Genomic DNA, 57,671 nt, shown 5'->3' on the forward strand with positions numbered 1-57,671 from the left:
GCCAGAATAGCCGGCCGGGGCCCGATGCCGAGCAGCGGAATCAGGAAGCCGAGCAGGGCAATGCTGGGCACCGTTTGCAGGATACCGGCTAGCCCCAGCACCGCCGGGGCCCAGCGCGGCCGGCGCGTGAGGCCAATACCCACCGGCACGCCCACTAGCACTGCCAGCAGGAGCGCCGCCGCCGTGAGGCCAATGTGTTGCAGGGTTTGCTCGCCCAGCTTGCCTGCCTGCAATTGCCAGAAAGTCAGCAGCTCGGTTAGCGTTTTCATGCCTGCTGCGTTTGGATGGTTTGTTCGAAGGCCTGCATGAGGGCACCGATGCCGAGGCCGGCCTTGCTTGGCTGGTGATTGGCGTTTGCGGTCAGCTGCTCCAGGGCAGCCTGCAGCGTGGTGTGCGGGGTAAATGGGTTTGGTACCGAACTGGGCAGAAAAGGCTGCACATCGGCCAGTGTGAGGGTACGCAGCTGCAGCTGCAGCCGCTCGGCCGCAAAAAACCGGCGCACGAACTCATTCGCTGGTCGGAAAAGCAGTTCCCCGGGCGAACCCAGCTGCTGCACCCGCCCGGCATCGAGCAGCAGAATCCGGTCGGCCAGTTCGAAGGCTTCTACCACGTCGTGGGTCACCAGCACCACTGTGGTCCGGCGCAACTCCTCCAGCTCCCGGAAGTCGCGGCGGATCTGCACGCGGGTGACGGGGTCGAGGGCGCCGAAGGGTTCATCAAGCAGCACAATGGGCGGCTGGGCGGCCAAGGCCCGGGCCAAGCCCACCCGTTGCTGCTGCCCCCCCGACAGCTCGTGCGGCAGGCGGGCCGCAAATCGTTCGGGCGGTAAATGCAGGCGGTGGAGCAGTTCGTTGGTGCGCGCCGCTATGGCCGCCGGAGCGTGGCCGAGCAGGCGCGGCACTGTGGCTACGTTGTCGGCCACGGAGTAGTGCGGGAGCAAACCCACCTGCTGAATAACGTAGCCCATGCCACGGCGCAGCACTTCCGGTTGCTGCCCGCGCACTTCCTGCCCGTTTATTTCTACGGTGCCGGCATCGGGCTCCACCAGCCGGTTGAGCATTTTGAGCAGGGTGGTTTTGCCGCAGCCGCTTGGCCCCAGCAGCACCAGCGTTTCGCCGGCAGATACAGCAAAGGAAACATCCTGGACTACGGTGTGGGAACCGTAGCGTTTGGTAAGGCCCGCCGCGCGGATAACGGGAGCAGCATCAGATTCAGCCATAGCAGGGCAGCAAGATACACCGGGGTGTCTGTTCACATCCTTATGTGATGGCAGGGCGAAGTGATTTTTCGCAACTTGCCGCTCTGTTCTTCTTCTACTTTGCTATGAAACAACCGGTTGTGCTGCTTTTAGCAGCCCTGTGGCCCGCTACGGCGGCGCTGGCCCAAATCACCACGCCGCAGCCCTGCGACCAGCAGCTGCGGAGCTACGCCACTCCCCTGCCGGCCAAACCCGCCTGGACGTACACGCGGGCTCTGCCAGCGGGCGGCAGCGTGTATTACTTCGGGGCGGAGCACTCCCAGGATGCCGCGCACGCCCAGTTTGCGCGCATTAAGGAAGCCTTTGCACAGGCCAAGCCCACCGTTGTGCTATTCGAAGGACCCAACCGCGGGGCCGATTCTACCGAAACGGCTACCATTGCCCGGCTCGGGGAATCGGGGTACGTGCGCTTTCTGGCCAAGCAGCAAAACCTTCCGGTGGAGTCGCTCGAAAACCCCGTGGCTGAGTATCAGTACCTGAAAAGCAAGTTTGACTTGGAGCAGCTGAAGCTGTTCTACCTGTTGCGCGAAGCTCAGCGGCTGCGCACCCGCACCAAGGCCTCGCCCGAGCAAATTACCAAGGCCATGGAAACCCTGCTGGCCAAAAGTGCCCAGATGCTGCCCGGCTCCGACCAGGTAATCCGGACCGTACCGGAGCTGGCAGCGGCTTACCAAAAGTACTGGCCCGCTGGCGGCAACTGGTGGGAGGCCCCCGCGGCCTGGTTTGACCCCATGGCCTCATCGGCCAGCACCGGGGGCAAGTTCACCAACGACATCAACCGGGCCTCCAGCGAGTTTCGCAACCTGTACATGTACCGCCTTATTGCCGATAAGGCCCGGGCCGGGCAGCGGGTGTTTGCCGTGGTAGGCCGCAACCATGTGCCGGCTCAGGCCCCCGCCCTCGATTGCGCACTTTCCGTGAAATAAGGAATGGCCCCGCCGGCTTGGTGCTAGCGGAGCCAGGACGGGCGCAGGGAACAGAGGCCCCGGTTCACTAAAAGATGATTTCAAGCCATAGGAAAGACATTTTTTGGCCGACATCATGATTTTTTTATTGGCTTAGCAGCTAGGATTTTACCTTCCTAACTCCCGCCAACATCTAATTTCATCTATTCTTAACCCAAATAATACGCGTATCAGGAACTATCCACCTGACCTTTGGCTTTTGCAGCCAAACATTTACCCACCTCTATATGCTTGACATGCAGCTAGCTAATGCGGGATTTTACCGAATAGCCTGGCCTGAAACAACCGAAAAACCCGGTACTACCTACGTACGGACCGGTTCCCGCGAAGTGGTGCGGGTATTTGTAACCCAGTGTGCCTCGGAAGTGGAGGTATACGCCGGCGGCCTGCGAAACGGGCAACTGGTTTTTCGCGGCTCCCCGGAGTCGGCCGCAAGCCTGCGCTACTTGGTCCATCAGCAGAACTAACCTTCTTGTATGTAGCTACCCCTACTTTTCTGCCGGAGTCGCCGGTGTCACCCTATCACCCCCACCTACCTAAAACGCCCGACAGCCTGCGCTGCCGGGCGTTTTTGCGTTTTCGGCTACCACCACATCTATGAATAAGCCCGCTGCTGGAGCAGGCGCACAATCAGGCCGGTCCAGCCGGTTTGATGGTTGGCGCCCAGGCCGTGCCCGTCGTCGCCGTGGAAGTACTCGTGGAAGAGCAGGTAGTCCTTGAAATTGGGGTCGGTTTGCAGTAGCTCGTCTTGGCCGAAGGCGGGGCGGCGGCCTTTCTCGTCCTTGAGCAGAATTTTAGTTAGCCGACTGGCCAGCTCCATGGCTACTTCCTGGAGGTTCAGGTAGTTGCCCGAGCCCGTGGGGCACTCTACTTTGAACTTGTTGTCGTAGTAGAAGAAGTAGCGCTGCAACGACTCCACGATGAGGTAGTTGATAGGAAACCAGATAGGGCCACGCCAGTTGCTGTTGCCCCCAAACATGCTGCTTTCGGCCTCGCCGGGCACGTACTGCACGGTAAAGTCGGCCTCGGCGGTGCTGAAGATGTAGGGGTGCTCCTGGTGGTAGCGGGAAAGCGCCCGGATGCCATAATCGGCCAGAAACTCGGTTTCGTCGAGCATGCGGGCCAGTAGGCGCTTGAGACGGGAGCGGCGCAGCAGCCCCAGCAGGTGGCGGGCCCCCTTGCCGGGCTCCTGCCAGCGGCTGACCAGCTGCGCCAGATGGGGCCGGTTGTCGATCAGCCAGCGGGCCCGCTCCGTAAATTCGGGCATGGAATTCAGCAGCTCTTCGTCGATGACTTCCACCGCAAACAGCGGAATCAGCCCCACGATGGAGCGCACTTTCAGGCGGGTGCGGGCCCCGTCGGGGGTGTGCAGCACGTCGTAGTAAAAGCCGTCTTCCTCGTCCCAGAGGTTGAAGCGCCCGTCGCCGCCGCGCGTCATGGCATCGGCAATGTAGAGGAAGTGCTCGAAGAACTTGCCGGCCATTTCCTGGTACACGGGGTTGGTTTTGGCTAGCTCTAGGGCCATGCGCATCATGTTCAGGGCAAACATGGCCATCCAGCTGGTGCCGTCGCTCTGCTCAATCTTGCCGCCGGTGGGCAGCGGGGCCGAGCGGTCGAACACGCCAATGTTATCCAAGCCCAGAAAGCCGCCCTCAAAGATGTTGCGCTCGTCGCGGTCTTTGCGGTTTACCCACCACGTGAAGTTGAGGGCCAGCTTATGGAAGACTGACTCCAGAAAGGCCCGGTCGCCGCGGCCTTCGTTGAGCTTGCAGTCCATCTTGTACACCCGCCAGGTAGCCCAGGCATGTACCGGCGGGTTCACGTCGTTCAGGTTCCACTCGTAGGCCGGGAGCTGCCCGCTGGGGTGCATGTAACGGTCCTGAACGAGCAGGCGCAGCTGGGTTTTGGCAAACTCGGCGTCAACCATGGCCAGCGGTACGCAGTGGAAGGCCAGGTCCCAGGCCGCGTACCAGGGGTACTCCCACTTGTCGGGCATGGAGATAATGTCGGCGTTGTAGAGGTGGCGCCAGTTGCTGTTGCGCCCCCGCCGCCGGTAGTCCCCCGACACATTCTCCCCGGCCTGGTCCCCGTCGAGCCACTTACTCACATCGTAGTAGTAGTACTGCTTGCTCCAGAGCATGCCCGCAAAGGCCTGCCGCTGCACGTTGCGGGCATCGGCGCCAGCCTCGGCCGGTAGGCCTTCCTGCAGGCAGTCGTAAAACTCGTTGGCTTCCTGCTGGCGCGTCCAGAACAGGTGGTCGAAGTCGGCAAAGGGTGCGTCCTGCCAGGGCTGGCTGAGGCGCAAGCGCACGGTGCGGGCCTCGCCGGCGCCCACGCTCAGCACGTATTGAGCCGCGGCTTTGGTACCGGTTTGCGCAGGGTTGATGGCTTCCTCGTCGCCCTCCACCACAAAGTCATTGATGCCGTCCTTAAAGTAGTGGCCCTCGGCCTCAGCGGGCTGCCCATACAGGCGGGCTCCGTTGGTGTCGTTGTCGCAGAAGAGTAGCCGGGGCGCGTCGTCGCAATAGAGGTGGTAGTGGCCCAGCAAGGGGTGCTCGGCGTGCACGGCACCCGGCTGCGACTGGTGCATGTGGGGGCGCTTAGCGCCATATTCCCAGCTCCAGGTGTTGCGGAACCAGAGCTGGGGCAACACCTGCACGGTGGCGCGCTTGGGCCCGCGGTTGTGCACCGTCACCTTTATCAGGATGTCCTCAGGTCCGGCTTTGGCATACTCCACAAACACGTCGAAGTAGCGGCTCTTGTCGAACACGCCGGTGTCGAGCAGCTCAAACTCCGGCTCCTGGCGGCTGCGGCGGGCATTGGTTTCTACCAGCTTCCGGTACGGAAATTTCCGCTGCGGATACTTGTAGAGCATTTTCATGTACGAGTGCGTGGGCGTGCTGTCGAGGTAGTAGTACAGCTCTTTCACGTCTTCGCCGTGGTTGCCCTGCCCGTTGGTGAGGCCAAACAGGCGCTCCTTCAGCTGCTTATCTACCCCATTCCAGAGGGCCACCGAGAAGCAAAGCAGCTGCTGGTCGTCGCTGATGCCCCCCAGGCCTTCTTCGCCCCAGCGGTAGGCCTTGCTGCGGGCCATATCGTGGGACACGTAGTCCCAGGCGTTGCCATCGGCACTATAGTCTTCGCGCACCGTGCCCCACTGCCGCTCGGTGAGGTAGGGTCCGAATTTCTTCCAGGGAATAAGGTGTGTGGTTGTATCCTGTAGGCGTTGTTGTTCCTGCGTCATAAGCGTAGCACTGGCTCCAAGCGCCAAGGTACGCGGGATGCGCTCAGGGGTTGAAGTGGTGCTTTATTGACATATAAGATTTTGCTATTATTTACTAGTCTTTAGACTAGAATCTATTCGACAGCAAACTGGCAAGTAAGCTAATCCGAGTAGATATAGCTTTCATCTTCCATATCTGGCGTGTTCATGGCTTACGCACGAGCTTTACATAAATATGATAACACAGCACCAATAACACTTTGCTTGAAACCGGTTTTAGTCTCTCAATCCCAGTCCCGTAAAAAGTTAGAGCGTAGGATTTCGTGCCTTAGCCAGCTGCTCCATTCTCTCCTCTAACAGTTCTAGCATCCGGTCATCTTCCAGATAAAAGAGCTTTGGGTTGTGCTCACCAGTCATGGCTATCACCATGAGAAGTTGCCCCAGCCGAAAATCAGGATGGTCTAGCCAGAGTTGCTCCAGCTTCTCGATCATAGGTTTTATCTCGCTTTATCTCTCATATCAGTCAGTGCTTATTTCTACCCCACCACAAAGGTGCGCATGCTCATGCCGCCGTAGCTTACTTCCTCGTAGGCGTGGCGGATGTCGTCTTCGGGCTCGGCCAGGGCCAGGCTGTAGAGCATGGGAATGTAGTGGTCGGGGGTAGGTACGGCGAGGGGGCCGCTGGCGCCGGCCTGCTGGTAGTGGGCCAGGGCCAGCAGGTCGCGCTGGTCGATGCGGGCTTTGGCCCAGGCATCAAACTCCGAGGCCCAGGCGTAGGGCGTGGCATCGTCCTGCATGAACTTGGGCATGCTCTGGCGCAGGTTGTGCACGATGTTGCCGCTGCCCAAGATGAGCACTCCGCGCCGCCGCAGAAACTGCAACTGCCGGGCCAACTCGGCGTGGTAGGTAATGGGCTTGTAGTAATCGATGCTGAGCTGGAACACCGGAATATCCGCTTCCGGGAAAAGGTGGTGCAGCACCGTCCAGGAGCCGTGGTCGAGGCCCCACTCGTCGGTAGGATGTGCATCGGGCAGGGCCTGGAGCACTTCCTGAGCTACGTCGGGGGCGCCGGGCGCGGGGTACTGCATGTCGAAGAGCTCCTGCGGAAAGCCCCCGAAGTCGTGGATGGTTTCGGGCCGCTCGTTCACGGCCACGAAGGTGCCCCGCGTAAGCCAGTGCGCCGACACCACCAGGATGGCCCGGGGCGGCTGGCGGTTGCGGATATCGAGGCCCAGCTGGCGCAGAGTTTGGGTGAACGGGTTATCGGCCAGGGCATTCATCGGCGAGCCGTGCCCCACGAACAGTACGGGCATCTTGGCGGTTTTCTGGAAGCTGCTGGCGGTAGTATGGAGGTCTTGCAGTGAGTTCATGGCACAAACAACGGGCAGCAAACCAAGAAGTTGAAGAAAGTGGCGCCGCTGCATGAGGTTATCGGTTTCAACGAACCCAAAAGTACCCAGCGTCGTGCGGTGTCGCCTTGATGTAGGATAAGAAATGTGGAATAATGCCGTAACCCACCCTGCCGAATTACGCGGCCCTGCCTATTGAAAGCGGGCTGCGCGCCGACTGGCGGCGGGCTTACTGGTCTGGTCGTAAATGTGAGGCCGAGCCTGTGGGCGCGGTGGCGAGGCGGCGGGGATAGCAGGCCGGGTAGGCAGAGTACGGCAAACTTCGTTAATATTGCTCACGGCAGTAAGTCTTCCAACACTCCGTTTCCATAACAGGAGACTGACTTGCGGGCGAAGTGCTGCTACCGCACCTTACTGGTAATAGCGTTGCCGCAAGTGCTGATTTCAAGCTGCCGCACTTAAGGCGTCTGCCGCTCGTTGGCAAGCGTTTTCGTTGCATCGAGCCGGGGTCCGTCCCGGCGCAGCATTCCGGACAGCTGCCTGGCACTATCACCGATAGCGCAGCGCCTCCTCAACTGCCTTTCTCCCCCTTAAGCATTACGTACTACGCATGAAACCCCTCACGTTATATTTGCTAATAGGTTTTAGCTGCGTCTCCGCCTGCTTCTCCCTGCCTCGCACCGCCCCCAAAGCACCGGTTACGCTGCCGGCCACGGCCTTGAAGCCTTACGGCCGGTTTTGGATAAACAAGGAAATGCAGCTGGAGCTGATCAGCTCAGCAGCGCATTTTGGCTTTCGCTTCGAAGGCAGAGAATGTAAAGTCTTTGCCTCCTTGCCGGGCGGCCAGGACCATAATTACCTGCAGTACGCGCTGGATGGGGTATACCAGAAGCGCCTTAAGGTTGGAAAAACGACTACTCCGCTTGTAATCACGGCCGCCAACGCGGGCAAGCACACAGTCTGGATTTACAAGGCTACTGAGGCACACACAGGTCCTATTGCCATCGAAAAAATTCTGGGCGAAAACCTGCATACGCTCCCTAATCCAACCGCTCCCCTGCTTGAGTTTATCGGCAATAGCATCACCTGCGGCGCGGCGTCCGACGCGTCAGAAGTACCCTGCGGCACCGGTCAATACCATGATCAGCACAATGCCTACCAGGCCTACGGCCCCCGGGTGGCGCGGGCGCTGAACGCCAACTTTCTGCTGAGCAGCGTCAGCGGTATTGGCATCTATCGCAACTGGAATAGCGATGCGCCCACTATGCCTCAAGTATACGAAAACATTGATTTTCAGCCGAATACCCCCTATCACTGGAATTTTGCAACCTACTCGCCTGCGGTAGTTAGCCTTGCGCTTGGCACCAACGACCTAAGCAACGGCGACGGCAAAACGCCTCGCCTCCCATTCGACAGCGCCCGGTACGTGAGCACCTACGTGCAGTTTATCAAGTTGGTAAAAACCAAGTACCCCAGGGCCCGCATTGCGCTGCTAAGTAGTCCCATGATAACTGGGAGAAACCGTACGCTCCTGCAGAACTGCCTCACCGTTGTCAAGCAGAAAACAGATGCCAACTATCCCGCTGATCAACCTGTAGCTACCTATTTCTTTCAGCCAATGCAGCCCAGGGGCTGCACCAACCACCCCAGCGTGGAAGACCATGCGCTGCTTGCGAAGGAGCTGGTGCCCTTCTTTAAAAAACTCCTATAACGGCAACCGGTAGTTGAGTTTCCGCTGATCAGTCAGCTACTACGCTCTATAGTAACGCCGCACTTAACCAAAGTCCATCATGCAACTGGCTACCCGAATGCAAGGCAGTCTAGGACTGCTAGGATTATTGCTTTTAATCAGCCTTTCTTCCCTTAAGGCGCAGCAACACACCGATAGTATTCGGCTTAACCAAGTTGGCTTTTACCCACATGGCCCAAAGCGGGCAGTAGTGCTCGGGGCGAAGCCGGGCAAGTTCTTTATTGTTACCGCTGATCTTCACCACACGGTTTACACCGGGTACCTGCGCACCACGCCAGGGAAAAAAGCGTTTGTCGCGGACTTTTCGGCTTTCCAAGCGGCTGGCACCTATTCAGTGCAGGTGCCAGGCATTGGCTTGTCTCATCCTTTCCAGGTTCGCGGGCAGGTACACGCGGAGGTGGCCCGCGCCGCCCTGAAAAGCTACTATTTTCAGCGGGCTTCTACGGCCTTGCCCCCGCGCTACGCGGGCCAGTGGAGCCGCTCGGCAGGGCACCCCGATACGGCGGTCCTGGTGCACCCGTCGGCGGCTTCGGTAGCGCGGCCCAGTGGCACGGTTCTGCACTCCCCCCGTGGCTGGTACGATGCTGGCGACTACAATAAGTATGTTGTCAACTCGGGCATCACGCTCGGTACGCTGCTTGCTCTCTACGAAGACTTTCCGGCATACTGTGAAAGGCTGCGCACGAATATTCCGGAAAGCACCAACCAGTTACCCGATGTACTGGACGAAAGCCTCTGGAACCTCAGGTGGTTGCTCTCGATGCAGGACCCGCACGATGGGGGTGTCTACCACAAACTCACGAATGCCTCCTTCGACGCCATGGTGATGCCGGCCGCCGCCCGCAGTCCCCGCTACCTGGTGCAGAAAAGCACCGCCGCCACCCTCGACTTTGCCGCCGTAATGGCCCAGGCCAGCCGCATTACCCGCCGCTTTGCCGCCCAGGTACCCGGCTTGGCGGACTCTTGCCTCCGGGCTGCTACTTCTGCCTGGCAATGGGCTGAAGCGCACCCGCAGCTGCACTACCGGCAAGCCGAAATCAACCGGAAAGCGGCGCCGGTCATCAGTACCGGCGAGTACGGGGACGAAGACCTGAGCGACGAGGCCCTGTGGGCGGCTACTGAGCTGTACATTACTACCGGCCAGGCAGCCTACTTCGAAGCTATGCAACCAGCGCTTCGGCAAGCCCCCGCAGTGCCCAGCTGGGGGCAGGTGCAGGCACTGGCCTTTTACACGTTGGCCCGGTTCCGCCCCCAACTGCCGACCCACACGCAGCAGGAGCTTAAATTCGTCGACCAACAATTGCTGGCCCTGGCTGATACCCTGGTCGCCGGTGGTGCTCAGCGCCCCTACCAAACGCCGATGGGCCATCGATTAAGTGACTTTAACTGGGGCAGCAACGCCAACGCGGCCAACCAGGGCGTTGTGCTGATACAAGCGTTCCGCCTCAGTGGAAACCGGCAGTATCTGCGGGCTGCTTTAGACAATCTGGATTACCTATTAGGGCGCAATGCCACGGGTTACTCCTTTGTCACGGGCTTCGGCTCGAAACCACCCCAGTTTCCCCATCACCGTCCCTCCGCAGCCGATAACGTCGTGGCACCAGTCCCGGGCTTGTTGGTTGGAGGGCCCAATCCTGGGCGCCAGGATGGCTGCCAGTACCCCTCCCAGCAGCCGGACCAGGCCTACGTAGATCAATTGTGCTCCTATGCCTCCAATGAGGTAGCCATTAACTGGAATGCCCCCCTCGTGTACCTGTCGTCTGCTTTGGAGGCCCTGGCAGACAACCTGGACGCGGCGACCCGCCGGTCCGGCAAAAGTCAGCACAAGCCTGGCGGGCAGGTCACCCGAAAACCGTAAGCCCGCCTCTCCCCCGTCTGGCGGGCACCTGAAAGCCCTGCGCTAGCCCGCCCAGCTAAAGGCGGCTGGTTAGGGCAGCGCCGTTCACTGCCCCTTCCCTACTGGCTAATTAAAGCACTATGGGGATAAAAAGCATTTAAAATTAACTTGCTAAATCGATTTAGCCTACGTAGATTTCCCGACTAGTATTCACCGGTCTCTGTCCTTGCTCACTTTCTCCCGCCAGCTAACTGATGAAAAGAATAGACTCCCGTCAACTTCCCCACCTATTCCTTTTCGCCCTGCTTACCGGGTTCCTGACCATTCACCCCCTGGTGCTGCGAGCTGCCCCTCCCATTCGGCTGGAAGCCGAGCAGGTAGCCCGGCCCGGACAACTCCTGCAAGCCATTCCTGGCTACTCCGGTACCGGGTACGCCGGCAACTTCACTTCCCCTACAGACTCGCTCACCTTTCATTTTAAAGCCGTAGCGGGCACCTACGACCTCACGGTTCACTACTCTTCCCCGTTTGGGACGAAAGAGTATTTTCTCGCCGTGAACAAAGCCAGAAGCGGCTACTTTCTTTCCGGCCCCACGGTGGCTTTTACCGACAGCAAAGTAGGCCGCTTTGCATTGCAGGCAGGAGAAAACACCATCACCGTAGCTTCTGGCTGGGGGTATTTCAATATCGATTATATTGAACTGACGCCGTCGGCCATGGCCCGCGCGGGTGCGGTTCCGCTTCTTAATGGGCGCGCGGAGGCGGAGCTTGGCGGGCTGAACGGTGTGCAGACGGCCGTGTCGCCCACGGGTTTCTCCGGCACGGGCTTCGTAACGGGCTTTGATGCGGCTGCCGACAACGTGAGCATCACCTTCGACAACCCCGTGGCTGGCTTATATAAGCTGCAGTTGGGCTACACCTCCCCGTTCGGCGACAAAGGCTATGATCTGCAGGTCAACGGTGAGAAAAGCACCGGAATGTTCACCCAGACGGGAGATAATTTCAAATCGGCTGAAGCCGGGACGTATCTGCTGCCCAAAGGCCTGAACACCGTTACCATTGGTCGGGGCTGGGGCTATTTCGGAATTGACTATCTGCAGCTTTCTGCCACCACAGTGGCCTTACCGGCGGCGGTGCCCAATAGCCTAGTGGATGAGCAGGCCACTCCGGCCACGAAAGCCTTGCTGGGGTATCTGCGCAGCCAGTACGGCTCGAAAGTACTGGCCGGTCAGCACGCCGGTCCCGAAGATAACCTGGCTGATCTGCAATACATCGTCAACAAAACCGGCAAAGAGCCGGCATTGGCCAGCTTCGATTTCATAGAGTATTCACCTTCCCGACGTGCGAACGGCAGCAACCCAACCGGCTACACCGAGCAGTTTATCCGTTGGTCGGAGAAAAGCCAGGGGCGGGGTATTGTGAGCATGATGTGGCACTGGAATGCGCCGACCGATCTACTCAACACCCCGGATAAGCCGTGGTGGATGGGCTTCTACACAGATGGCACCACTTTCGACATTGCCGCTGTGCTGGCCGATAGAACGGGAACCCGCTACCAACTCCTGCTGCAGGATATGGATGCCATTGCCGAGGAACTCAAGAAGTTTCAGGCGGCCAATATCCCAGTGCTATGGCGCCCCCTGCACGAAGCCGAGGGCAAGTGGTTTTGGTGGGGAGCCAAAGGCGCGGGGCCCTATAAAGAGCTCTGGCGCGTGCTCTACGACCGGCTCACCAATCATCATCAGCTCCACAACTTGATTTGGGTGTACGGCGCCACCCAAAGCCCCGGAAACGACTGGTATCCCGGCGACGCTTACGTGGATATTGCCGGAGTGGATCTGTACGTCGACGTATCGGCCAACATGAGCAGCGACTGGAACGGCCTGCAGCAGCAGTTTGGCGGCCGCAAGCTGGTGGCCCTCACGGAAAGTGGTAACCTGCCCGACCCCGACAAAATCCGGGGCTATGGCACTTGGTGGTCGTGGTTTACCGTTTGGCAGGGCAAAGACTGGATTCAGAAACAGCCCCTGGACCTGCTCAAGCGGGTGTACGCGGACGCCGACGTCATCACGCTGGATGAACTGCCGGACTGGAAAGGCGCCGTTACCAGCACCCGCCCAGGCCAGCCGGCAAGGGCTGCGCTATCGGTGTATCCTAACCCTGCCTCCGGCTACAGCCTGAATGCCAATATCAGCTTGCCCGCCAGTCAGCCCGTGACCATCCGGCTAACCAATAGTGTGGGCCAGCAGCTTTGGCAGCAGCAGGTAGTAATGCAGGCTGGTAGCAATACCTTTCAGGTTCCTATACACGGCTTGCGGATGGGCCTTTATCAGCTCACCGTGCTATCTGCAGACTGGCCGCCCACAACCCAGCGCGTGCTGATCCGTTAGTATCGAATGGTCTTTGTCTGGCCAGAAAATGGAGGGTAGGTGCCCCCTGCCACCCACATCTTTCTGACTTCAACCAGTGTACAACAGCGCACGTCTACCTGCTTTAGCCGGCAAGAACTAGTTATTCCCAGTGGCCGTTTAGGAGTGCAGTGTCTTTTTTCGGACTACTGTTGTCTTGGCCTTTTTCCGGATAGACGACTGCCGAACAACCAGTTCCGTTTGCAGCAGTATTTGCTGAGGCAGGCTAGTGTCTTTTGCGTGTGGATGTTTGAGTTCGTCCAGCAGGATGTCAATTACATTCCTGGCAATGCTCTCAATAGGCTGCGCAATAACCGTAATGGCCGGGGTATACAGCCGAAACAAGTCGTGGTCGTCGTAAGAAATGACTGCCACATCGTCCGGAATCCGCATTTTTAAGCGGGCAATTGCCTCCAGCCCGTAGATGCTCAGGTAGTTGGTAGAGAAGATCAGCGCATCGATTTCAGGGTTGGCCTGAAGAAACTCCTGGATATCGGCAATCACCTTTTCGGTGTCTTTCGTTACGGCTAGGCGCCGTACTTTGGGCGCCATTGCCTGTTCGGCCAAGGCCTTCGTGTAGCCATCCAGACGCGCTTCCATCTGCGTTTGCACCGAGTCGGTAGTCACGAAGGCTACCCGGCTGAAGCCCTGCGCCAGCAGATGAAGCGTGGCCTGGTACGTGCCCTGGGCACCATCCACAATAACGTAGTTGGTGGGCAGATTGGGCAGAAAACGGTCAAATAAGACGGTGGGGGTATGCTCCCGCAGAATATTGGTGACTTCTTCCTCAATGCCCTCCGATGGCACAATGATGTAGCCATCCACATGCCGCTCGTGGAACATGGTGAGCAGTTCCCGGGCTTTTTCCGGGTTGTTATCCGTGCTACAGTAAATGATGCGGTAGCCACGCTCAAAGGCCTGCCGTTCGATCATCCAGGCGACCGTTGCGAAGAAAGGGTTCGATATATCCTCCACTACCAGCCCAATCACGTGCGTTTTGCCGGTGCGCAAGCTTTTGGCAATATGATTGGGTTTATATCCCACTTCATTCACGTAGGCCAGCACACGCTGCGCCACCGCATCACTGATCCGGCTTTGTTTGGCTTTGCCGTTCAACACTAACGATACCGTGGCAATGGATACCTCCAGATGATTGGCAATGTCAAGGATCAAGGTCCGCTTCTTCACTTTTTCACTCATAGCAGGATTCTCCAGGCAGGTATTCTTCAAAGGTAAAACAATCCACTAAAACCATTTAGGAAGCCTGTGAAGCAAAAAGCCAGGGACGGGCCACCCAGTGCCGGTCCCTGGCTTCCCTGGGCGGAGCCTATCTTCAGGAGACGAGGTACGCAGCCCCATAAACCCCGGCGCTGTCGCCCAGCAACGGCTTAACTACGGGGGCAGCAAACTGGTGGTCGAAGATGTGCTGCTTTATCTGCGCTACTCCCAGGGTGTAAATCTCATCGATGTTGCCGACGCCCCCACCGATGACAATAACTTCTGGATCGAGCACATTGATGACTGCGCCCAAGGCTTTTCCGAAGTAGTGCATGAGCCGGTCGCGGGTTTTGAGCGCGGCGTCGTCTAGCCCCGTAGCGGCCCGCTGTATGATGTCCTTGAGTTCTCGCTCCTGCCCGGACAGGCTGGCATAGAACTGCTCCAGTGCTGGCCCCGACAGGATACTTTCTATGCAGCCGCTTTTCCCGCAAAAGCATGGTTTGCCGTCCGTTTCGCTGAGGTAGTTGTGCCCCCATTCGCCGGCAATGCCGTGGAAGCCTTCCAGGGCTTGGCCATTGATAACAATTCCGCCCCCAACGCCCGTCCCCATAATCAGGCCCAGCACGACGCGCGCCTCAGGAAATTGCTGCCGGACAATGCCAAGGCGGGCTTCCGACAGGGCAAAGCAATTGGCATCGTTGGCCAGGACAACCTGCCGCCCGAGAAGCTGCTCTAGGTCAGCTTGCAGAGCACGGCCATTCAGGGCGGTAGTATTGCAGTTTTTCATCAGCCCCGACTGCGGAATCATGGTACCAGGGGTGCCGATGCCAATTTTTTCGGCTCGGTAGCCGGCCGCCTGCTCCATGGCTTCCACCAATTGCTGAATCTGCCCCAGGATGTGGTCGTAGCCCCGGCTGGCCCCGGTAGGCACCCGGGTACGGAATAGCACCGTGGGCTCCTGCGCAGACTGTAGGATGACGCCTTCAATCTTGGTCCCACCCAGGTCTATACCCCAAAGGTTCTGCGTAGCCTGGAAGCGCGTGTCGGGCAGGGTGGCGGGAACCGGGAGCACCGTGTTCGGCCAGTTTGACAGGGCGGAAGAAATTGTTAAATCACTCATGTTGATGAATTAGATGGCGCCATGAAACGTGTGGCTGCGCCGGCGCAAGAAGCTGATGCTCGGGTAGGCTGGTGGGGCGGGGCCGGAATTTGAGCCGGTACGCTTCCATATTTCCCCGCTCAGTAGCTTTTAATGGCCTATGCGGCGGGTGTCACTTATGAAAAGTGGCGCATGAAAAGTGGCGCATGAAAAGTGGCGCATGAAAATGTCTTTTACTTTGTAAGCCAGTTGATTATGCTTTATCTACCCATGTTCAATCCCAGGCATCGGTGCGGAACGGGAGAGCCGGCAGCCCCTCGCGGTTGTAGAGGTTGCCGCTGGGATTGTTCGCCCAGTTGTAGCGCACAGCTACCGGCTTGGGGACGGCTGGGCTCGTCAGCACTACCTTATGGCCATGCAGCGTGGCCGTAGCCCAGTGAAACTGCTTATCGGCCCCGGCCACGGCAAAACCGCGTAAAGTGTCCCCCTTTGCCTGCAGCCCGGAGCCAGCCTGGGTGAACGTTAACTGCACCGCGTGCCGCTTGCAAAGCACCTTTTCCAGCGTCGGTCCGGCGGCTACCACTGCCTGCTCCCCATATACCTTGTTGCTGGCCAGCAGCACCAGGCGCTGCCCAACAGCCTGTTTGTTGGCGGGGTGAATATCATGGGCGTCACCCACATCAATGGCCACGGCCATCCCGGTTTTTGGTAAAGCCAACGCTGTGGCCTGCGCCTCCCGCAGGCGCGCCCAGTCGGAGTCGCTGGGTTGCAACTCCCGGGGCTGCCAATTGGCCAGCTGCACAAACAGAAAGGGTAACTCCTGCCCCCAACGCCGGCGCCAGTCCTGAATTAAGGCCGGAAAGAGCGTGCGGTATTGTTTGGCCCGCCCCACATTGGATTCACCCTGATACCAGATAATGCCCTTCAGGGCGTATGGGATGAGGGGGGCAATCATGCCATTGAATAACGCTGTCGGCGTGTTCTGCGGGTCCTTTACAGCTAGTACGGTGCGGGCGTCCCCCGTCAGGCTCCTGGTTTTTTCCTGGTAATCCGGCAGGGTCTGCAGAGCCTCCTGGCTTATCCAGGCTTCGGCCGGCGTACCACCCCACGGGCTGCTGATGATGCCAATGGGAATGTGGTAGCGCAGGTGCAGGCCGCGGGCGAAAAAGTAAGGTACGCCAGCAAACTGAGCCGCCGTTTGGGGGCTGCATACTTGCCAATGGCCCTCAACCACGGCCTGCGGGGTAGCAGCCGGTGCTTTCTTAACTGTAAACTGCCGGATTTGCGGAAAACTAGCCTGCGCCACTTCCTGCTCGGCATTCAGGACAACTGGATAAGCTCCGGGCTGGGGAGCATTGGCATCCCGCAGGGGCATTTCCATGTTCGACTGCCCGGAAGCCAGCCACACGTCCCCTACCAGAATATCGTTTATGACTAAGGTGTTACTTCCCTGAATGGTCATGGTAAACGGACCGCCAGCGGCCGCAGCCGGCAGCAGTACCTGCCACTTGCCCCCGGCGGCAGTTGTGGCGGTATACCGGTGGTCTTGCCACCAAATGGCGACATGCTCGCCCGCCTCCGCCCAGCCCCAGATTGGCAAAGCCTGGTCGCGCTGCAGCACCATGTGGTCAGTTACCAGCGCGGGCAGCCGCACCGCTGCCTGCCCTCCCAGGAGGTAGAAGCACGCACAGATCGTAAGCAAGAGCCCGCGGGTTGTTACCATATAAGGGAGGGGTGGTTTGCTTTGTGGTTTATTCTTGGTTTGCTCAGGAATACCTGCTCTTCAATCGTTTGCGGCACTGCCAGGGCTAGTATGCCTGATTGTCTCTGGCATAAGGCGGTGAGTGCTTCGGCTTACCTGCTTTCCGCCCTACTCATCCCGGACCAGAGAAAAGCTCGATTTTCAGTTTGCTAAAACGTATTTGCAAGCTAATATGGCGGTTTTTTTCGACACGCCAACTTTGCTAAAGATTTTACTGAATATCGTTTAAGAGCTATACCTGCTGCCTTTGGGTGCTCTGCGCTACTCAGTGGCCCCTGCCGGTGACCAGCTCGTATCAGCTGAAAAAGCCCTTTTAGCGGCTGTTACGAGCTTTTGGCGGGAATTTCAGCCTCGCCAAGCCGACTCAAGACGGCGTCGGCTTATCAGCTAATAAATAACGGAATAGCAGGTTTTTGGAAGAATACTAACCTGCAATCGTTTGTAATTGCTAAAACCTTTTAGCTTTGCGATTAGAAGGACAGTTCAAGTAATTGGCGTCGGCTGGCCAAGTCCCGTTGCTTACTGCCGTCTTTTGGTCTACTCGCTGCTACATACCGAGAAACTCCCATGCGCTTTACCCTCCTCACGCGTTCCTTGCTTTCCTTCCAACGTTTAGTTGCCACCGGGCTGCTGATCTTCATTACCAGCCAGGCCGTAGGCCAGCAGTCCGCCGGCAAAACGACAGCCTCCCTATCTACTGGCTGGCGCTTCCGCCAGGTTGGTAAAGACAACTGGGCTTCGGCTACCGTGCCAGGCTCGGTACACACCGATCTGCTGGCAACCAAGCAGATTGAAGACCCACTCTACCGCGACAACGAAACCAAGCTGCAGTGGATTGGCAAAACCGATTGGGAATACGAAACCACGTTCGATGTGACGCCGGCAACGCTGCAGCGCGCCAACCTGGAGCTGGTGTTTAAAGGCCTCGACACCTACACTGATGTGACGCTCAACGATGCGGTGATTCTGCACACCGATAATATGTTTCGGGAATGGCGGGCCAACGTGAAGTCCCACCTGCGGGCCGGCGCCAACCGCCTGCACATCCGCTTCCGCTCCCCGCTCAATGAAGTGGCAGGCCTGCCAGCCAAGTATGGCTACAACCTGTTTGCCATCAACGACGAGCAGGCCATGGGGTTTGTGGGCGACAAGGGACCGGTGCTGAGCCCCTACACCCGCAAAGCCCCCTACCACTACGGCTGGGACTGGGGGCCGCGCTTCGTGGGCGCGGGCGTGTGGCAGCCAGTATACCTCGAAGCCTGGGACGATGCCAAGCTCACGGACTTCCACGTTATTCAGCGCCAGATCAGTGCCCAAACCGCCCTGCTGGGCCTGGAAGTAGAGTATGAGGCCGCCTCTTCGGCCGCAGGCCACCAGGCAACGCTGGTGCTGGAAACAACGGGCCCGGACGGCCAGGCTACCGGGCAGCGTATTGAGCAACCCGTGACCCTGCAGCCCAACCGCCATACCGTAACGGCCGAGCTCAAGCTTGACAACCCCAAGCTGTGGTTTCCGGCCGGCTATGGGCCGCAGTCGTTGTATTCTTTCCGTGCCCAGCTGGTGCAGAACGGTCAACCGCTGGACGAAGCCAAAACCCGCACCGGCCTGCGCCGCCTGCAGCTGCGCCGCGAGCATGACCAGTACGGTAAGTCGTTTGAGTTCGTGGTGAACGGCATTCCGGTTTTTGCCAAAGGTGCCAACTGGATTCCGGCCGATATTTTCCAGACCCGCGTAACCAACGCCAAGTACCGCCAGCTGCTGCAAGCGGCCAAAGACTGCAACATGAACATGCTGCGGGTGTGGGGCGGTGGCATCTACGAAAACCAGTACTTCTATGATACCTGCGATGAAATGGGCATCATGGTGTGGCAGGATTTTCTGTTCGCCTGCTCGTTCTACCCCGGTAATCCGGAGTTTATGGACAACGTGCGCGCCGAAGCCACCTACCAGGTAAAGCGCCTGCGCGACCACCCCAGCATTTCGATCTGGGTGGGCAACAACGAAAACGAGGTGGCCTGGCAGGAATGGGGCATTCCAGAGAAAATGGGCAGCCACAAGCTGGAAGTATGGAGCAACTACCTCAAGCTCTACCGCGACCTGCTGCCCACGGTGCTGAAAGCCGAAGACCCCAGCCGCCCCTACCTGTCGTCGAGCCCCTCGGCGGAATTTGAGGACATGGCCGGCTCGCAGACCAACGGCGATATGCACTACTGGCAGGTGTGGGGCGGCACGGCCCCAATTTCCGACTACGAAAAGCAGCTTCCGCGCTTCATGAGCGAGTACGGCTTCCAGTCCTTCCCCGAGCTGCGGTCCGTAAAAGAATTTACCGTTGCGGCCGACCGCGACATTATGTCGCCGGTGATGCGGCTGCACCAGCGCAGCGTGGTGGGCAACCCGCGCCTGAAGGAGTACCTGCTGCGGGATTACAAGGAGCCCAAGGATTTTGAATCGTTCCTGTATGTCAGCCAGATCCTACAGGCCCACGCCATCAAGCTGAGCGCCGAGCACCTGCGGCGCAACCGGCCCCGCACAATGGGCTCGATGTATTGGCAGCTCGAAGACTGCTGGGGCGTGGCCTCCTGGGCTTCCATCGACTATTACGGCCGCTGGAAGGCGCTGCAGTACTACGCCAAGCGCTTCTACGCCGACGTGCTGGTAAGCCCCCACGAAGAAGGCGACCAAGTACGTTTCTACGTGGTATCAGACAAAACCAGCGCCATGCCCGGCCAGCTGGAGGTGCGCCTGCTGGATTTCAACGGACGTACGCTGTTCAAGCAAACCCAGAACCTGCAGATCGAGCCGCTCACCAGCAAAGCGTACCTCGACATTCCCCGCACCAAGCTGCTGGGCAGCCAGGACCCGAAAAAGGTGGTGCTGAGCTGCGAGCTGAAGCAAGCCGGCGGCCCGGTGCTGTCTACCAACACGCACTACTTCGCCCTGCCCAAGGACATGGAGCTGCCCCAGCCCACCATAAAGGCTACCTGGAAGCAAAGCAACGACAGCACATTCCGGCTGACGCTGCAAAGCAAAACCCTGGCCCGCGAAGTCCACCTGATGCTCACGGAAAAGGACGGCTTTTTTGTCGACAACTACTTCGACCTGCTGCCCGGCGAGAAAAAGGAGCTGACGTTCAAAAGCAAAGGCCCGATTACACTGGCTGAGCTACGCCGCCAGCTGGCTGTTCGCACCCTGGTTGATGCCTTCTAGAATTGTGCTTTGCTGCTTGTTAACTGGTTAATCTGATGTCGAACACCCGTTTTTCACCCGTTTCTAAGCGGATGGCTTTGCCCTGGGCTTTGAGTGTGGCTTTGTTGGCCAGCGCCTGCCAGCGGGCCGGCGTGGCTACGGCGCCCGCCATGGCCATGCCCGCTACCACTACCGCGCCCACTGGGGCGCTACCTGCGCCCCAGTGGAGCCCACGCGTGCGGGAGCTGCTAAGCAAAATGACGCTGGAAGAAAAAATCGGGCAGATGACCCAGCTCACCAACTCTACCATTAACCACACCGGCGAGCAGAAGGACGTTACGCTGGACTCGGCCAAGCTCGTGCCTTTCATCCGGGACTACCACGTAGGCTCGTTTTTGAATGGGGAAGCCGTGCCCCCCACCCAGTGGATCAAGTATCTGTCGGCGCTGCAGCGCATTGCCATGCGCGAGTCGCGCCTGCACATTCCCATCATCTACGGCATCGACCACATGCACGGGGCCAGCTACGTGAGTGGAGCGGCTATTTTCCCCCACAACCTGAACCTGGGCGCCACCTTCAACCCGGAGTTTGCGCGCCAGACTGCCCGGGCCACGGTGGTCGAGTCGGCGGACCTGGGCCATGCCTGGGTGTTTGCGCCGGTGCTGGACCTGGGCGTGAACGTGTACTGGCCCCGGGTGTACGAAACCTACGGCGAAGACCCGCACGTAGCCTCCATGATGGGCGCGGCTTTTGTCAAAGAGCTGCAGGAAAACAAAGACATTGCTCCTTACAAAGTAGCCGGCTGCGGCAAGCACTTTCTGGGCTACTCCGACCCGCGCAACGGCTGGGACCGGACCAACGCCCACATTTCCGAGCAGCGCCTGCAGGAGTTTTTTCGCCCTTCCTTCCAAGCCGCTATCGATGCCGGGCTGAAGAGTATCATGATCAACTCGGGCGAAATCAACGGCGAGCCGGTGCATTCCTCCAAGGCTATTCTCACGGACCTGCTGCGCCGCCAGATGGGCTTCACCGGCGTGGCCGTAACCGACTGGCAGGACATTATCCGGCTGGTGACCATTCAGAAAACGGCCTCCAACGAGAAGGAAGCCACTTTCCTGTGCATCGACGCGGGCGTGGATATGGCCATGACACCCTACAATACCAACTTCTGCCGCTTTGTGAAGGAGCTGGTACAGGAAGGCCGCCTCAGCGAGGAGCGCATCAACCTCTCGGCCGGCCGGGTGCTGCAGCTGAAGGACGAAATCGGCTTGTTTGACAACCCTATGCCCCGCGCCGACCGCCTTAGCCGCATTGGCGCGCCGGAATTTCAGCAACAGGCCCTGGATGCCGCCCGCGAGTCAGTGGTGCTGCTACGCAACGAAAAGAAGGTGCTGCCGCTGGCCGCTGGCAAAGTCAGGCGCCTGCTGGTGGTAGGTCCGTCGGCCAACTCGCGCGCCAACCTCTCCGGGGGCTGGACGCTGGCCTGGCAAGGCAGGGCCGAGGATGCGTATCCGAAAGAGGTGCTGACCATTCTGGCGGCATTGAAAAAGGAATTTCCCAATGCCCAGGTAGAAACTGTGCCCTACCAAAGCGCCAGCGGCAAGCTGGGATTACCGAACGTATTGGCCGCCGCCCGGCGGGCCGATGCCGTCGTGCTGGCCCTTGGGGAGCGGCCGTATGCCGAAGGTATTGGCAACACCAGCGACCTGACGTTGCCCGAGGACCAGCTGCAACTGGTTCGCACGGCCCAGGCTGCCGGCAAGCCCACGGTGCTGGTCATGATTGGTGGCCGGCCCAACATCATCCGGGCGGTGGCCGAACGTTCGGAAGCCATTATCTGGGCCGGCCTGCCCGGCTTTGGTGGCGGACAAGCCATTGCGGAGGTTATCAGCGGCAAGGTTAATCCCAGCGGCCGGTTGCCGTTCACGTATCCGCAGTTTGCCGGCCACCTCTCCAACTACCACCACGACAACAACGAAAACAGCCTGGAGCTAAGCGACTTTGGGGCGGGCTTCGAGCAGCGCGGCCCCAAGTACCGGCCCCCCATGCTCACGGAGTTTAGCGAAGGCCTAAGCTATACCACATTTCAGTACAGCAACCTGCAGCTATCCGATACCCTTGTGGGCCACAATGGGACGGTGCGCGCCGCCGTGCGCGTCACCAACACGGGCAGCCAGGCGGGCAAGGAAACGGTGCTCTGGTTTCTGACCGACGAGGTAGGCCGAATCACCCGCCCGGTAAAGCTGCTCAAGCACTTCGAAAAGCCCCTGCTGGCCCCGGGTGAAAGCCGGGAACTTCTTTTCGAAATACAGCCGAAGCAGCACCTGAGCTACCCCGGGCCTGACGGACAGCCCCGCCTGGAAGAGGGCTACTTCACGCTGCGGGTGGGCACGCTGGCCAAGCGCTTCCGCTACGCCGCTCCGGCAGGACAGCACCCAGCAGGGCCGGCCGCTACCGGCTCCGGAAGCCACTAAATATGCCGCCAGCCTCCCACCCTTTCTCTTTTCTCTTCTTATGGCTTCTCCCTCCCCTATCCTGGCCTCCCAGCCCGCCACGGCTGCCCCGGAAACCCGGCCCCGGTATACCTCCGCGCTTAGTGCCGTTACCACGCTGTTTTTTCTGTGGGGCTTCATCACCTGCCTCAACGATATTCTGATTCCCTACCTGAAGGCCATTTTCCAGCTGAGCTTTGCGCTTGCCAACCTCATCAACCTGTGCTTTTTCGGGGCGTATTTCCTGATGAGTATTCCGGCCGGTAAGCTGGTCGCCCGCGTTGGCTACAAGCGCGGCATGCTGCTGGGCTTCGGCGTAGCGGCGTTGGGGGCCTACCTGTTTTATCCGGCGGCGGCGCAACGCGTTTACGGCCTGTTTCTGGGGGCACTCTTCGTGCTGGCTTCCGGTATTACCATCCTGCAGGTAGCCGCCAACCCCTACGTGGCCATTCTGGGGCCGGCGGAGTCTGCCTCCTCCCGGCTTACCCTCACGCAGGCCTTCAACTCCCTGGGCACTTTTCTAGCGCCCTTGCTGGGTAGTGCCCTTATTCTGAGCCGCCTGCCCAAGCTTGATTCCGGGGTAGATGCCCGCGCCATCGATGTCACGGCGGTACAGGTACCGTACCTGGTTATCGGCACGATTCTGCTGCTGATTAGCCTGCTGCTGAGCCGCGTGCACCTGCCCCGCATAGCGTATGCCCCGGCCGATGCCCCCACCGACGCGGCCGAAGCCGCCAGCGCCTGGAGCTACCGGCACCTGGTGCTGGGCGTAGTGGGCATTTTTGCCTATGTGGGCGCCGAAGTGGCCATCGGCTCCCATATTGTCAATTATCTGGCGTTGCCGGATGTGATGAACCTCGACGCCGAAACGGCCGGCAGCCGCGTCTCCCTGTACTGGGGAGCGGCGATGATAGGCCGGTTTGCGGGGGCTTACCTGCTCAACAAGTTTGCGCCAAGCAAGCTGCTGGCTTTCAATGCCTTGGGGGCCATCCTGCTCATCCTGGTTTCCCTTTCCACCTCGGGTGAGGTAGCCATGTGGAGCCTGCTGGCCGTGGGGCTGATGAACTCCCTGATGTTCTCGACCATTTTCACGCTGGCCGTGGCCGGGCTGGGCCACTTCACGGAACAAGCCTCCGGGTTGCTGTGCACCGCCATTGTGGGTGGGGCCCTGGTACCGCTACTGTTTGGGTTGGTGGCCGACCACAGCGGCCTGCGCACGGCCCTGCTGCTGCCGGTGCTGTGCTACGCCTACATTGTGTGGTACGGCCTGCGCGGCAGCCGCCGCGGCTGAGTTTCCTGCCTGCCCATGTGAGATAATAGAATGGCCCCGACGGGGCATAGCGGCCCGCGCACGGTGCTGGCAGCCCCACGGCAGGGGCCGCCAGCACCAAGCCTCATCAGCCCGTGGATCAGTTGCCAACTTCTTCGCTTACGCTTCATTCCTTTTACAACCTATGAGTTCCGAGTTAACCAAGCAGCAGCTATTTCAGCAAGTAGAAGCCCGCCTTCAAGCGCAGGGGTTTGGAATTAGCCAGCAGGATCAGTCCCGCCCCTGGGGCGGCTTTTTCGTGCTCGACGAAGCCCAGGCCCAGCCCTTCGCGGATGCCTATTTCGAGGGCCTGTCGGCCGACAGCCTGCGCATCTCCGGCAAGCTGAGCCCCAAGATCCTGCTGGTAGCCCCGCACCAGCGCCTATCGTGGCAATACCACCACCGCCGGGCCGAAATCTGGCGCGTGGTGCAGGGCACGGTGGGCGTCATCACCAGCCCTACCGATGCGGAGGGAGCGGTAAACACCTACGGGCCAGGCCAAATGATTACGCTGCGGCAGGGCGAACGGCACCGCCTGATTGGCTTGGACGGCTGGGGTATTGTGGCTGAAATCTGGCAGCATACCGACGCCCAGCAGCCTTCCGACGAGGACGACATCGTGCGCGTGCAGGACGATTTCGGCCGCTGATAGCAGGGCCTCACCAAACAATGCCTCGGCTTTCAGAAAGCTTCTTCATTTCCAAGCAACTATTCTACCATGCAATTACCATCTCACCGCCTCCGCCAGCACAGCAAGCGAGTATTAGCGGCCAGCGCCCTGCTCACCGGCCTGATGGAGCAACCGGCCGTGGGCCAGGCGGAGCTGGCCCCCTGGGGCAATCTGCTGGGCATGCGGCAGCAGGGCCATCTGCTCGAGTTTGAAACCAGCCTGCGCGTTGTGGCCCCAAACTGGAGCCGCATAGCCGCTACCGCCAAAGAAGCGCAGAGGCCCCGGTATTTCCGGCAGGCGGGCAAGCAGGTGGTGACGACGATGGTAGACAGCGTGGCCTTTACCGAGACGGTGGAAGATGAGCAGCCCGGCCAGGCCACGCTCATGGTAACGCTGCAGGCCCAAGCCAACCGCGACCTGCAGGGCACCTACCTGACCCTGGCCCTGCCCCGCAACCAGTACTCTGCCGGCAAGGTGGAATTGCTGGATGCCGCCGGAAAGGCCGTTGCGCAGCATCCCTTCAGCGGGCAATGGGCCGAGCAGCCGGTGCTGACCAGCCAAGTGCGCATCACTGCCCCCGGCCGGCAGGTGGAAATCAACTTGCCTGAACCCGCTCCTGTTCTCCTGAAAGCTGTATCACCAGATGCTAAAACCTTTCAGCTCTATCTACCCCTTCAGCTTGGCGGGTTACGAAAAGGCCAGGAAACGCAGAAAACCTTCCGCCTCAAGTCTTCCGGCGAAATAGATACGACTCCCATCCAGCTGACGGTAAACCCTTCGCTACCGGGAAGACCGTTTGAGGGCTTTGGCGGCAACTTCCGCCTCCAGAACCCAACGGGCGACCCGCAGGTAATTGATTATTCGCTCAAGAACCTGCGCGTGGCCTGGGGCCGCGTTGAAATGCCCTGGCAGCTCTGGCAGCCTCAACCCAACACCGACCCCGCGGCGTTGGCCAAGCAGGGGCAGCTGCACCCGCACGTCAAGGCCTCAATGGAAATGGCGCAACGCCTGAGCAAGCTGGGCATGCCCGTCATCGTAACGGCGTGGTCGGCGCCGGCCTGGGCTATTAGTGGCCCGCCGGCTTCGGGCAACGGCCCCGGGCCAGACGGCGTGTGGGGCAATCCGCTTAATCCCACGGCCATGGCCGCCAGCTACAAGTCTATTGCCGACTATCTGGTGTACCTGAAGGAGCAGTATGGGGTGGAGGCCGTCATGTTCTCGTTCAACGAGTCGGATCTGGGCATCAACGTGCGCCAGACCGGGCAAGAGCATGCCGAGCTTATTAAGGGGCTGGGCGCCTATTTTGTTTCCCGGGGCCTGAAAACCAAGCTGTTGCTGGGCGACAATTCCGATGCGACAACCTACGAGTTCATTTACCCGGCCATGCAGGACGCGGCGGCGCGGCCCTACATAGGCGCCGTGTCCTTTCACTCGTGGCGCGGCTGGGATACGCCTACCCTGCAAAAGTGGGCTGAGGCCGCCACCCAGCTGCAGCTGCCCCTGATTGTGGGAGAAGGCAGCATCGATGCCCAGGCCTGGGGCTATCCGGCCGTGTTTGAGGAAGAAAGCTACGCTTTGGAGGAAATCAACCTCTACACCCGGCTGCTCAACATCTGCCAGCCGGCCACCATCCTGCAGTGGCAGCTCACCGCTGACTACTCGCCCCTGGCGGGCGGCGGCATTTTCGGCAACAAAGCCCCCCTGCATCCTACGCAAAGGTTCTGGAACCTGAAGCAACTGGCAGCCACACCCAGCGGCCTGGCCGCCCTGCCCATATCAACCAGCCAGGCCAACGTATCGGCGGCGGCCCTGGGCAATTCGGCCACGGGACAATACGCTTTCCACCTGGTAAACAATGGCGCCACCCGCGAAGTGACCGTGACCGGCCTCCCGGGCAACGCCAAAAAACTGTACTCCTACACCACTGACCGCCAGCGGCAGGTGCAAAAAGGCAAGCGCGTGAAAGTGTCGAAAAACGGCGAAGCCCGCTTTACGCTGGATGCCCGCAGCTATACCACGCTGACGACCAATAAACTGCAGTAAGTACCAGCGCGCCGGCCTGACAAGGCAACAGCCGGCAGCCCAATGCCGGTAATCTGGCACTCCATGATCCAGTAATCTAGCTACCCCATGCGCTTTCGGCAACCCCTTCTAGTACTAAGCCTCTGGTGCTTGGCACATCTGGCTAATGCGCAAGCGCAGGGTAGCCTAAGCCGGGAACGATATTCCCTGGATGCCCAGTGGCGTTTTGCCCTGGGCCATCCGTTTGATACCAACAAAGACTTCGCCAACGGTACGAGCTATTTTTCGTACCTGGCCAAAGCTGGCTACGGCGATGGGGCCGCTAGCGCGCAGTTCGATGACCGGGCCTGGCGCCAGCTGAATCTGCCCCACGACTGGGCCGTGGAGCTGCCCTTCGACAGCACCGCCCAGCACAGCCACGGCTACAAAGCCATCGGCCGCAACTTCCCGAATAGCAGCGTGGGGTGGTACCGCAAAACCTTTGTTATCCCGGCCGCCGACCTGGGCCGCAAGATTTCGCTGGAGTTTGATGGGGTTTTCCGCAACTCCAGGGTGTGGGTGAACGGCCATTATCTGGGCACCGAGCCTAGCGGCTACCGCAGCTTTCGGTATGATATCACGGACTACCTGAACTATGGCGACCCAAACGTAGTGGCCGTGCGGGCCGATGCTACGCTGCCCGAAGGCTGGTTTTACGAAGGCGCCGGCATCTACCGCCACGTCTGGCTTTCCAAAACCAACCCGCTGCACGTAACCCCCGACGGCACGTGGGTAACAACGCAGGTAGCCAACTCCAGCGCCACCGTATACGCCCGCGCCACTATTATCAATGAAGGCCTGACGCCGAAAACCTTCACGGTGGTGCAGACCGTTCTAGATGCCCGGGGCCAGGCCGTAGCTACCCAACGGCAGGCCAATGTGGTGCTGTCGCCGTTTCAGCAACGCGACGTTGCGCTGGCCTTGCCAGTTACCAATGCCACACTGTGGGATCTTGACTTGCCCTATCTGTACACGCTCCGCACTACCCTGCTCGTCGGCAATCAGGAAGTGGACAGCTACAACACGCCGTTCGGTATCCGGACCATCCGGTTTGATGCCAGGGCGGGCTTTTTTCTCAACGACAAACCCGTTAAGCTCAAGGGCACCAACAACCACCAGGACCATGCCGGCGTGGGCACGGCCCTACCCGATGAGTTGCAGTACGTCCGGATAAAGGCCCTGAAGGCCATGGGCTCCAACGCTTACCGCTGCTCGCATCACCCACCCACGCCTGAGCTGCTGACCGCCTGCGACCAGCTAGGTATGCTGGTCATCGACGAAAACCGCCTGATGGGCACCAACTATCAGATGCAGCAGGAGCTGAAAAGCATGATCCTGCGCGACCGAAACCATCCGAGCATCATCAGCTGGTCGATTGGCAACGAGGAATGGGGCATCGAAAACAGCACTACCGGGGCCCGCATTGCCACCACCATGCAGGCCTACGCCCATAGTCTGGACTCCACGCGCGCCACCACTGCTGGCATCAGCGGGGGCTTCGGAAGCGGCATTTCCGACGTGCTGCAGGTGATGGGCTACAACTACCTGGGCAACGGCGACATTGCGGCGCACTACCGCCGCTTCCCAACGCAGCCTGGTATGGGCACCGAGGAGGGCTCCACGTTTGCTACCCGCGGCATCTACGTCACGGATCCGCACAAGCACTACCAGGCCGCCTACGACCGTAAGCCGAGGCCCTCTTTTTACTCCATCGAAGAAGGGTGGACCTTTTATGCCACCCGCCCCAATCTGGCCGGCATCTTCATCTGGACCGGCTTTGATTACCGCGGGGAGGCCACGCCGTATCAGTGGCCCTCCGTCACGTCATACTTCGGCATGATGGATTTGTGTGGCTTTCCGAAAGACAATGTGTATTACCTGAAAGCCTGGTGGAGCCCGGAGCCTACCTTGCACCTGCTGCCGCACTGGAATTGGCCCGGCCAGGAAGGCCAGCCGCTAGCTGTATGGGCCTACACCAACTGCGACGAGGTAGAGCTGCTGCTCAACAACCAAAGCCTGGGCCGACAAAGGGTAAAGCCGAACTCGCACCTGGAGTGGAAAGTACAGTACGCACCCGGGACCCTGGAAGCCCGGGGCTACCGCCAGGGCCAAAAAATCCTGACTGAAAAAGTAACGACTACGGGTCCGCCGGCCGCTATTCAGCTAACGCCCCACAAAACCACCCTCACAGCCGAGGGCCAGGATATTGCGGTAATAACCGTAGCGGTAACTGATAAAAACAAGCTTGCGGTGCCTACTGCTCATGAAGATATTACCTTCTCGGTAACGGGGCCAGCCACCATCATTGGGGTAGGAAATGGCGACCCTACCTCGCGGGAGAAAGAGAAATTTCTGGAAGACATCCGATTCGTAGGCATCACCCAGCTGCAGGAAAAGGCGCTTACCAGCATGTCCGAAGGCGTTGCCACCCTCACGCAGGCCAGTAAGGCTCCGTGGCAAGCGGCTTTCGTAAACCGCAACTACCAGCAGCTGGCCGCGGCGTATAGCCACCGCGGCACCTTTGAGCTGCCGGCCAGTTTTGCGGGCATTGAGGTCACGTTTTTCTACAGCAGCATTGGCCAGAAGCAAACCATTTACCTCAACGGCCAAGAAATAGCGCGGGACGTACCGGCCAGCGCGGAAGGCAACGTATTCCAGCTAAGCGCGGCTATTCTGAAACCCGGCCAAAACACCCTCGATATTATTGCAACGCCTCTTCCCAAGCAGCACGACTGGGACGTGGTCAACACGAATCCGGGCACCATCCAGCTGCGTACTCCGGCGGCTCCCTGGAAGCGCAAAACATTCAACGGCCTGGCCCAGGCCATTATCCAATCCACGACCGAGGCGGGGGAAGTAATCGTAACGGCTACCAGCCCCGGATTAAAGAAAGCCGTCTTGAAGCTTCGCTCGCAGAAGCCTTCACCGGCGTTAGCACCCTAGCCACAGGGCAGCTCCGGAACGGCCTCGGCCTCGTGCTTTGCGAAGCCGGGGCCGCTTTGTATGGACCGGAGTATGAAGCCGCGGCTGGCTGGCGCTGCGTTCCGTGTTGCAGACCCATGGGTTTGTATAGCACCCGCGCTGCCGGGCGGTCAGACCTTTGTCGGGTAAGCAATTCACCAAACGGGCTCTGAAGCTGGGCGTGACCATGCTCGACACAGCCGATCTGTACGCCCCCCGCACAATGTGGGGCTGGTGGGCAAAGCATTGCCGGCCGGCACGACCAGTTTACGCCGGCCACCGAATTGCTAGCTTCTTGCCGAAAACTTACTTCCTGAGCACCAGCATAATAACGTCGTGGGCCGGCACGGTGGCCTGAAACGCCTTTTTGGTAGTGCCGGCATCCTTTTTGGCCCACACGTTGCGCACCTTGTAGGTGGTTTTAGTTGCGTTCAGCTCGGTTTTCGAGAGGCTATCGACGATGGGCGTGGCTTTCCAATCAAAGGTCACGGGCTGGGGGCGGCGGCTGCGGTTGAGGAACGTAACGGCCCAGTTGCCGCCGTTCAGGGGCTTGAGCCAGGTTTCGACGCTGTCTTTGGCGCTGTGCCGAAAGCCCTGCACGCCCAGCTTATCCTGGTTGATGGCCACCACTTCCTTGTTGGTCAGGATAGCCTGCGTCTGCGGGCTCATGGTGCGAATGTCGTTGCCCGTAATCAACGGGGCGGCCAGCATGCTCCACATCGTGAAGTGGGCCCGGTCTTCGTTTTCGGGCATGCCATTACCCACCTCCAGCATATCGGGGTCGTTCCAGTGGCCCGGACCGGCGTACTGCCGCAAGCCTTCCTGCTTGTCGAGGATGGCCAGTACGCCGAACGACTTCCAGGTGCCGTGGTCTTCTATGCAGTCAAAGCAGTTGTAGATGTCGCCGGTTGTGCGCCACAGGTGGCCCACCGTCTGGCCCCAATCCCAAGGCTTGTCGGTGCCCCACTCGCAGATGCTGAATACGATCGGCCGGCCGGCCTGGCGCAGGGCGGCCGTCATGGTTTTGTAGGCGCCCTCGGCTTTCAGGCCTTCGGTGTTGCACCAATCATACTTCAGGTAGTCCACGCCCCAGCTAGCGTACATCTGCGCATCCTGAAACTCGTAGCCCCGGCTACCGGGCCGGCCGCCGCAGGTTTGCGAGCCGGCATCGGAGTACACCCCAAACTTGAGGCCCTGGCTGTGAATGTAGTCGGCCAGGGCTTTCATGCCCGAGGGAAACCGCTTCGAGTCCGGGTGAATAAAGCCCTGCGCGTCCCGCTCCCCGTGCCAGCAGTCATCAATGTTGACGTAGGTGTAGCCCGCGTCCCGCATCCCCGACGCCACCATGGCATCGGCAACTTCCCTGATGAGTTTCTCGTCGACGTTGCAGGCAAACTTGTTCCAACTGTTCCAGCCCATGGGCGGCGTGAGGGCCAGCCCCTCATACTTGTGGTAGTTCTGCGCGTAGTTGTTGCCCTGGGCCAGGGCCGGGGCGGCCGTGGCAAGGCCCAGCAAAAGGAAAAGCAGGTTCTTCATGAAGCGTCAAAAAGGTTTTTAAACCAAATTCCAAGAAAAGAGCAGCGGTCTGAAGATCAGACCGCTGCTCTGGCTAGAGTAACACGGGCAATTCCCCTTACCCTTCTCGTGTTACTCACTTGGCTTGCACCGGCCTAGTCTTTGGGCACGATGCGGAAATTGTCGAAGGAGATGTCGGCGTTGAGCGTGCCGTCGCCGTGAAACAGAAATTTGAACTCGTGCTGGGCCTTGCTGGCCTCCAGGGGCTTGTTGATAATGCTGCTGAGCGGAATGCTCATGGTGCTCCACTGGCCACGGGTGTTGAAGGGCACGCTGGGCTTCCACTGGTAGGTGTTGGTGCTGCCGGCGTCCCCATCAATCAGAAACTTGATAACGTTGGTATCAAAGGGCTTGAGCGTGTTCACTTCGAACTTCAGCACGTAGTTGCCAGGGTTGGTTACTACCTCGGCCGGAACAGCCACGTTGTTGGCGGAAAATTCCGTCCAGGCCCAGGCCCCAATCGTTTGGTTGATGCGAATGTATTTGCCATTGATAGGGCCGGGAGTACCGCCGTCGGTAATAAACGCGTCACCGCCCCACACGCTGCCCCCCTGGTCGTAGCTGAAGATCAGGTTCCGGTCGTCTTTGTAGCGGCCGGGCACGGCGGTTTCTACGTTGTTGGCGTCCGATATTTTCAACGTAGCCCCCGGCGCCGCCGACGCCGGCACGATAAAGTAAGCCGAGTCGGCAGTGGCTTTGGTGATGGGTACAGCCGTGCCGGCCCAGATCACCTTGCCGGTTTCGGGCGTCACGCCGTACAGGTCGAAGTTCTGCCCTACGACGGCCGCGCGCTGACCGGGCACCGCGTACTCATTGCTGAGCCCCCGAACCTGCATGGGCGGGATGGAAATGGTGTAGCTCCGCTCCGACGTGCCGCCCTTGGTAGTCACCAGAATTTTGTTGGTGACTTCCTTGGGAATGTTGCGCGGCACGCGCAGCGTAATTTCGTTGGCGGTGATATAGGCATCGGCCAGGTTAGCCTCCACATCGTTGAACAGCACTTTCTGCACGCTGCAGAAGTTGCTGCCCTGGATAATCACCCAATCGGCGAGGTTGCCGCTGGTGACGGATGTGTCGCGCTTCGTAGGCAGGGCCACGCCCGTGATGGAGGGCGCCCCCCCGCACACATCATCGGCTTCCTTGTCGCAGGCCGAGAAAGCCACGGCGCTTAAGACCAGGGCACCGGCCCAAAGAGCGTTAAGCTGGGTAGGTAAGTTCATAGGAAATGTCGATTTACAGAGATGGAAACGACCATGTCCGAGTACCCGGCCGGCAGTAGCCACCGGCCGGGTAAGTCGGGCTACCAGCCGGGGTTGTTGCCGCCCAGGGCTTTGTTGGAGTTGACTTCTGAGATGGGAATCGGGTACAACAGGTGCTTTTGCTGACGGCGCTTGGGCACGTTGTTTTCGTCGATGTCGATGGCATTCATCACGGGCAGGTAAATGCCCCAGCGCAGCAGATCCCAGCGCCGGTCGCCCTCCAGGGCCAGCTCCCGCCGGCGCTCTTCCAGCACAAAAGAGCGGAACTCCTGCTGGCCTAAAGCGCCCACCTCGGAAGCACTGTTCCGCCGGCGGATCTTGTTGACGGCCTCGATGGCGTCAGCGGTTGGGCCGCCATTCACCTCGTTGGCGGCTTCGGCGAAGATCAGCAGCACATCGGGGTAGCGCAGGATGGGGAAGTAGAAGTCGCCGAGCGTAATCTTGTTGTCGGTTACGGCCTCGAACTTCCGCAGGCGGGCAATGCGGCCATCGTCCAGACCCGACTGATCAGTGGGCTGGTAGCCATACTTAGCCCGTTTGGCCGCGGCCTCGGGGCTCTGGTCCACACCCCGCACCACCAGGCTGTCGCTCAAGGGGTAGTAGTGCATGTTGTTGCCCCACATTTTCCAGCGGTGCAGCACGCCATCGGTGATGCGCTGGTCGTTTTTCTCAAACAGGTTGTTCCACTGGTAGGAGGTGCCAATCCAGCCCCCCTCGATTTCGTTGTCCTTGGCGGGGTCCAGGCGGCCGCGCCGGAAAAAGGAAATCTCATTGCCAAAGTCGGGGTGGTTGGACAGGGCCTGCACCGACCAGATATGCTCGCCGCGGTTGCGGCTGCCGAGGCTCCACACTTCCAAGTGGGAGCTGTAGAGCTGGTATTCCCCGCTGCTGATTACTTCCTGCGCCTTGTCGCGGGCGAGCTTGAAGTACTCAGCGGAGTTGAGGCCTTCCAGACCGGCCACCACGGTTTTGGTATGCGTCAGGGCCTGGGGCTCCAGGATAATCTTTTTGCCGGCCACCAGCTTATAGGCTTTGCCGCCCAGCACCGTTACCTGCCCGCCGGACAGAGAGCCGGAAGCCATGGTCAGGTACACTTTGGCCAGCAGGCTGCTGGCGGCTCCCTTGCTGGGGCGACCGGGCTCGTAGCCGGCATCCCGGGTAGAGGGCAGGTTTTCTTCGGCCAGCTTCAGGCTGCTGATGATGAAGGCATACACCTCCTTTACCGGGCGGCGGGGCTGCTGGGGGTCGGTGCCTTCGGCTACGGATTTTTCCAGCAGCGGCACGGCCCCGTAGGCCCGCACCAGCAGGAAGTAAGCCCAGCCCCGCAGGAAATAGAGCTGCCCCAGGGCTTTCTTCTTGGTAGCCTCGTCGGCCTCCATGGCCATGACCTGGGAAATCCCAAAGTTTGCGCGGTGAATGAGCGTATAGGGCCCGTTCCAGCCGTAGTCGATACCCCAGTAGGCCTGGTAGTTGCCCGCGCCCACGTCGCCGAAGGCCCAGCTGGGGCCGGTGGCATCGTCGGAGTCGTAGTCCCAGAGGTTGGGAAACGGCCCGTACCGGAACATGGCGCCGGAGGCCAGCGTGTTGAGGGCTCCGTTGGCAATTACGCTCGGGTCGGTGACCTGATCGGGGCTAACGAAATCCAGCGGTTTTTCTTCCAAAAAGTCCTTGCAGGCCGTTGTGGCGAGGGAAGCTGCAACGAGCAAGGCAAAAATTCTGATCTTTTTCATAGGATAAGAGGCTGCTCTTTGGCGGGGTTTAGAAGCCGGCACTAACGCCCAGGGTGAAGGTGCGGCTGTTCGGGTACGAGTTCATGTCCACTCCCCGGAACTGCGGGTTGCTGCCAAAGGCATTCACGTCCGGGTCGTACCACTTGTATTTCGTCGAGGTCCAGACGTTGCTCACGCTGGCGTACACGTTCACCGACTCGATGTAGCGCACGGGCTGCTTGAAAGCGTAGCCGACGTTGATGTTTTTCAGGCGCACGTAGGAGCCATCCTGCACCAGGCGGTCGGACAGGCGCACGGTGCGCGTATCGGCGGCCAGGGCCTTGGGCCAGGTAGCCGTGGCAGCCGTGGCGGGCGTCCAGCGGCCATCGTACACAAACTGCGGCACGTTGGCTACTTTGCCCATCCGGATCTGGTAGAGGTTTGTGTTTACCAGGTCGTTGCCCTGCACGCCCTGGAAGAACACGCTCACGCTCAGGTTGCCGTAGCTGAAGTTGTTGGTTACCCCGAAGTCGTAGTCGGGCGTGGTATTGCCGATAATCTGCCGGTCTTTGGCCGTGATGGCCGGGTCGTCGTCAAAGTTCTTGTACTTGATTTCGCCCACCATCATCTGCTGCACGGCCTCCGACTGGCTGGCGTAGTAAGGGTCCGCCATTACTTCGGCCAGGTTGTCGTAGAAGCCATCCTCGACGAAGCCGTAGACGGTGCCCAGCGGCTGCCCATTACGCTGCAGGAAGAAGTTGTCGAAGTTGTTGTAGAGGCTGCCGGCAAACTGATCCGCCGGCAGGTCCAGCATCTTGTTGCGGTTAAAGGAGATATTGGCGTTCAGGTTCCATTTAAACCGGGTCGTATTGACCAGGGCGCCATTGGCGGAAAGCTCCAGCCCCCGGTTCTGAATGGAGCCGAAGTTGACCAGCTGGGTAGGGAAACCGGTGCTGTTGGGAGTCTGAATCTGCTGGAGCAGATCGGACGTCTTTTTCGAGTACACGTCCACGGTGAAGTTGAAGCGGTTTTGCAGCACCCCCATATCCAGGCCGGCATCAAACTGGGCCGTGGTTTCCCAGATCAGGTTGGGGTTGCGCACGCCCAGGTACACTTCATCTGCGTAGCCTGGCTGCAGGGTGCCGTTTACCGGGTAAGCAAACGGGCTGAAGTGGGCCAGCGTGCCGTAGCTGCGAATTGCCTGGTTGCCCGTCTGCCCGTAGCCTACCCGAAACTTGAGCGTGCTGAAAGTGCCTAGGTTCTGCATAAAGCTTTCTTCGGCGGCATTCCAGGCCAGCGCGAAGGAGGAGAAGTTGGCAAACTTGTTATTGCTCGTAAACTTGCTCGACCCATCCCGGCGGAACGAGGCCGTGGCCAGGTAGCGCCCTTTGTAGCTGTAGTTTATGCGTCCCAGCATGGAGAGCAGTGCGTTTTCTGCCTTGCCGCTGCGCAGGTTTTTCTGGTCAATGCCCGCGCCCATGTTGTTGTTTTCCAGCAGGTCATCGGTGAAGCCACGCACCGACATATTCCGGTAGTAGGAATAGCCCGTTTCCCGGGTCAGGGCCGCTACCGCGTTGAGGGTATGGTCTTGGCCGAACGTGCGGTTGAAGCTCAGGATGGACTCCAGGGTGATACCGCGCCAGGTGTCGTCCTGGGTGAAGGCATAGCCGTTGGTAGTGCGCGCCTCCTGCAGTCGGCGGTTGTAGTACACTTCGCGGGTGTTGGTATTGTAGTTCACCCCGAGGTTTTGGCGGAAGTTCAGGTGCTCGTTAAACGTTAGCAAGGCATAGGTCGACGAGTAGATGCCCGTTGAGTTTGTCTTATCCTTGGCCGTGCGGGTATAGTTGTAGGGGTTTGCGGCGGCGTACCAGGAGGTAATATCTTCCCGAGCCTTGGAGGTAGCGGACGAAACCGGGTACGTGGGCGGGAAAAACAGCGCCGAGCTGATGATGCTGGCTTCGTTGCCGTTCGAGTTGGTTTTGCTCAGGTTGTAGCTTGTGAACGTGAGGTTGTTGTTGGTCCCCAGCTCAAGCCACTTATGCACCTTGCGGGCAATGTTCATCTGCAGCCCGTAGCGCTTAAAACCGGAGTTGTAGATAATGCCCTGCTGGTCGAGCATGTTGCCCGAAACCGAGTAAGTGCCCTTGTCGTTGCCGCCCGACATGCGCACCGTGTAGTCCTTTGTTACGGCGGTCCGAAAAATCTGGTCTTGCCAATCGGTGCCGGTGAAGCCATCGGGGTAAGAAGTGCCCCGCGTGCCATTCAGAAAGTCATCGGGCCCCGGCAGCAGTACCGTATCCCCCAGGGCCTGGTCGAAGCCTCTTTCGCCGGGAAATGGCAGGGTAGTCGGCGCGTTGCCGTTGTATTTTTCGGCGTTGAGCTGGGCCTCATTCTGAAACTGGGCGTACTGATACGCATTCAGCACCTTGATGCGCCGGGAAATCTGCGAGATGCTGGTATTGGCCACCACGTCAATCCGGTCACGGTCGTTGCGCCCTTTTTTGGTGGTAATCATGACGACTCCGTTGGCGCCCCGCGAGCCGTAGATGGCCGTGGCCGACGCGTCCTTCAGGATGTCCATGGACTCAATATCCTGGGGATTCAGAAACGACAGGGCGTTGGTCGACTGGCCGTTGCCGCCGGACGGATTAGCCCCGCTGGCCGAAGAGGCCGTCGAAGCCGGCGCGGTGAAGGGAATGCCATCAATAACGTAGAGCGGCTCACTGCCGCCCAGCACCGTGTTGGCGCCGCGAATGGTGAGGCTGATACCCGCGCCGGGCGCTCCGTCGCTGCGGTTTACCGTCACGCCGGCCACCTGGCCCTGCAGCCCCTGGTTGATGCTGGTTGGAATGGTTTTGAGCAGGTCTTCCGTTTTTACAGTCGCCACCGAGCCGGTTACGTCGCTTCGCTTGGCCGTACCATAGCCAATCACGACTACATCATTAAGGGTTTTCACATCCTCTAGCAGGGAGACGTTGATGGTGGTACGGTTTCCCACTGCCACTTCCTGCGTTACCAGGCCGATAAAGGAGAAAACGAGCGTCGAATTTGCGGATGGCACTTCAATAAGGTAAGTGCCATCCGCGTTCGACGTAGCACCAACGGTAGTGCCCTTCACGACCACACTTACCCCCGGCAGCTTGTCACCCTTGGTCGCATCCGTCACGATGCCTTTCACCAAGACTTGCGCAAAACCTTTAAAGGGCCCTGTGACCAGAGCAATTAGAAAAAGAAGGGGTAAAAACTTCTTCATACAACCTGTGGGGATATAAAAGGGTGAGCAGGAATCCGGGAAAGCAAGCAGGCAGGCACTACCAGAAAAGGGTGGCAGCTTTCTCTGCTCGGGGGGGACAGTGAATCGAGCTGTTTCATGCTGAAGGTGACAGGCGAGAATGAGTTACGTAATCGTTTGCGGTGTGAATATAGACAACTAAAACGTTTTAGCAAAAAAACCTTTTTTCTTCTTTCATGGCCCCACGCTTTTCGTTGGGGCAACACAAGCCAGCCCCAGGCCTGCTGGTCTGTTGTCGGCCCATTTCGCGGAAGCTCTGTTCTTTATGGCTTTTGAGGCCCTGAAGGCCAGCCCGTTGTCGGTATGCTCCCCAAAGAGGCTCAGGAGTTGCTGGGGCTGGCCAAAACTGGCCTTGGTCAACGCCGCATAGCCTGCGGCAGAGCCCCCAACGGATACCTCCTTCTATATAGTAACTCTTCCCTATTGGGCAAGCCACCCTGCCTTGGGCCTACGTAGACGCCGGGGCGCAGGCGGCAGCGTTTGCCCGCGTAAGCGTTCAGCCCCCGAAGCCGTATCTTTAAGGCACTATGGATATTAAGACCCTGATTACCGTTGATGAAGGGGTACTGGGCGGGCAGCCCGTATTTGCGGGTACGCGCGTACCGATAGAGTCCTTATTCGACCACCTGGAGGCCGGCGTTTCGCTGGCGGAGTTTCTCAACGATTTCCCCACGGTGAGCCGGGAACAAGCGGAAGCCGTGCTGGAAATAGCCAATAAGCTGCTCACCTCTCGCAATGTAGCGCACTGGTATGCGGCTGTTGCTTGACGAAAACCTGCCGAAACGGCTGAAAGCTGATTTTCCGGAGCATGACGTGTGTACCGTGCGCGACAAAGGGTGGAACGGCGTGAAGAACTGGGAGCTGCTGAAATTCATGCTGGCCGAGGGTGCCGACACCCTGCTCACCTTCGACAAGAACCTGCAGCATCAGCCGAATTTCGGAGAGTACACGCTTACCGTCTACGTGCTGTCGGCCCTCATCAACCAGTACAGCGTCCTAATGGCCTTGTCGGCCCAGGTCAGGCAGCAGCTAGGCAGCCCCGGCTTACCCGTTGGCCCGGTTGTGCTACAAGAGCCGAAACGCCGAATCGCTCGGTGCGGCCCTTACCATCTACAGTGTACAACTCACCGGCTGGCTCCGCGCTTACCGCCTCAACTGCTGCGGCCGCTGGCCATTGGCCCGGCGCTGTAGGCGATGTGGCAAGGGCAGCGGGTAGCAATACAGATTAAACCAAGGGTATATTGCTGACAGGTAAGCCTATAGCTACAGCTAGCCTGTAAGCTAGGTAAATGAAACTAGTCGACAGTTACGGCTATAGGAATACTGAAATCAAAGCTGAGCAAGGGTGTTCAAAACACTTCTAAATCAATTCAAAAATGAAAGGAAAATATCTCCAGAAGTCATTCATTTGGCTATTATTAATAAGCTTGCCATTTACGGTATTTTCTCAGTCAGCAGAGTTTACAATTCAAGATATAAAATTTGAAAGCCAAGGCATTACGCTTGCTGGATCAATTCTAAAACCTAAGAATCCGTTTGCAGCAGTTGTAATTGTTCACGGGTCTGACCCTGTGAAGAGAGAAATGGATTTCGCAAAGCGTATTGCTAGAGAAGGCATTGCCGTACTAACATACGATAAGCGTGGAGTAGGAGAATCTGGGGGAGTGTACGTAGGTCCGTCTGTTGGCACGAACAATATTGACACCACCAATCTTAACCTATTATCCCGCGATGCAAATGAGGCCGCAATAACACTTCAAAAGTATTTAAAAGACAAAAAAACACCAATTGGATTAGTTGGGTTTAGTCAAGCAGGATGGATCATCCCAATTTCTGCTAGCAGAAACAAACAGATACAATTTATGATTTTGTTTAGTGGTCCTACGATTACAACTTTAGAACAGCTCCGATTCCAGTTTTACACAAATGGTAATAATAATTTCTGGAAAAATCACACAGAAGCAGATGCTCGGGAGCACACTAAGAATGACCCGGACAAGTATCAATTTATTGCCACTGATCCAAAAGTCAATCTGGATATCCTTCCGATTCCCGGACTTTGGATTTTTGGAGAACAAGACATACAAATCCCTGTGAAGTTGTGCATAGATCAATTAAATACCTTTAAAGCAAAAGGAAAAGCCTATGAATACGTCCTATTCCCCGCATTGGGTCATAATACCGCATTCGACAGCAACACAACGCCTTTCGATATTTCAATCCAGTGGGTAAAGCAGAAATTTTTGAATATCAAGAAGTTTAAAGAACCAAAATAAAATAGGCCTACTGAGGTTTACAATAAAAATACGCTCGTTCCCAATACCAAAGCGTTAATCAGGCCCTTTTCTACATACAAAACCGCCCCGCAACTTCACGGTTACGGGGCGGTTTGCGTTGCGGCAAGTGGCAGCAATTACAGCAGCTTGTCAATCATCACGGGTAAGTCGCGGACGCGCTTGCCGGTGGCGTGGAACACGGCGTTGGTAATGGCGGCAGCCACGCCCAGCATGCCCACCTCGCCGATGCCTTTCACGCCCAGCGGGTTCACGATGTCGTCTTCCTCCTCCACAAACAGCACGTCGATGTCGTGGATATCGGCGTTGACGGGCACGTGGTACTCGGCGTAGTTGTGGTTCATGTAGCGGCCGAACTTGTGGTCCATCACCGTTTCCTCCATTAGCGCCATGCTGATGCCCCACACCACCGAGCCTAATACCTGAGAGCGGGCTGTTTTGAGGTTGAGGATGCGGCCGGCAGCCACGGCATTCACCACGCGCGTTACGTGCACGGTGCCCAGTTCCTCGTCCACCTTCACCTCCGCAAACACAATGTTGTGGGAGTGCAGGGAGTACTGCTGCTGCTTGAGCATGTTGGGCATAGCCGAGCTGTCGGCTTCTACCTTGGTTTCGCCGCTGGCCTGCAGCACGTCGCGCAGCACTACGGCCTGGCTGGCATCGGAGCGCAGCCGGATCTGGCCGTTCACGAACTCCACGTCTTCCAGCTTGGCACCTTTCAGGGGCGAGTCGTCCAGCTTCTGGGCCAGCTTGAGCAGCTTTTCGCCCAGGGCCTCGCAGGTGTTCTTCACGGCCGTGCCTACCGAAGCAGCCGTCCAGGAGCCGCCCTGCAGCGGGGCCTCGGGCAGGTCGGTGTCGCCGAGCTTAAAGGTGACAGCCTCGATGGGCAGGCCCAGCGTTTCGGCCGCAATCTGCGTCATGATGGTGTAGGTGCCCGTGCCATTTTCGCCGGCCGCGCTGGATACCGTCAGGTGCCCATCGGCGGTGATGGAGGCTTTGGCAGCCGATTTCTGCTGCGTAGCATCCCACACGCCGCCGCCAATGCCCCAGCCGATGAGCTTGCCGTCTTTGTCGCGCATGGAGCCCGGAGCCTGGGTTCGCTTGTCCCAGCCGAATTTGGCCGCGCCCTGGTGGTAGCATTCGCGCAGCTTTTTGCTGCTGAAGGGCTTGTCCTGGTTCTGGTCCCGCTCGGCGTAGTTGCGCAGGCGGAACTCCAGCGGGTCGAGGCCGGCCTCGTAGGCCATTTCGTCCATGGCAATTTCCAGCCCAATGGAGCCGGTAGCCGCCCCGGGGGCGCGCATGTCGAGGGGGGTGTATACGTCGAGCTTGGCCAGCTGGTAGCCCAGCTTGACGTTGTCGCACTGGTAGAGCATGCCGCTCCAGTTTACCACGTTCTCGGTGTAGTCCTCAAACCGGGAGGTTTCGTGGAGGGCGTGGTGCTGCAGGGCAGCCAGGGTACCATCGGCGTTGGTGGCCAGCTTGAGGTACTGCAGCGTGTGCGGCCGATGCCCGAAGGAGAACATCTGCTGGCGCGTGAGCGTGAGGCGCACCGAGCGTTTCAGCTCCAGCGCCGCCATAACGGCCAGAAACACCGAGTACTGGGGCCGCAGCCCCGAGCCAAAGCCCCCACCCATGTACTCATTCACCACCCGGCAGTCGTCCTTCTTCAGCCCGAAGATTTTGGTGAGGTACTGCTGCACGTTGTACACGCCCTGGGTTTTGTCGTAGGCCGTGATTTTACCTTCCCCGCGCCACTCGGCGGTGGTGGCAAACAGCTCCATGGGGTTGTGGTGCTGGGCGCCGTGCACGTACTCAGCCTCCATGCGGTGCGGGGCTTCCTCCCAGGCCTTGTCGGGGTTGCCACGAGGCGGGGGCGGCGGCATATAGCCGGTTTTGCCCCGACCCGGCTCGAAGCCGTCTTCGCGCTTGGTTTCGAGGCTGGTTTCGTGCTTCTCCTGCTCGTATTCGATGCGCAGCAAGGAAGCCGCATACCGAGCCAGTTCAAAATTCTCGGCCACCACCAGGGCCACGGGCTGCTGGCTGAACTTGATTTCGTTATCGTGCAGGGGCCGGAAGGGCGAGCCGCCGGGAGCCACCTGGTCCTTATAGCTCCTATCAAACCAGGCCAGCGACGGTACGTTCTCGTGCGAGAATACCTGGAGCACCCCCGGCAGGGCCAGCACCTCATCGGCGTGAATCTTGGTGATTTTGCCCTTGGCAATGGGGCTGCTGATTACCCAGCCGTACGTCAGGTCGGGCACGGCGTACTCGGCCGCGTACCGGGCCGTGCCGGTTACTTTTGCCGGACCATCAACGCGACTGGTGGGCTTGCCTATGTGGTTGGTCGTGCTCATGGATTCGAGTTTAGAAAGACGTCGGATGCGGTTTGCGAGCCTTCTACGGCCTGCTTGAGGGCCCGCACAATGGCGCGCTTGGCCAGCTCAATCTTGAAGTCGTTGGAGCCGTGGCCCTGGGCGTTTTCCAGCACTTTGGCCGCAGCCCGGGCAAAGGTTTCCACGGTAGCGGGCTGGCCCTTGAGCAGGTTCTCGGCCTCCTGGTCGCGCCAGGGCTTGTGGGCCACGCCGCCCAGCGCCAAACGAGCATCCCGGATGGTGTTGCCGTCCAGCTCCAGCGCCGCCGCCACCGATACCAGGGCAAAGGCGTAGCTGCTCCGGTCGCGCAGCTTCAGGTAGCTGAAGTTCTTCTCGAAGCCCTTGGCTGGCAGATCGAGGCTCACAATCAATTCGCCGGGCTCCAGGGTGTTGTCCTTTTCGGGCTGGTTACCGGGCAGGCGGTGGAAGTCGTCGAAGGCAATGCTCCGCTCCCCGTTGGGGCCGCTCACGCGCACCGTGGGAGCCAGCGCCGCCAGGGCCACGCACATGTCCGAAGGGTGGGTAGCAATGCACGAATCGCTGGTGCCCAGGATGCCGCACACCCGGTTGTAGCCCCCGATGGCCGAGCAGCCCGAACCCGGCTCCCGCTTGTTGCAGGGCGTGGCCAGGTCGTAGAAGTAGTAGCAGCGGGTACGCTGCATGAGGTTGCCGCCGTTGGTGGCCATGTTGCGCAGTTGGGGCGAAGCTCCGGCCAGAATGGCCTGGTTCAGCAGTGGGTAGCGGCTTTTCACCTCCTCGTGCCAGGCGGTGTCGGCGTTAGTCGCCGTGGCGCCCAGGCGCAGCCCGCCGTCGGGCAGGTTTTCGATATCGGACAGGGGCAGCTTGCCCACGCTCACGAGATGGGTAGGGCGCGCCACATTTTCCTTCATCAAATCGATGAGGTTGGTGCCGCCCCCTATATAGGCCGCGTCGGGTCGCCCCGACTGCTCGCGCACGGCATCGGCAACAGCCGTAGCGCGGTGGTAAGTAAATGAGTTCATTTTGAAGAGCTTAGATGGAAGAACTTAGAGCTTAGAATGGGCAGGGTATACCAGAAACAGAACTAGCTAAGCTCTAACTTCTATGCTCTGAGCTCTTCCTGTCCACCACTTCCTTCACGGCGTTAAGGATGCCCACGTAGGCGCCGCAACGGCACACGTTGCCGCTCATGTGCTCCCGAATTTCGGCCTCGGTGTGGGCACGGCCTTCGTTGAGGAGGCCCTGGGCCGAGCAGATCTGGCCGGGCGTGCAGTAGCCGCACTGGAAGGCGTCGTGGTCGACAAAGGCCTGCTGCAGGGGGTGCAGGGTTTCGGGCGTGCCGAGGCCTTCAATGGTGGTGATGTCCTCGTCCTCGTGCATCACGGCCAGGGTGAGGCAGCTGTTGATGCGCTTGCCATCTACCAGCACGGTGCAGGCCCCGCACTGGCCATGGTCGCAGCCCTTCTTGGTGCCGGTGAGGTGCAGGTACTCGCGCAGGGCATCGAGCAGCGTGGTCCAGGGGGCAAGCTGGAGGGTATGCTGCTGGCCGTTGATGGTGAGGCGAACCGGGCCGGTAGGCGGCGGTGCGGCCACCCCGCCGGCACGGGCCGCGGAGTTGGTCGGTTGCTGGGTCATAGAAAGAAGTTGAGGTGATGGAGTGGATAGGCGGAGACCAGCAAGGGCTAAGCTCGCCAGTAGCTTATCGGCTTACGAGGCCAAGCGCTTGGGCGTTATGCTTTGCGGCGTATTTCACCTGTACAAAATCCTATCCTTGCTTTTCTTCCTCACCGGCTGCCTATTGATCAGCCCATTAGCTGTTTATCCGGATTCTGTCTAAACAGCTCAACTATTTGAAATTCAATTGCTCCTTGCCTATTCCCTCTATCGTTATATTATTCCCAATATAGCGAAAACCCCGCCCGCTACCCCCGCCCGGCCCGCAGCCGGCTCAACGACTCCGGCGTGATACCCAGGTAGGCGGCAATGTGGCGCTGGGGCAGCCGCCGGGCCAGCGTGGGGTACAGCTTTTGAAACTCCTGGTACCGGGCCTCGGCCGGGGCGCTCAGCACCCCAATCAGCCGGCGCTGCATGGCTACCAGGCTGTTCTGCAACAGCTCGTAGAAAAACGCCTGAAACTCCGGCCCCAACGCCGGCAGCTGCCCGTACAGCCCCGCCCCAAATAGCAGCACCTCTGAGTCTTCCAGCGCCTCAATGGTGAACAACGCCGGCGCGTGGTGGCGCAGGCTGTGCTGGTCGGCAATCCACCAGTTTTCGGGCGCAAACTGCAGGATGTGCTCTTTCTGCCGGGCATCCGTCACGTAGCTGCGCAGGCACCCCCGCACCACAAACGCCCCGAACCGCGCCGGCTCGCCCTGCCGCCCCAGCATCTCCCCCTTCGCCAGCTGCCGCGGCGTGAGCAGGCCAGCCAGGGTAGCAAACTGGGTTTCGGTCAGCGGAAGCTTGTGGTGGAAGTAAGCACGGAGGGCGTCGAGCATGGCGTGAGAATGGGAATTGTCATCCTGAGCATGTCGCGCATCAAGCGAGGAAGAAGGACCTTGTCACGAATGCACGGTTGCTTCTTTGGTTTTTTTAGCCCGCAGAGGGCGCAGAGGTTTCCGCAGAAGACGCAGAGTAGTTCTGTAGTAATAAGGTCCTTCTTCCTGGCTTGATGCGCGACATGCTCAGGATGACAGCTGTAAGTTACAACCCATATGTAACCTGCAGGTAGTAGAGCCCGCCCACGCTGGGGCCGCCGAGGTAGCTGGCGTAGTAGTGGTTGAGCACGTTGCTGGCTCCTAACTTGAAGCGCAGGTTGGGCTCGGGCAGACGGTAGCTGAGTTGGGCGTCGAGGGTGCCGTAGGCGGGCACGTAGCCGGTTACCAGGAAGGTTTGGGAGTAGTAGCGTTGCTGCCAGTGGTAGTTCAGGCCAAAACCGAAGTTCTTCACCACGTTTTCGTTGCCCAGACTCGCGTTGGCGGCCCAGCGCGGGGTGTTGAAGCCATCCTCCAGCCCGTCGCCTGACTCGGTGCGGCGCAGGCGGGCGTAGGTGGTGCTGGCTCCGGCCAGGTAGCCACCGGCCACCTCGTAGCGCAGCCCTAGGGAGCCGCCGTAGTTGTACACCCGGCTGCGGGAGTTGGTCCAGAGGCGGTAGCGGGCCTGGCCGGCGCGGGCGCTCAGGGCGGTGGCCACGGAGTTCAGGTCGGAGCCGGGGGGCATAGGCTGGCCGGTGGCATCCAGTGGTACGTAGGCTTCCACCTGGGCAATAAAGTCACGGTAGGTGTTGGCGTAGAAATCCACGTCGGCCAGCAGGCGGCCGCCGGGCAGCAGCGCCGCCTTATAGCCCAGTTCGATGGAGTTGATGTGCTCGGGCCGCAGGTAGGTGTAGAGGTTCTTCACTAGTAGGCCCTGGTTCTGGCTGATGGCCTGGCTGCGCGAGAGGCCGCCGGTGTTCACGCCCCGGGTCACGGCCGCGTTGAAGGCATCAATGGAACTGCGCAGGTAGCTGTTCTCAAATACCCCGTCCGACATCACCCTGAGTCCCCCGATGCGCTTCACCTGCCCGCTGTTTACGTTGGAAAACCCCTCAAACAAGCTCGGAAACCGGTAGCCGCTCTGGTAGCTCACCCGGAAGTTGTGGCGCTGGGTGGGCGAGTACACGGCCGTGAGGCGCGGGTTGAAGCGGGTACTGAAGTAGTCGTTCTTATCGGCCCGCAGCGTGGCCGTCAGGCGCACTTTCTCCTGCCACAGCCGCGCCCCAGCCTGCACGAAGCCGCCGGTTTTGCCGTAGGTGAGCGTACTGTACGGGTCCTCCCCCGCCGCGGGGTTGATGAAGTAGTTGCCGTCGGGCTGAATGAAGTAGGTGCGGTGGTCGAGGCCCAGCAGCACGTCGGCCCAGGCGGGCAGGGCTTTGCCGCCGCCCCGGCGCAGGGCTTCGCCGAGGTTCAGTTGTCCTTCCAGGTGCAGCATATCGGCCTGCACGCGCAGGGCCGCGCCCTGGTCCCAGTTGTTGCTATCGGCCAGCTCGCGCAGGCGCTGCTGAAACTCCGGAGTGCCGGGCTGCAAACGGCCGGCATCGGCGGCGGTGCGGGCCGTGGCGTGCGCCTGGGCTACCGACTGGCCGGCCTGCGCGGCGGCGTTCCAGGCGGCGGTGTAGTCCTGGTTCCAGCGGGCATCGGGCTTGAAGCTGCGGTCCAGGTTTTCGGCCATGCTGCGCAGGTTATAGCTGCGGCCGGTGTTTTCCTGGGTGAAGTAGGCCCGGGCCTGCACCACGGGGCCGGTGAGCTGCAGGGCATGCTGCTGCAGGTGGTAGTTGTCGAGCCGGAACCGGTTGCTGCGCTGGTACACGTTGTCGAAGTTGGCTCCGCGGTAGGTGTAGGCCAGCTCCGTTTTGTCGGTGAGCTTGTAGTGCAGGGCCGCGTCGTACTTCAGGGTTTGCAGCTGGTAGTCGGTCACGTCTTGCTCCCGGTACCCGGTGCGGGCTACTTGGTAGCTTTTGCCGCCCAGCGTCAGCGTCGAGCGGTTCGATGATTCGTTGCCGTAGCTGCTCACAGGGTCGCGGGCCGGGTTATCGGCCCCCAGCAGACTAGTAGTGGCGTTGCCGTTGGGGTTGATGTCGGTTGGGTCGCGGGCAATCCAGTCGTAGCCGCGCAGGTAAGTACCGTTCACTTTGAATGCCCACTTCGGCGCCAGCACCTTGGCGTAACGCACACTGGTTTCGGAAAAGGCGTGCGCGCCGGTGGCCGGGTCGTTGAGGTGATTGATGCCCGTTTTCTGCTGCACGCTCAGGCCAGGGCTGCGGAACGGGTTGCGGGTGCTGAAGTTGGCCAGCCCGTTGATGGCGTTGAGCCCGTACAGGGCCGCGGCCGTGCCCGGCACCAGCTCCACGGTCTGAATATCCAAATCACTCGGCCCCAGCACGTTCCCAATGGGCCCGCCAATGTGTGGGGCCTGGTTGTCGATGCCGTCCACGAGCTGGGCGAAGCGCACGTTGGTGGTGTTGCTGAAGCCCCGGGCGTTCAGCACCCGAAACCCTAGGCTGGGCGTTATCATCTGCACGCCCTTCAGGTGCTCAATAGCATCAAAAAACGACGCCGCGGGTGTGAGCCGCAGTTGGCGGGCGTTGAGCTTCTCTACTGTTACGGGCGACTGCAGGATGCTTTCCTCCACCTTCGAGGCCGTCACCACCACCTCCCCCAGCCGCGTGGTGTCGGCGGGGGCCTGGGCGTGGGCCAGTATCGGAAGCAGCAGCAACAGAGCGGGCGTAACGTGTTTCATGCGCTATATTTTTCCAAACATAACGAACAAGGCGCACCCAGGTTTCCCGCAGCGGACGTGGAGGTCATCCTTCGGCGTCCGCTGTGCAACTTCTGCGTCCGTTGCGGGGACCGACGTCAGAATAACCGTTCAGCCTCCGCCGCCAGAAACGCCTGAAACCGGGCCTGCAGGCCCTCGAACGCCGCAATCAGTGCCTCGCCCTCTGCAGTTACCACGGTGCCGCCGCCGCGCTTGCCGCCGGCTTGGGTGAGCACCAGCGGCCGGGCGCTCTGGGCGTTCAGGGACGACACCAAATCCCAGGCCCGCTTATACGACATTTCCATTTCCTGCGCCGCCCGGGAGATGGAGCCCTGCTCCTGAATATGCCGGAGCAGTTCCAGCCGCCCGATGCCCATAAACCGGTCGTCGGCGGATTCTATCCAGAGGCGGCCGGTCAGGCGGAAGGTCAGGTCGGGGCGCAGCAGGTTTTTCATACCTTAAATATCGGTGATTGGACCGTTTTGAAATTGTAGTGGTGGCCGCCTGGATTACCGGGCGCGGCAGGGGCTAACCTACGTCAATACGCAGATTTAGCCGGTTCCACCCGCAAATTTCGGGAAAGGCCGTCCGGGTTAGAAACCGGAAAAAATGCCTTTAACGGCTGGTTTGGGCAATAATGGTGTGGTACGTTGCTACTTCGGACCTACTGCCGGAGGTCATGTTTCACCGTTGTACTCTGCGTCTCCCCATGGAGCTAGCTGCGCCCCAGGGCCTATACCGCCCCGAATTTGAACACGATGCTTGTGGCACCGGCTTTATAGCCTACGTCGACGGACGTAAATCGCACCAGGTAGTAGCCGATGCGCTGACTATTCTGGAAAATATGGAGCACCGCGGTGCCTGCGGCTGCGACGCCGACTCCGGCGACGGAGCGGGGCTGCTGTTGCAGCTGCCCCACTGGTTTTTTCTGGAAGAATGTACTAAGCTGGGCATCCGGCTGCCCGAGCCGGGTGAGTACGGCGTGGGCATGCTCTTCCTGCCGAAAAACGCCGAAGCCCAGCAAGTCTGTCACGAAATTATCAGCGCGGCGGCGGCTCAGCTGGGCTTCCCGGTACTGGGCTACCGCCCCGTGCCCGTAAACCCAGCCGGCATTGGCCCTACGGCCCTGGCCGCCGAGCCGGATATGGAGCAGCTGTTTGTGGGCCGCCCAACCGGGGTGGCGACGCCCGAAGAATTTGAGCGGAAGCTGTACGTGTTGCGGCGGCTTATCAACCGGGAAGCGGCCCGGCTGCTGCCCCAGGAAGACGTGTACTTTACGTCCCTGTCCTGCCGCGTTATCATTTACAAAGGCCAGCTAACCACCTACCAGGTGCGGGGGTATTTCCCCGAGCTGTCGGACGAGCGGGTAACGTCGGGGTTTGGCATGGTGCACTCGCGCTTTTCCACCAACACCTTCCCCTCCTGGCGGCTGGCCCAGCCCTTCCGCATGCTGGCCCACAATGGGGAAATCAACACCCTGCGTGGCAACCTCAACTGGTTTTTTGCCGGCCTGCCCTCCTACCTCTCGCCGTATTTCACGGCCGAGGAAATGGACATTCTGCTGCCCGTCATCAACGCCAACCAGTCGGATTCGGCCTGCCTCGACAACATTGTGGAGCTACTGCTGCACTGCGGCCGCAGCCTGCCCCACGTGATGATGATGCTGGTGCCCGAAGCCTGGGACGGCAACGAGCAGATGGACCCGCTCAAAAAGGCTTTCTACGAGTTTCACGCCACGTTTATGGCGCCCTGGGACGGCCCCGCCGCCCTGCTCTTCACCGATGGCCGCATGATTGGGGCCATGCTCGACCGCAACGGCCTGCGCCCACTGCGCTACGCCGTCACCAACGATGGGCGGGTGCTGGTAGCTTCCGAAGCCGGGGTGCTTGGCCTGGGCCTGCCCGAAGCCACCGTGGTGCGCAAAGGGCGCCTGCAGCCCGGCAAGATGCTGCTGATTGATACCGTAGCCGGGCAGATTATCACCGATGAGGAGCTCAAAGCCCAGGCGGCTACCCGCCAGCCTTATGGACAGTGGCTGAGCGAGTACCAGATCCGGCTGGAAGAGCTACCCGAGCCCCGCCTGGTGTTTACCGATCTGGCCGCCGAATCGGTGTTTAAGTACCACCAGGTGTTTGGCTACACCCGCGAGGATATTGACACGATTCTGACGCCCATGGCCCTGGAGGGCAAGGAGCCCATTGGCTCCATGGGCGTGGACTCGCCGCTGGCCGTGCTGTCGGATCAGCCCCAGCACCTGAGCAGCTACTTCAAGCAGTTCTTTGCCCAGGTAACCAACCCACCCATCGACCCCATTCGGGAGCGGCTGGTGATGAGCCTGGCGACCTTCATCGGCAACAACGGCAATATCCTCGACGAGGACAAGATGCACTGCCACTGCGTGGCTTTGCGCCAGCCCATTCTTACCAACCACGAGCTGGAAAAGCTGCGCAGCATCGACACGGGGCTGTTCAACGCCAAAACCATCAACACCTACTTCCGGGCCGATGGCAAGCCCGGCGCCCTGCAGGCGGGCCTGGACCGCCTCTGCCGCTACGCTGAGGACGCGGTAGACGACGGCTTCGAAGTACTGATTCTCTCCGACCGCGCCCTTGACTCGGAGCACGCAGCTATTCCTTCCCTACTAGCCGTGTCAGCCGTGCATCACCACCTGATTCGCAAGGGCTACCGGGGCTCCGTGGGGCTGGTGGTAGAAGCCGGCGACGCCTGGGAAGTGCACCACTTTGCTTGTCTGCTGGCCTTCGGGGCTACGGCCATCAACCCCTACCTGGCGCTGTCCACCATCCGGACCATGCACTACGAAGGTCGTTTCCGCACTGGCCTGGCCGTGCCTAAGCTGGAAGCCAACTACATCAAGGCCGTGTGCGACGGGCTGCTGAAGATTTTCTCCAAGATGGGCATCAGCACCTTGCAGTCCTACCACGGGGCGCAGGTGTTCGAGATTCTGGGCATCAACCGCGACGTGGTGGACGCTTACTTCGCCGGGGCCGTGACGCGCATCGGCGGCCTGGGGCTGGATGAAATTGCCCGGGAAACCCTGTTCAAGCACTTCCAGGGGTTCCGGAGCAGCACGCTCGAAGAGCAGACGCTGCTCCCGGAAGGGGGCGTGTACCAGTGGCGCCGCCGCGGCGAGGCTCACCAATTCAATCCCGAATCGGTACACCTGCTCCAGCATGCCACGCGCACCGGCTCCTACGAAACCTACCAGCGCTACGCCCGCCTGGTGAATGCCCCGGATAAAGGGGCCTTCACCCTGCGGGGCCTGCTGGATTTCGCTCACCACCGCCCGGCCATAGCCCTGGACGAGGTAGAGCCCGCCGAAAACATCATGCGGCGCTTTGCCACGGGGGCTATGTCGTTTGGCTCCATCTCGCACGAAGCCCATAGCACCCTGGCCATAGCTATGAACCGCATCGGGGGCAAGAGCAACACCGGGGAAGGCGGCGAAGACCCCATGCGCTACGAAGTGATGGAAAACGGCGACTCCATGCGCTCGGCCATCAAGCAGGTGGCCTCGGCCCGGTTTGGCGTGACGGCCCACTACCTCACCAACGCCGACGAGCTGCAAATCAAGATGGCCCAGGGTGCCAAGCCCGGGGAAGGTGGTCAGCTGCCCGGCCATAAGGTAGATGAGTGGATTGCGAAAGTGCGTCACTCTACGCCCGGCGTGGGCCTCATCTCGCCCCCACCCCACCACGACATCTACTCCATCGAAGACCTGGCCCAGCTCATCTTCGACTTGAAAAATGCCAACCGCGCCGCCCGCATCAACGTGAAGCTGGTGAGCAAAGCCGGCGTAGGCACTATTGCCGCCGGCGTTGCCAAAGCCCACGCCGACGTAATTTTAATTGCGGGCTATGATGGCGGTACCGGCGCTTCGCCCATCAGCTCCATCCGGCACGCGGGCTTACCCTGGGAACTGGGCCTGGCCGAAGCGCACCAGACCCTGGTGCGGAATCAGCTGCGCAGCCGCGTGGTGCTCCAAACCGATGGGCAGCTGAAAACCGGCCGCGACCTGGCCATTGCGACGCTGCTGGGCGCCGAAGAATGGGGTGTGGCGACTGCTGCCCTAGTGGCCGGCGGCTGCGTGATGATGCGCAAGTGCCACCTCAACACCTGCCCAGTAGGTGTAGCTACTCAGGACCCGGAGCTGCGGCGCCTGTTCAGTGGCAAGCCCGAGCACATTGTCAACTTGTTCCGGTTCTTGGCCGAGGAGCTGCGCGAAATCATGGCCTCACTGGGCTTCCGCACCATCAATGAAATGGTGGGCCGAGCCCAGTTTTTGAAGCCCCGCCCGAATATTCAGCACTGGAAAGCCCGCCACCTCGACCTGCGCGACCTGCTGTACCTGACCTCCCCGGAGCCCGGCAGCACCCTGCACCACAGCGAAGATCAGGACCACGGCCTCGACCATATTCTGGACTGGCAGTTGCTGGAACACGCCCGCCCGGCCCTGGAGCAACAGCAGCCCGTGCAGGCCGAGTTTACCGTGCGCAACATCGACCGGACCCTAGGCACCTTACTTTCCAATGAAATAACCAAGCGCTACCATGCAGCCGGCCTGCCCGAGGGCACTATCAACTACACCTTCCGGGGTTCGGCCGGCCAGAGCTTTGGCGCTTTCAGCGTGCGGGGCCTGTCGTTCCGCCTGGAAGGCGAGGCCAACGACTACGTGGGTAAAGGCCTGAGCGGAGCGCAGCTGGTTATCTACCCGGCCGCCAATGCCAGCTTTGTACCGGAGCAGAACATCATCATCGGCAACGTGGCCCTGTACGGCGCTACTTCCGGGGAACTATTCGTGCGCGGGCAGGCTGGGGAACGGTTTGCCGTGCGCAACTCTGGGGCCACGGCCGTGGTGGAAGGCGTGGGCGACCATGGCTGCGAGTACATGACCGGGGGCCGGGCTCTGATTCTGGGCCGCACCGGGCGCAACTTCGCCGCTGGCATGAGCGGGGGTATTGCCTGGGTGTACGATGCCGATGGCACCTTCCCGGCCAATTGCAACCCCGAAATGGTGGAGCTGGATCCGCTCGATGCCGACGACGAAACCACCATTCAGCACCTGCTGCACCGCCACCTGGAGCTGACGGGCAGTCAGCTGGCGGCCTTCCTGCTGGGCAACTGGCCCGAGGAAGCGCGCAAATTCGTGAAAGTGTTTCCCTCGGAATACAAGAAGGTGCTGCAGAAGGCGCGCTTCGAAACGGTGCAGTAACGCCAGGCAATCAACTACAGAACAAGCATTATCATGGGCAATAGCACGGGTTTCAAGGAATTTCAGCGGGAGCTACCGACCAAAGCGGCCCCGCAGGAGCGCGTGGCGCACAACCGGGAGTTCGTAGGTCAATACACCGAGACGCAGCTGCACCAGCAGTCGGCGCGCTGTATGGAGTGCGGCATTCCCTTCTGCCACTCGGGCTGTCCGCTGGGCAATATCATTCCGGAGTTCAACGATGCGGTGTACCGCCAGGATTGGGAGCAAGCTTACCAGATCCTGAGCTCTACCAACAACTTTCCGGAGTTTACCGGCCGTATTTGTCCGGCTCCCTGCGAGTCGGCCTGCGTGCTGGGTATTCATGCTGCCCCGGTAGCCATTGAGGAAATCGAGCGACACATTATCGAAACGGCCTTTGCCAAAGGCTACGTGCAGCCCACGGCGCCGGTGCTCAAAACCGGCAAGAAAGTGGCCGTAGTGGGCTCGGGACCGGCTGGGCTAGCCGCCGCTGCCCAACTGGTGCGCGCCGGCCACGCCGTAACGGTGTTTGAGCGCGACGACCGGCCCGGGGGCCTGCTGCGCTACGGCATTCCCGATTTCAAGCTGGATAAATGGGTAATTGACCGGCGCATTCGCCTGATGGAAGAAGACGGGGTGGTGTTTCGGTGCAACACCGAAATCGGGCGCGACGTGCCCGCTTCGGAGCTGGCTCGCTCCTTCGATGCCGTGGTGCTAGCGGGTGGAGCCCTGGTGCCGCGCGACTTGCCCATTCCGGGCCGGGAGCTGTCGGGCATTCACTTCGCCATGGATTACCTTACCCAGCACAACCGCCGCGTAAGTGCGCTGCCTATTGATGCCCAGGAACTACTGGCTACCAGCAAGGACGTGGTAGTCATCGGTAGCGGCGACACGGGCTCCGACTGCGTGGGCACGGCCAACCGTCAGCAGGCGCGCTCCGTCACGCAGTTTGCCCTCATGCACCAACCGGCGCCCGAGCGGCCCAACTACGAGCCCTGGCCTCATTATCCTACCGCCATGTTCCGCACCAGCACGTCCCACGAAGAAGGCTGCCAACGCTACTGGGGTGTCAATACCAAAGCCTTCCTAGGCGACGAAAATGGCCATGTGCGGGCCTTGCTGGTGACGGACGTGACCTGGGAAACCGACGTACTGGGCCGCCGCCTGGCCTTCAGCGAGGTAGAAGGCTCGGAGCGCGAAATCCCCTGCGAGCTAGCCTTGCTGGCCCTGGGCTTTGCCTCCCCGCAATACGAAGGCCTGCTCGAGCAGCTAGGTGTGGCGCTGGATGAGCGCGGCAACGTGCGCACTGCTTCCGACAACGACTTCCTGACCTCCCAGTCCAATGTATTCGTGGCAGGCGACATGCGCCGGGGGCAGTCGTTGGTTGTGTGGGCTATTTCCGAAGGCCGAGAGGCTGCCCGGCAGGTGGATATTTTCCTGACCGGCAAAACTGCTCTACCCAGCAAGGATGCGGTGGGGATGTTCGGGTAGGCTCATGAAAAACCTGTCATCCTGAGCGCAGCGAAGGACCTTAGCACTACTGAACGATTTGTTCTCACGTAACAAGGTCCTCCGCTACGCTCAGGATAACAGACGTGGAAGAAAAACGAAACGCCCGCTACAAGTAGCGGGCGTTTCGTTTTTCGGCCTTCCTATAACTCTAAAATGGCGGGGGGCCGTCGTCAAAGGTGCTGCGAGGGAAAGGCTGGGTGGGCGGCGGACCGTCGTTGTTGATGCGGGAGCCCAGCCGGATGGTGTTGGGCGTGAAGCCAGTCTGCTCATCGAAGCTGCTGGGCGGGAAAGCGCCGGGGTTGAAGTTCGCGTCGCCGAAGCCTCCGCCCCCGCCGTCGAGGTCGGCAAACTTGGTGAACTTGCCGATGAACTTGAGCTGCACGGTTTCCAGGGAGCCGTTCCGGTGCTTGGCAATGATAACCTCGCCGGTGCCCTGGGTGGGGTTCCCCATTTCGTCCTCCGTAATTTTGTAGTACTCGGGGCGGTACAGGAAGATTACCATGTCGGCGTCCTGCTCAATAGAACCCGATTCGCGCAGGTCACTGAGTTGGGGCTTCTTGTCGCCGCCGCGAGTTTCTACCGAGCGGGAAAGCTGCGACAGGGCCAAGACCGGCACGTTCAATTCCTTAGCAATACCTTTCAACGCCCGCGAAATCGAGGCAATTTCCTGTTCGCGGTTGCCGCCGCCACCCTTGCCATCCGAGTTACCTGTCATCAACTGCAGGTAGTCGATGATGATCATCTGGATGTCGTGGTGGGCCTTGAGGCGGCGGCACTTAGTACGCAACTCCCGGATGCTGAGGCCCGGCGTATCGTCGATGTAGATGGGCGCCGACGACAACCCGGAAATCTTATGGTTGAGCTGGGCCCACTCGTAGTCGGCCAGATTACCCTTCTTGATTTTCTCGGAATCCAGCTCCGCCTCGGCCGAAATCAGACGATTCACGAGCTGGAGCGAGGACATTTCCAAAGAGAAAATGGCTACCGGCTTTTTAAACTCCACCGCCGCGTTGCGCATAGCCGACACCACGAAGGCGGTTTTACCCATACCGGGGCGGGCGGCAATAATTACCAAGTCAGAGGGTTGCCAGCCGGAGGTTACGCGGTCCAGAGCCGAGAAGCCGGAGGGCACCCCGGTGAGGCCGTCCTTCTGGTCCTTCTTTTCTTCTAGTTCCTTGATGGCCTTGCCCATCAGGCTGCGCATGTCGTCGAAGTTCTTGCGAATGTTGGATTCCGATACTTCAAACAACGACTGCTCGGTGGAGTCCAGCAGGTTGAACACGTCGGTGGTATCCTCGAAGGCGTCGCGCTGAATGTCGGAGGCAATGCGAATCAGCTCCCGCTTGATGGAGTTTTCGGTGATGATGCGGGCGTGATACTCAATGTTGGCCGCCGAGTTGACCTTGAACGTGAGGTTGGCCACGTAGTGCGCCCCGCCGGCGGCTTCCAGCTCGCCCATCTCCCGCAGCTCGTGCGTGACGGTGAGAATGTCAATCGGCTCCGACTTGTCGAACAAGTTCAGAATGGCCTTGAAGATGCGTTGGTGCCCATCCTTGTAGAAGCTCTGGGGCTTGAGCAGGTCGATAACGGTGGTAAGGGCGTCCTTTTCGAGCATAAGCGCCCCGAGTACGGCGGCTTCCAGCTCCAGGGCCTGGGGCGGCAGCTTACCCGCCGGACCACTGGCCGGCATCATGGCCGGGCGGTTGTTCCAGGCAGCTTTTGCTCGTGAGCCAGCTTGTTTCAGGCGGTCATCCATCCGGTCATTCATCACTAAAAAGTAGCACTACAAGGTAAGCAGGTTGGGCGGGTTCTGGCCGAATTTTCTTGCTTCTGGCCCGAATTTTACCCCAAGGGGGTACAAAGCTAACGGCTGGGCTTTACAATCCGGAACTGGCGGATAAGGTTTCTTTTTTGTATGCTAGCCAGTAGGTAGCGAGGTGAAGCGCGGCCTCTGTTACCTGATTTCCGTTCCCCGCCACCTGTTACCTTTGTCGCCCTATTCTATTAGCTTACTGCATGGCCGACACTCCTTCTTCGCTTCAACGTTTGCACCTGATTGCCACCGGGGGCAGTATTATGCACAACTTGGCTCTGGCCCTGCACCAGGGCGGCGCCCACGTAACGGGCTCCGACGACGAAATCTTTGAGCCAGCCAAAAGCCGCCTAGCCAAAGCCGGGCTGCTGCCGGCCGAGGAAGGCTGGTTTCCCGAAAAGATAACGGCCGACCTCGACGCCGTGATTGTGGGCATGCATGCCCGCCCCGACAACCCCGAGCTGTTGCGTGCCCAGGAATTAGGCCTGCGGGTATATTCTTTCCCCGAGTTCATCTACGAAGCCTCCCGCGACAAGCAGCGCATCGTCATTGGCGGCTCGCACGGAAAAACCAGCATTACCTCCCTGATTCTGCACGTGCTGCGCTACCACGGCCGCAAGTTCGATTACGCGGTAGGGGCCCAGTTGGAGGGCTTCGAGTTGATGGTGCAGCTGACCGACGACGCGCCCATCATCATCATTGAGGGCGACGAGTACCTGTCCTCCCCCATCGACCGACGGCCCAAGTTTCACTTGTACCAGCACCACATTGGCGTTATTTCCGGTATCAGCTGGGACCACATAAACGTGTTTCCGACGGAAGAAATCTACCGGGAGCAGTTCAAGATTTTCGCCGAGATGACGCCCAAGGCCGGCACCCTCATCTACGACCAGGACGACGAGCAGGTGCAGCTGGTAACGGTACCCTCGAACCCGGACGTGAAGTACGTCGGCTACGGCCCCCACGAGCATGTCATTCGGAACGGCAAAACCTTCCTGCTCAACAAGAAGGAAGAAGAAGTGCCCATCCAAGTGTTTGGGGAGCACAACCTGCGCAACATTTCGGCTGCCAAGGAAGTGTGCAAGCAGCTGGGCATCAAGGCCAAGGAGTTTTACGAGGCCCTGGGCACCTTTAAAGGCGCGGCCCGGCGGCTGGAGTTGGTGAAGGAAGGCCACGATTCGGTAGTGTACAAGGACTTTGCCCACGCGCCTAGCAAGCTGAAAGCCACGGCGGCAGCCTTCAAAAAGCAGTACCCGGAGCGCAAGCTGGTGGCCTGCCTGGAGCTGCACACCTTCAGCTCCCTCAACCCGGCCTTCCTGCCCCAGTACGCCCACACCTTCGACACGCCCGACGTGGCGGTGGTGTACTTTAACCCCCACGTGCTGGAGCACAAGCGCCTGCCCGCCTTACCGCCCGAGGCTGTACAGCAGGCCTTCCAGCGCCCCGACCTGCGCGTGTTTACCGACAGCCGGGAGCTGGCCGCCTTCCTGCACGCCCAGAACTGGCAAAACGCCAACCTGCTGATGATGTCCTCGGGCACGTTTGATGGGCTGGATTTGAATCAGCTAGCCGCTGAAGTCACCAAGTAACTGCTACCCGCCCCCATGAAACCTTCCCTGCTCCTGCTGCACGGTGCCTTGGCCTCGGAAAAGCAGTTGAAACCCCTGGCCCGCCAGCTGGCAGCGGCCTTCGACGTACGCACGCTCAGCTTCAGTGGGCACGGCGGCCAGCCGCTGGAAGCCGGCACATTTTCTATGGCTGGTTTCGCCGACGAAATC

At 59.9% G+C, this 57,671-nt stretch carries 37 protein-coding genes (2 of these 37 cut by a window edge); 18 read left to right on the forward strand and 19 right to left on the reverse strand.

The window, feature by feature from the left end:
• A protein-coding gene (locus HER32_RS02480; RefSeq protein ID WP_168680269.1) for an ABC transporter permease/substrate-binding protein crosses the window boundary here: on the reverse strand, positions 1–269 show its start. Its footprint begins 1,303 nt before the window's first position; the window shows 269 of its 1,572 coding nt (coding positions 1–269); it begins with the start codon at positions 267–269; its stop codon lies off the left edge, out of view.
• The gene (locus HER32_RS02485) at positions 266–1,219 is read right to left on the reverse strand and encodes an ABC transporter ATP-binding protein (protein WP_168680270.1); all 954 of its coding nucleotides are present in this window, start codon (positions 1,217–1,219) and stop codon (positions 266–268) included. Before HER32_RS02485 ends, HER32_RS02480 begins: the two co-directional genes overlap by 4 nt.
• Before the next feature lie 104 nt (positions 1,220–1,323).
• Between HER32_RS02485 and HER32_RS02490 the strand changes: the two genes are divergently transcribed.
• The gene (locus HER32_RS02490; protein WP_149069234.1) at positions 1,324–2,184 is read left to right on the forward strand and encodes a hypothetical protein; all 861 of its coding nucleotides are present in this window, start codon (positions 1,324–1,326) and stop codon (positions 2,182–2,184) included.
• A 266-nt stretch (positions 2,185–2,450) separates the two neighbouring features.
• Positions 2,451–2,690: a hypothetical protein gene (locus HER32_RS02495; RefSeq protein WP_168680271.1), complete on the forward strand. Its 240-nt coding sequence runs from the start codon at positions 2,451–2,453 to the stop codon at positions 2,688–2,690.
• Between the two features lie 128 nt (positions 2,691–2,818).
• Here the strand turns inward: HER32_RS02495 and HER32_RS02500 are convergent, their stop codons facing one another.
• The 3 genes from HER32_RS02500 to ygiD form a co-directional block, all read right to left on the reverse strand.
• Positions 2,819–5,467: an MGH1-like glycoside hydrolase domain-containing protein gene (locus HER32_RS02500; protein WP_168680272.1), complete on the reverse strand. Its 2,649-nt coding sequence runs from the start codon at positions 5,465–5,467 to the stop codon at positions 2,819–2,821.
• Between the two features lie 285 nt (positions 5,468–5,752).
• Complete coding sequence (locus HER32_RS02505; protein WP_168680273.1) at positions 5,753–5,938, reverse strand: hypothetical protein; 186 nt, start codon at positions 5,936–5,938, stop codon at positions 5,753–5,755.
• A gap of 44 nt (positions 5,939–5,982) precedes the next feature.
• A complete protein-coding gene (ygiD, locus tag HER32_RS02510) occupies positions 5,983–6,816 on the reverse strand; it encodes a 4,5-DOPA dioxygenase extradiol (protein ID WP_168680275.1) in 834 nt (277 codons plus the stop codon).
• Between the two features lie 589 nt (positions 6,817–7,405).
• Between ygiD and HER32_RS02515 the strand changes: the two genes are divergently transcribed.
• The 3 genes from HER32_RS02515 to HER32_RS02525 all read left to right on the forward strand — a co-directional run bounded on the left by HER32_RS02515 (position 7,406) and on the right by HER32_RS02525 (position 12,772).
• A complete protein-coding gene (locus tag HER32_RS02515; protein ID WP_168680276.1) occupies positions 7,406–8,506 on the forward strand; it encodes an SGNH/GDSL hydrolase family protein in 1,101 nt (366 codons plus the stop codon).
• A gap of 97 nt (positions 8,507–8,603) precedes the next feature.
• On the forward strand, positions 8,604–10,403 hold the full coding sequence (locus tag HER32_RS02520) for a glycoside hydrolase family 9 protein (RefSeq protein WP_168680278.1): 1,800 nt from the start codon (positions 8,604–8,606) through the stop codon (positions 10,401–10,403).
• A gap of 233 nt (positions 10,404–10,636) precedes the next feature.
• Positions 10,637–12,772, forward strand: a complete 2,136-nt coding sequence (locus tag HER32_RS02525) for a glycosyl hydrolase (RefSeq protein WP_168680280.1) — start codon at positions 10,637–10,639, stop codon at positions 12,770–12,772.
• 138 nt (positions 12,773–12,910) lie between these two features.
• On the opposite strand, the gene HER32_RS02530 is transcribed toward HER32_RS02525, so the two are convergent.
• From HER32_RS02530 to HER32_RS02540, 3 genes are all read right to left on the reverse strand, one after another.
• Positions 12,911–14,020 carry a LacI family DNA-binding transcriptional regulator gene (locus HER32_RS02530; protein WP_168680282.1) on the reverse strand — a complete coding sequence of 370 codons (1,110 nt, stop codon included), beginning with the start codon at positions 14,018–14,020 and terminating at the stop codon, positions 12,911–12,913.
• Positions 14,021–14,123: 103 nt separating this feature from the next.
• Positions 14,124–15,128 (reverse strand): ROK family protein, encoded by a 1,005-nt coding sequence (locus HER32_RS02535; RefSeq protein WP_168680284.1) that lies wholly within the window; start codon positions 15,126–15,128, stop codon positions 14,124–14,126.
• A 253-nt stretch (positions 15,129–15,381) separates the two neighbouring features.
• A complete protein-coding gene (locus tag HER32_RS02540; protein WP_168680286.1) occupies positions 15,382–16,830 on the reverse strand; it encodes a sialate O-acetylesterase in 1,449 nt (482 codons plus the stop codon).
• Positions 16,831–17,436: 606 nt separating this feature from the next.
• Between HER32_RS02540 and HER32_RS02545 the strand changes: the two genes are divergently transcribed.
• From HER32_RS02545 to galA, 6 genes are all read left to right on the forward strand, one after another.
• Positions 17,437–20,076: a beta-mannosidase gene (locus HER32_RS02545; protein ID WP_168680288.1), complete on the forward strand. Its 2,640-nt coding sequence runs from the start codon at positions 17,437–17,439 to the stop codon at positions 20,074–20,076.
• A 35-nt stretch (positions 20,077–20,111) separates the two neighbouring features.
• Complete coding sequence (locus tag HER32_RS02550) at positions 20,112–22,529, forward strand: beta-glucosidase family protein (RefSeq protein ID WP_168680291.1); 2,418 nt, start codon at positions 20,112–20,114, stop codon at positions 22,527–22,529.
• Between the two features lie 40 nt (positions 22,530–22,569).
• Entirely contained in the window at positions 22,570–23,838 is a 1,269-nt protein-coding gene (locus tag HER32_RS02555; protein ID WP_168680293.1) for a sugar MFS transporter, read from the forward strand.
• A gap of 163 nt (positions 23,839–24,001) precedes the next feature.
• Positions 24,002–24,505: a phosphoheptose isomerase gene (locus HER32_RS02560; RefSeq protein ID WP_168680294.1), complete on the forward strand. Its 504-nt coding sequence runs from the start codon at positions 24,002–24,004 to the stop codon at positions 24,503–24,505.
• A 69-nt stretch (positions 24,506–24,574) separates the two neighbouring features.
• The gene (locus HER32_RS02565; protein WP_168680298.1) at positions 24,575–26,569 is read left to right on the forward strand and encodes a hypothetical protein; all 1,995 of its coding nucleotides are present in this window, start codon (positions 24,575–24,577) and stop codon (positions 26,567–26,569) included.
• 129 nt (positions 26,570–26,698) lie between these two features.
• Positions 26,699–29,530: a beta-galactosidase GalA gene (galA, locus tag HER32_RS02570; protein ID WP_197748862.1), complete on the forward strand. Its 2,832-nt coding sequence runs from the start codon at positions 26,699–26,701 to the stop codon at positions 29,528–29,530.
• Between the two features lie 324 nt (positions 29,531–29,854).
• Here the strand turns inward: galA and HER32_RS02575 are convergent, their stop codons facing one another.
• From HER32_RS02575 to HER32_RS02590, 4 genes are all read right to left on the reverse strand, one after another.
• Complete coding sequence (locus HER32_RS02575) at positions 29,855–31,084, reverse strand: glycoside hydrolase family 27 protein (RefSeq protein WP_168680302.1); 1,230 nt, start codon at positions 31,082–31,084, stop codon at positions 29,855–29,857.
• Positions 31,085–31,218: 134 nt separating this feature from the next.
• Positions 31,219–32,343 carry a glycan-binding surface protein gene (locus tag HER32_RS02580; protein ID WP_168680304.1) on the reverse strand — a complete coding sequence of 375 codons (1,125 nt, stop codon included), beginning with the start codon at positions 32,341–32,343 and terminating at the stop codon, positions 31,219–31,221.
• An 80-nt stretch (positions 32,344–32,423) separates the two neighbouring features.
• Complete coding sequence (locus HER32_RS02585) at positions 32,424–34,112, reverse strand: RagB/SusD family nutrient uptake outer membrane protein (protein WP_168680306.1); 1,689 nt, start codon at positions 34,110–34,112, stop codon at positions 32,424–32,426.
• A 28-nt stretch (positions 34,113–34,140) separates the two neighbouring features.
• Positions 34,141–37,344 carry a SusC/RagA family TonB-linked outer membrane protein gene (locus tag HER32_RS02590; RefSeq protein ID WP_168680308.1) on the reverse strand — a complete coding sequence of 1,068 codons (3,204 nt, stop codon included), beginning with the start codon at positions 37,342–37,344 and terminating at the stop codon, positions 34,141–34,143.
• Positions 37,345–37,910: 566 nt separating this feature from the next.
• Between HER32_RS02590 and HER32_RS02595 the strand changes: the two genes are divergently transcribed.
• The 3 genes from HER32_RS02595 to HER32_RS02605 all read left to right on the forward strand — a co-directional run bounded on the left by HER32_RS02595 (position 37,911) and on the right by HER32_RS02605 (position 39,659).
• Positions 37,911–38,150 (forward strand): DUF433 domain-containing protein, encoded by a 240-nt coding sequence (locus HER32_RS02595; RefSeq protein WP_168680311.1) that lies wholly within the window; start codon positions 37,911–37,913, stop codon positions 38,148–38,150.
• Positions 38,134–38,574: a DUF5615 family PIN-like protein gene (locus tag HER32_RS02600; RefSeq protein WP_168680313.1), complete on the forward strand. Its 441-nt coding sequence runs from the start codon at positions 38,134–38,136 to the stop codon at positions 38,572–38,574. Before HER32_RS02595 ends, HER32_RS02600 begins: the two co-directional genes overlap by 17 nt.
• A 185-nt stretch (positions 38,575–38,759) precedes the next feature.
• Positions 38,760–39,659 (forward strand): alpha/beta hydrolase family protein, encoded by a 900-nt coding sequence (locus HER32_RS02605; RefSeq protein WP_168680315.1) that lies wholly within the window; start codon positions 38,760–38,762, stop codon positions 39,657–39,659.
• 137 nt (positions 39,660–39,796) lie between these two features.
• Here the strand turns inward: HER32_RS02605 and HER32_RS02610 are convergent, their stop codons facing one another.
• The 6 genes from HER32_RS02610 to HER32_RS02635 all read right to left on the reverse strand — a co-directional run bounded on the left by HER32_RS02610 (position 39,797) and on the right by HER32_RS02635 (position 47,775).
• Positions 39,797–42,031: a xanthine dehydrogenase family protein molybdopterin-binding subunit gene (locus HER32_RS02610; RefSeq protein WP_168680317.1), complete on the reverse strand. Its 2,235-nt coding sequence runs from the start codon at positions 42,029–42,031 to the stop codon at positions 39,797–39,799.
• A complete protein-coding gene (locus HER32_RS02615) occupies positions 42,028–43,050 on the reverse strand; it encodes an FAD binding domain-containing protein (RefSeq protein WP_168680319.1) in 1,023 nt (340 codons plus the stop codon). Before HER32_RS02615 ends, HER32_RS02610 begins: the two co-directional genes overlap by 4 nt.
• Before the next feature lie 73 nt (positions 43,051–43,123).
• On the reverse strand, positions 43,124–43,663 hold the full coding sequence (locus tag HER32_RS02620) for a (2Fe-2S)-binding protein (RefSeq protein WP_197748863.1): 540 nt from the start codon (positions 43,661–43,663) through the stop codon (positions 43,124–43,126).
• A gap of 287 nt (positions 43,664–43,950) precedes the next feature.
• Positions 43,951–44,523 (reverse strand): Crp/Fnr family transcriptional regulator, encoded by a 573-nt coding sequence (locus tag HER32_RS02625; protein WP_168680321.1) that lies wholly within the window; start codon positions 44,521–44,523, stop codon positions 43,951–43,953.
• Positions 44,524–44,728: 205 nt separating this feature from the next.
• The gene (locus HER32_RS02630; protein ID WP_168680323.1) at positions 44,729–47,302 is read right to left on the reverse strand and encodes a TonB-dependent receptor; all 2,574 of its coding nucleotides are present in this window, start codon (positions 47,300–47,302) and stop codon (positions 44,729–44,731) included.
• 116 nt (positions 47,303–47,418) lie between these two features.
• Positions 47,419–47,775, reverse strand: coding sequence for a winged helix-turn-helix domain-containing protein (locus HER32_RS02635; protein WP_232066342.1), 357 nt, complete (start codon positions 47,773–47,775; stop codon positions 47,419–47,421).
• A 224-nt stretch (positions 47,776–47,999) separates the two neighbouring features.
• Between HER32_RS02635 and gltB the strand changes: the two genes are divergently transcribed.
• Both gltB and HER32_RS02645 read left to right on the forward strand, forming a co-directional pair.
• On the forward strand, positions 48,000–52,550 hold the full coding sequence (gltB, locus tag HER32_RS02640; protein WP_232066343.1) for a glutamate synthase large subunit: 4,551 nt from the start codon (positions 48,000–48,002) through the stop codon (positions 52,548–52,550).
• Positions 52,551–52,583: 33 nt separating this feature from the next.
• Positions 52,584–54,059: a glutamate synthase subunit beta gene (locus tag HER32_RS02645; RefSeq protein ID WP_168680325.1), complete on the forward strand. Its 1,476-nt coding sequence runs from the start codon at positions 52,584–52,586 to the stop codon at positions 54,057–54,059.
• Positions 54,060–54,228: 169 nt separating this feature from the next.
• Here the strand turns inward: HER32_RS02645 and dnaB are convergent, their stop codons facing one another.
• The gene (dnaB, locus tag HER32_RS02650) at positions 54,229–55,773 is read right to left on the reverse strand and encodes a replicative DNA helicase (protein ID WP_232066501.1); all 1,545 of its coding nucleotides are present in this window, start codon (positions 55,771–55,773) and stop codon (positions 54,229–54,231) included.
• A gap of 323 nt (positions 55,774–56,096) precedes the next feature.
• On the opposite strand from dnaB, the gene HER32_RS02655 reads away from it, so the two are divergent.
• The gene (locus HER32_RS02655; RefSeq protein ID WP_168680328.1) at positions 56,097–57,482 is read left to right on the forward strand and encodes a UDP-N-acetylmuramate--L-alanine ligase; all 1,386 of its coding nucleotides are present in this window, start codon (positions 56,097–56,099) and stop codon (positions 57,480–57,482) included.
• Positions 57,483–57,497: 15 nt separating this feature from the next.
• Positions 57,498–57,671: the 5' end (the start) of an alpha/beta fold hydrolase gene (locus HER32_RS02660; RefSeq protein WP_168680330.1), read on the forward strand. 522 nt of this gene lie beyond the right edge of the window; the window shows 174 of its 696 coding nt (coding positions 1–174); it begins with the start codon at positions 57,498–57,500; its stop codon lies beyond the right edge, outside the window.

Origin of the sequence: Hymenobacter sp. BT18 (assembly GCF_012273015.1) — a bacterium.
Lineage (GTDB): Bacteria > Bacteroidota > Bacteroidia > Cytophagales > Hymenobacteraceae > Hymenobacter > Hymenobacter lutimineralis.

Coding starts and splice junctions, on each gene's coding strand:
- HER32_RS02545 (WP_168680288.1), top strand. CDS start 17,437: ATGCGCTTTACCCTCCTCACGCGTTCCTTGCTTTCCTTCCAACGTTTA.
- HER32_RS02625 (WP_168680321.1), bottom strand. CDS start 44,523: ATGCTCGACGCCCTCCGTGCTTACTTCCACCACAAGCTTCCGCTGACC.
- HER32_RS02620 (WP_197748863.1), bottom strand. CDS start 43,663: ATGACCCAGCAACCGACCAACTCCGCGGCCCGTGCCGGCGGGGTGGCC.
- HER32_RS02590 (WP_168680308.1), bottom strand. CDS start 37,344: ATGAAGAAGTTTTTACCCCTTCTTTTTCTAATTGCTCTGGTCACAGGG.
- HER32_RS02515 (WP_168680276.1), top strand. CDS start 7,406: ATGAAACCCCTCACGTTATATTTGCTAATAGGTTTTAGCTGCGTCTCC.
- HER32_RS02485 (WP_168680270.1), bottom strand. CDS start 1,219: ATGGCTGAATCTGATGCTGCTCCCGTTATCCGCGCGGCGGGCCTTACC.
- HER32_RS02610 (WP_168680317.1), bottom strand. CDS start 42,031: ATGAGCACGACCAACCACATAGGCAAGCCCACCAGTCGCGTTGATGGT.
- HER32_RS02645 (WP_168680325.1), top strand. CDS start 52,584: ATGGGCAATAGCACGGGTTTCAAGGAATTTCAGCGGGAGCTACCGACC.
- HER32_RS02575 (WP_168680302.1), bottom strand. CDS start 31,084: ATGAAGAACCTGCTTTTCCTTTTGCTGGGCCTTGCCACGGCCGCCCCG.
- HER32_RS02555 (WP_168680293.1), top strand. CDS start 22,570: ATGGCTTCTCCCTCCCCTATCCTGGCCTCCCAGCCCGCCACGGCTGCC.
- gltB (WP_232066343.1), top strand. CDS start 48,000: ATGTTTCACCGTTGTACTCTGCGTCTCCCCATGGAGCTAGCTGCGCCC.
- HER32_RS02630 (WP_168680323.1), bottom strand. CDS start 47,302: ATGAAACACGTTACGCCCGCTCTGTTGCTGCTGCTTCCGATACTGGCC.
- HER32_RS02535 (WP_168680284.1), bottom strand. CDS start 15,128: ATGAGTGATTTAACAATTTCTTCCGCCCTGTCAAACTGGCCGAACACG.
- dnaB (WP_232066501.1), bottom strand. CDS start 55,773: ATGATGCCGGCCAGTGGTCCGGCGGGTAAGCTGCCGCCCCAGGCCCTG.
- HER32_RS02490 (WP_149069234.1), top strand. CDS start 1,324: ATGAAACAACCGGTTGTGCTGCTTTTAGCAGCCCTGTGGCCCGCTACG.
- HER32_RS02500 (WP_168680272.1), bottom strand. CDS start 5,467: ATGACGCAGGAACAACAACGCCTACAGGATACAACCACACACCTTATT.
- HER32_RS02605 (WP_168680315.1), top strand. CDS start 38,760: ATGAAAGGAAAATATCTCCAGAAGTCATTCATTTGGCTATTATTAATA.
- HER32_RS02595 (WP_168680311.1), top strand. CDS start 37,911: ATGGATATTAAGACCCTGATTACCGTTGATGAAGGGGTACTGGGCGGG.
- HER32_RS02540 (WP_168680286.1), bottom strand. CDS start 16,830: ATGGTAACAACCCGCGGGCTCTTGCTTACGATCTGTGCGTGCTTCTAC.
- HER32_RS02565 (WP_168680298.1), top strand. CDS start 24,575: ATGCAATTACCATCTCACCGCCTCCGCCAGCACAGCAAGCGAGTATTA.
- HER32_RS02505 (WP_168680273.1), bottom strand. CDS start 5,938: ATGATCGAGAAGCTGGAGCAACTCTGGCTAGACCATCCTGATTTTCGG.
- ygiD (WP_168680275.1), bottom strand. CDS start 6,816: ATGAACTCACTGCAAGACCTCCATACTACCGCCAGCAGCTTCCAGAAA.
- HER32_RS02560 (WP_168680294.1), top strand. CDS start 24,002: ATGAGTTCCGAGTTAACCAAGCAGCAGCTATTTCAGCAAGTAGAAGCC.
- HER32_RS02550 (WP_168680291.1), top strand. CDS start 20,112: ATGTCGAACACCCGTTTTTCACCCGTTTCTAAGCGGATGGCTTTGCCC.
- HER32_RS02520 (WP_168680278.1), top strand. CDS start 8,604: ATGCAAGGCAGTCTAGGACTGCTAGGATTATTGCTTTTAATCAGCCTT.
- HER32_RS02585 (WP_168680306.1), bottom strand. CDS start 34,112: ATGAAAAAGATCAGAATTTTTGCCTTGCTCGTTGCAGCTTCCCTCGCC.
- HER32_RS02525 (WP_168680280.1), top strand. CDS start 10,637: ATGAAAAGAATAGACTCCCGTCAACTTCCCCACCTATTCCTTTTCGCC.
- HER32_RS02495 (WP_168680271.1), top strand. CDS start 2,451: ATGCTTGACATGCAGCTAGCTAATGCGGGATTTTACCGAATAGCCTGG.
- HER32_RS02580 (WP_168680304.1), bottom strand. CDS start 32,343: ATGAACTTACCTACCCAGCTTAACGCTCTTTGGGCCGGTGCCCTGGTC.
- HER32_RS02615 (WP_168680319.1), bottom strand. CDS start 43,050: ATGAACTCATTTACTTACCACCGCGCTACGGCTGTTGCCGATGCCGTG.
- HER32_RS02655 (WP_168680328.1), top strand. CDS start 56,097: ATGGCCGACACTCCTTCTTCGCTTCAACGTTTGCACCTGATTGCCACC.
- HER32_RS02600 (WP_168680313.1), top strand. CDS start 38,134: ATGCGGCTGTTGCTTGACGAAAACCTGCCGAAACGGCTGAAAGCTGAT.
- HER32_RS02635 (WP_232066342.1), bottom strand. CDS start 47,775: ATGAAAAACCTGCTGCGCCCCGACCTGACCTTCCGCCTGACCGGCCGC.